Below are 55410 nucleotides of genomic sequence, written 5' to 3'. Positions count from 1 at the left end.
CGTGCCGCCGGTGATCAGGGCGCGCTTGCCCTGCAGGGTCAGAAAGCCGGTCATGCCGTGATCTCCAGCCCGGTGATCCGGTCGCCGTCAAGCGCGAAGCGGAAGGTCAGGACGAGGGGGCTGCCGGGGAAATCGCCGCTGACCCGGGCGCGGACCAGGGTCTTGCCCGCCGCCTCCTGCAGGTCGAGCGGCGTGCTCGTATGCCGGTAGCGGGCCTTGGCGGCGCGCCACCAGGCGCTGATCTCTTCCGGCCCCTGCCGGATTGCGCCCTCGTCGCGCACCATGGCATCCGGGGCGAAAGCCGCCGCGAAGGCCGCGGCGTCTTCGGGCGAACGGGCGGAGAAATAGGTCTGGATCGGTGGGGGAAGCGTCATCGCAAGGCTCCTGTGCTGCTGATGGCAAAATAGGGCTGGACGGTCATTGCGATAATCGGGATAAATGGACATCTGTCGATGACACAATCGGGATAATCATGGATGCCGGGTTGAAAGGGCTGGAGGCGGTGCTGGCCATCGCGCGGCGCGGCAGTTTCCGCGCGGCGGCACTGGAGTTGGGCATGTCCACCACGGCGCTGTCCCATACGATCGGGCGGCTGGAGACCGGGCTTGGCGTGCGGCTCTTCAACCGCACCACCCGCAGCGTCGCCCTGACGGACGCCGGGCGCACCTTTGTCGACCGCGTGGCCCCTGCCCTGCACGAGATCCGTTCCGCCATCGACACCGCCGCCTCGCAGGGCGAGACGCCCTGGGGCCTTTTGCGGATCAACGCCTCGGTTCCGGCGGGGCGCGAGATCGCGCCGCTGGTTCTGGACTTCCTGCGCCGCTATCCGCAGATGGAGGTCGATCTGGTCACCGAGGGCCGGCTGATCGACATCGTGGCCGAGGGCTTCGACCTTGGCATTCGCCCGGCCGATCTGGTGCCGCGCGACATGATCGCCCTGCCGCTGGGCCGGCCGCAAAGCTATGCGGTCGTGGCCTCGCCCGCCTGGCTGGCCCGCCATCCCCTGCCCTTGACCCCGGCGGATCTGCCGGTGGAGGAGTGTCTGCGCGTCCGCCTGCCCAATGGCGCGCTGTTCCGCTGGCAGTTCGAAAAGGCCGGCGTCCAGGTGCAGATCGAGGCGAGGGGCCGCCTGACGCTGGACGAGGCCGAAATCGCGCGCACCGCCGTGCTGGAGGCGGCGGGTATCGGCTTCTTCATCGCGCAGAACGTGGCCGAGGACATCGCCTCGGGCCGGCTAGTCCGCCTGCTGGAGGATTGGACCCCGCCGCGCCCGGGTTTCAGCCTGTATTATCCCGGGCGCCGCAACCCCTCGGCCGGATTTGCGGCCTTTCTCGCCCTCGCCCGCAAGCAGGCCGCAGGGCTGGGCGCGGGAATTGACCTCAGCGCGCGGTGAGGTGGATGCCCGCCAACATGCAGCGCACCGAGCCACCGGCCATCTCGATCGTCGGCACCGTCAGGGGCACCAGCGTGACGCGCGCCTCCAGCGCCGCGCGCTGGTCGGGGTGCAGGGCGGTCAGGGCGCGCTGCGACAGGGCCAGAAGGCGGCCGTCGCGGCCCTGAAGCTCGATCGCATTGCCGGCGAAATCGCCGATCTGCCGGGCGTCGAGGTCGATGACGACGCGGCCCGAACTCTCCAGCCTGTCACGCACCTCGGCCCGGCGGGCGGGGTCGGTGATCTGCGAAAGGCCTGCCAGCGCGACATCGGTGCCGATGCACATCAGGACATTGGTGTGGTAGATCGGGCGCCCGGCGGGGTCGGTCGCGTCAAAGGCCATCGGCTCATAGTTGAAATGGGTGCAGAAGCGTTCCAGCGCGATCGGATCGGTACGGTTTGAACGCGCCGCATAGGCCACCCGGTCGATATGGTCGAGCACCATCGCCCCGGTGCCTTCCAGAAACAGGCCGTCCGGCTCCAGCCCGGAATAGTCGATCACATCCTGCACCCGGTAGCGCGCCTTGAGCATCTGGATCACATCGGCGCGGCGTTCCAGCCGGCGGTTCGGCGCGAACATCGGGTAAAGCGCCACATGCCCGCCGGGATGGGTGGAAAACCAGTTGTTGGGAAAGACCGAATCCGGGGTGCTTGTGGTCTCGTCCTCGAAGAGATGCACCGTCACGCCCTGGGCCGTCAGCAGGCGGGCGGCCTCGGTCACCTCGGCATGGGCGGCGCGGGCGATGCTGGCGGGGTCCAGTCCCTGCGGCATTGTCTGGAAGGCATTGTCGACCAGGGTCTCGGTGTTGACGCTGAAATGGTGCGGGCGGATCATGATCACCGCCCCCGGGGCCTGCACGCTGCGCGCGGCCATCACGCCTCGACCTTCGCCCGCATCAGCATGCCGAACAGGTCGCGCGGGTCGTCGGGATCGGCCAGAAGGTCGAGCATGTCATACTCCCCACTGTGCACCAGCTGGTCGCGGATGTAGCGCAGGGCCGAGAAATCCTCGGTCGCAAAGCCCACGCTGTCGAAAAGCGTGATCTCTGCCGGATCGCTGCGGCCAGGCGCCTCGCCGCGGATCACCTGCCAAAGCTCGGTCACCGGATGGTCGGGGGCCAGCTGCTGGATCTCGCCCTCGATCCGGGTCTGTGGCGGGTATTCGACGAAGATGTTCGACCGCAGCAGGATGTCGCGGTGCAGCTCGGTCTTGCCGGGGCAATCGCCGCCGACGCCGTTGATATGGACGCCGGGGCCGACCATGTTGTCGGTCAGGATGGTGGAATACTGCTTGTCCGCCGTCACGGTGGTGATGATCTCAGCCCCCTCGACCGCACCTTGGGCGGAGGTGCAGACCGTGATCTCGAACCCCTTGCCCGCGAGGTTGGCTGCGCATTTCGCCGTGGCCCTGGGGTCGATGTCGTAAAGCCGCAGCTTCGTCACCCCCAGCACCGCCTTGAAGGCCAGGGCCTGGAACTCGCTCTGCGCGCCATTGCCGATGATGGCCATGCAGGAGGCCCCGCGCGGCGCCAGATATTTCGCCGCCACCGCCGAGGTCGCCGCGGTCCGCAGCGCCGTCAGGATCGTCATTTCCGACAGAAGCACCGGATAGCCGGTGTCGGCATTGGCCAGAACGCCGAAGGCGGTGACGGTCTGCAGCCCGTCCTTCATGTTCTTGGGGTGACCGTTCACATATTTGAACCCATAGGTGACGCCGTCGCTGGTCGGCATCAGCTCGATCACGCCATCGGTAGAATGCGAGGCGACGCGGGCGGTCTTGTCGAACAGCGCCCAGCGGCGGAAGTCCTCTTCGACATAGGCGGCCAGCTCGACGAGAAAGCGTTCCACCCCGATGCCGCGCACGATCCGCATCATCCGCTCGACGCTGACGAAGGGGACAAGGTTCAGATTCATCGGACGCAGGATCGACATGGCGGCACCTTTTTCATGGGATGCCACAGGCTAACCCGGGCAAAGCGCAGTCGAAATCGCAAGGTCTTGCAAATAATGCGCAGATTTCTGGCAATTTGCGCAGGGCATTTGTAAGATATGCCAATCCCCGCGCAGGAGGCATGCAGGAGGCGCCATGCACAGCTATGACCAGACCGACCGCGACCTGATCGCCCTGTTGCGCCGCGACGGGCGGGCACCGATCGCCAAGCTGGCCGCGGTTCTGGGCGTCTCGCGCGGGACGGTGCAGAACCGGATGGACCGGCTGCAGGCCTCGGGCGCGCTGCTGGGCTTCACCGTCCGGGTGCGCGAGGATATCGAGGAAGGCGCCGTCAAGGCCGTGATGCTGATCGAGGTGGCCGGCCATTCGACCACGCAGATCATCCGCAAGCTGCGCGGCATCCCCGAGCTCGTCGCCCTGCACAGCACCAATGGCGCCTGGGATCTGGTGGCGCAGATCAACGCGACCAGCCTGGCCGATTTCGACCGCGTGCTGCGCAATGTCCGCGCCATCGACGGGGTGATGAACTCCGAAACCTGCATCCTGCTCAGCTCGGTCTGAGTCTGGGTGCAGGGTCCGGGCGGGGCGCGGTTCAGCCCGGCCCTTCCAGGAAGAACCGCACCATCTGGGCCGAGGCATCCGGCCCCTGCCGATCCGTATAGGACCCCGCCGCGCGCCCGCCCGACCAGGCATGGCCGGTGCCTTCGATCATCCAGAGCTCCAGCACCACCACGCCCCCGGCATCGGCATAGCTGCTGCGGACATAGGCGCGCCCGGCGACCTCTCCCTTCCTTGTCCGCACCGGCTCTGCCGCCCCGCCCAGCGCCGCCGCAACCAGGGCCTCGGCGTTGGACGGATGCACCGTGCTGTCTGACCGACCCTGAAAGATGATGCGCCGCACCGGGTTCGGGCCGGGCGGGACGGTAGCGGCAGGGGAGGCGGTGCCGCCCCGGCGCATGGCACGGATCGCCGTCAGCGTGGACTGCGCCGCCCCGCGCGGAAGGCCGGAATGGATGCCCGCCGCCGCAAAGACATCGGGATAAAGGTCAGCCAGAAGCGCCGCCGTCGCCCCCCCGGCCGAAAGCCCCGCCACGAAGACCCGGCCCCGCGCCAGCCCGAACTCCCGCATCAGCTTGCGTGCCAGCGCGGCCAGAAGCGCAGGCTCGCCGCTGCCGCGGATCTGGTTGGCGGGCTTGAACCAGTTCCAGCAGCGCGCCGGGTTGTGGTCGCTGGTCTGGGCCGGATAGGCGATGGCAAGGCGGTGCTTCTCGGCCAGGGTGTTCATATGGGTGCCGAGGGCAAAGTCGTCGGGTGTCTGCTGGCAGCCGTGCAGCATCAGGATCACCCCCTCGGGCGGGCCGGAGAGGCTGGCGGGCAGGTACAGCTTGTAGCCGCGCGATCCTTGGGTGCTGCGATGCTGCCGGGCGATATACTGCGCACCGGGCGGGATGCGCGGCGCAGCCTCGCCCGCCCCTGCCCCCTGCCCCGCCCGCAACTGCGCCAGAACCATGCCCAGCGAGCGCCCGACTTTGGGCACCTTGGCGGGTTTGGGTTTGGCAGGCGCGGCCTTCGTTGGCTTCGGCTTGGCAATCCTGGGCTTCACAGGCTTCGGCGTCAGGGCTGCCAGCGCGGTTTTCACCATCAGGCCGGCCAAAGCCTTCCCGGTGGCACGGGTCGCCTTCTTCACCTTGGCCGGGCGCATCAGTCGGCCCGCCCGGCGCAGCGCGGATGCAAAGGTGCGTGACATCAAGATTTTCCTGAAAATGAAGCGTCTGAAAGGACTGCGGCCAAGCAAGGGCAGACCCCTTGCGCGCGGCCCGCCCTGCAGGAGATGGGGCGGCAGAGCCGCAGGGCAAGGCGAAAGCCCATCCGCCGCCCGCCTTTCGCTTGGCACAAGCCCGGAACCCGATGCGGTTCCGGGCGTTGGAAGGGCAAGACCTGACGTGGGCGCAGCCCTCCGCCCGGTGTCAGACCCGCCAAGCCCCCGCCCCGGCAGAAGGAAGCCCGTTCTTGAGCCCCTCAGACATCTGCATCATCCTGAACGCCGGTTCCGGCCAGCCCGATGACCAATCGAAACCCGAAACCATCAAGGCGGCCTTCGCTTCCCTCGGCCAGCCCTGCACGATCAAACAGATCGTCAAGGGATCGCAGATCGAGGCCGAGACCCGCGCCGCCATGGCGGAGGGCTTCAAGACCATCGTGGCGGCGGGCGGCGATGGCACGATCTGCGCCGTGGCCTCGGTTCTGGAGGGCAGCGATGTGGCGATGGGCATCCTGCCGCTTGGAACCTTCAACTACTTCGCCCGCTCTCTCGACCTGCCGATGGAGATGGAGGGCTCGGCCAAGGTGATCGCCGAGGCGCAGCGCCGCCCGCTGCGGATCGCCCGGATCAACGACCGGGTCTTCCTGAACAATGCCAGCCTTGGCGCCTATCCGGCCATCCTGGAAACCCGCGAGGGCATCTACAAGCGCTGGGGCCGGACCCGGATCGCAGCCTATTGGGCGGTGATCAAGACGCTGACCACGGTGCGCGCGCCGCTCCACCTGCGCATCACCGTCGATGGGCAGACGCGCACCGTCCGCTCGCCCCTCGTCTTCGTGGTGAACAATGCCTACCAGCTGACCCAGCTCAACGTCGTCGGCGCCGATCATATCGAGGATGGCAAGCTGGTGGTCTTCATCGCCCCCGATGCCAGCCGGATGGAGATGATCCGGATGGCCGTGGTCATCGCCCTGGGCCGCGGTTTGCCCGAACGCGCCTTCACGGTGCTGAGCGGCGCGGATATCGTGATCGAGAACCTCGACCGCCCCGCCGGCTATCCCCGGACCATCGCCCGCGATGGCGAGCGCGAGCGGCTCGCCGGCCCCTACCGGCTTCAGGTGGTCGAAGACGCGCTCGAGGTGATCGCCCCCGCCGCGCAGGCAGAAAAGACTTCCGACAAGACCGCCGACAAGACAACGGACAAGACAACGGACAAGACGGCCGCATGAGACGGCTGGTGCATATGTCCGACCTGCATTTCGGCCGCGACCGGGCCGAGTTGCTGACCCCCCTGCTGCAGGCGGTCAACGAGTTGCAGCCCGATGTCGTGGTGATCTCCGGCGATCTGACCCAGCGCGCGACGGAGGGGCAGTTCGCGGCGGCGGCGGCCTTCATCGATGCCATCACGGCGCCGGTGCTGACCATCCCGGGCAACCACGACCTGCCGCTGCACAACCTGTTCGTGCGGATCTTCCTGCCCTGGCAACGCTATCGCACATGGATCAACCCGGATCTGGAGCCGAAGTTCGTCGATGACGAGATCGCGGTGATCGGGGTCAATACGGTCAACCGCTTTGCCTGGCAGCAGGGCTGGTTCCGCACCCGTGCCATCCGGCGGGTCTGCGCCGAGTTCGGCGGCGAGGGCGACAGCCGCACCCATGTCGTCGTGGTCCATCACCCTTTCGAACATGAGAAGGACGAAAGAAAGCGCCTGATGCGCAATGCCTCTGCCGGAATCCGGGCGCTGTCGGATTGCGGCACCGATGTCGTCCTCTCCGGCCATCTGCACAGCTGGCGCGCCGATCCCTTTGCCACGGTCGAGGGCCACCGCTCGGCCCTGCAGGTCCATGCCGGGACCAGCCTGTCGAACCGGCTGCGCGGGGAAGTCAACGATTTCAACCTGCTGGAGATCGACCGCGGCCGGATCACCGTCCACCGCCATGCCTTCAGCGACACAGGCCTGACCTTCGCGGCGACGGGTTCGGCCACCTTCCTCGCCGGGGCCCAGGGCTGGCATCGCAGGTCCGAAAGCTGATCCTTGCGCCCTTCAGGGCGCTGCGGTGTCCGAGGACGCGGGCGGCGGCAGAAGGACGAGGTGGCGCTCGTAGCGTCCGGCCGCGAACCAGAGGGCGACGAGCGTCGCGGCCACCAGGGTCAGAACCGCAATCCCGCGCCAGGGCCAGACCGGAAGCGCCACGGCCGGGGGCATTTTGGCCGCACGCGTCCGGGTCAGGGCGATGGCCAGAACCAGCCAGACCGATCCGATCAGATAGCCGCTCAGCACGTCGCTGAGATAATGCTCCACCAGGTAGAGCCGGCTTCCCCCGACCAGCAGGATCACCACAAGACCCGCCAGCGCCACAAGGAAGCGCGGCGCGGGGCTTTCGCGCAGCAGGAGGAAGGTGAAATAGCCAAAGAGCATGACGCTGACCGCGCTGTGGCCGCTGGGGAAGGCGGCGCTGCTCTCGTGATAGACGCCGAAGGCGGGGCGGGCGCGGCCGAAGATCGTCTTCAGCAGCGTCACCGTGATCTGGTTGCCGATCAGCCCAAGCCAGAGGCCCGGCACATAAAGCCCGCGCCGGTAAAGCAGCATCAGCGCCGTGGCCGCAACAGCCAGAAGCACCACGACCCCCCAATAGCCAAAGGCCGTGACGGTGGAAAAGAAGCCGACGAGAGCCGGGCTGCGCAATCCAAAGAACAGCTGCGCCGTCCAGAGGTCCATCCGCCCGATCCAGCCCGCCGCCGCAGGGTCCAGCGCCCTGGTCGCGAAGATCAGCCCCAGATAGCCCAGCGTGGCCAGAACCAGAGCCGCCACGGCGCTCCACCGCCCCCCCGTCATCCGGCAGCCCTGCCGCATCGACCTGCCCCGCCCGCAAGGGGCGCCGCTTCCTTCGTGGCGTGGTTCACCCGCGGATCCCTCTCATGGCCCGGGCACCCGACTGCCCCGCCCTCCCCCTGTAGCAAGGAATGGCCGGGAGGTGAACAGAACTCCACCTTCCCGCCGATCAGTGCGCGAAACCCGCCGCCCCGGTTCACTCCGGCTTGCGCGACACCTGCTCGGCCCAGCGGTTGAGCCAGGCCAGCCCGGCGAGCGAAAGCCCAAGGCCCAGAAAGCTGAAGACCCGGGTCAGGCCGCTCAGCCCGGCGGCGTCGATCAGGAAGACCTTGGCGATGGTGACGGCGATGATTCCCATGCCGACCCGCCGCAACAGGACCGAACGGCGCGCGATGGCCTGATAGAGGAGCCCCGCCCCCAGCAGCGTCAGCGCCACGGTATAGCTGTAGAGCTCGTTCTGCAGCACCCCCGGCCCGCCAAGGAAATCGCCCTGCCAGAAACGCCGGATCTCCAGCCCGGCGTAAAGCGCGAGGAAAGCCGCGCCGATCCCCATGAGGACATGGGCAAACCGGCCCGGCAGCCCCAGCCGTCGCGCGGCAAAGAGAAGGATCAGGCCCGGCATCGCATAGGCCAAGGCCAGGCTGTCCAGCAGGATCGGCCCGATCACCTTGACCAGGGGCTCGTCATAGGGCGAGGCGAAAAGCGGGTTGAGCGGGCCCACCGCCGCCAGAAGCCCTGCGGTGGCAATCAGCCCGGCCACGGCGGCGATGCCAAGGCGCAGCTTGCGCATCGGCCCGCCAAGCCGCGCCCGGTAAAGCTGGACCAGGGCCATCGACAGCCAGGGCAAGGCATGCAGGCTGGCGGAATAGCTGCTCTGGCTTTCGAAATCACCCTCCGGCCCGACCAGCCAGCGCGCGATCAGCACGTTGAAGAGGACGGCCACCAGCGCCAGCGCCGCACTTTCCAGCACCCCCTTGGTCATCGGGCGCGGCAGGGCGGCCAGAAGGACAAGGGCCGCCACCTCGGCCGCGATGGTGCCGAGGAAGGCCAGCAGCACCGAGATCAGCGGCGCCCTCAAGGCCCAGTCGAGGCCCGGGTCCACCACCAGCCGGTAGCCGAGGACCAGAACCGCGATCTGCAGGAAAATCCCCATCTCGCGCAGGGTAAAGCGCCGGTCCAGCGCCGCCGCCGTCACCACCAGCACGGCCAGGGCCAGGGTCAGCGCGGTGGCACTGGTCAGCACGAACAGCGCCAGGGCGATCAGCGACAAGGCCGAAAGCGTGGCATAGGCGGTGCGGCGATGGTCGCTGCCATCCCGGCGGGCAAAGCGATCGGCCAGGGCCACCATCGCGGCGGCCAGAACCATCGCATGCAGCGCCCAGGCCCAGGGACCAAGGACGAGGGAAGGTTGCCAGTACAGCTCCAGCACCGCCACGGCGACCGGGGCCACCAGAACCGCCGCGAGGCCCTGCAGCACCGCAGCCCTCCCCCCGCGCAGGGCGCGCAGGGCAAAACCGCCCGAGACGGCGCCGGCCATCACGACCAGCCAGGTCACCGTCATGGGCGCGCCGATCTCCGGCGCGCGCAGGGTGATCGCCTGCGACAGAAAGCCCTGCGACAAGGGCCAGTATTGCGTCAGGTCATAAATCAGCCGCACCACGAAGGCCGCCGCCGGCACCAGCGCCAGATCGGTCAGCCCCTCGGCCCGGTCGGCCCAAAGCAGAAGCAGCAACGCCAGCGCCGTCATGGCCACGAAGGCGCCCAACCCATTCGCCGCCGTCGTGCCGGGCAGCCCCAGCAGGAACAGGCTCGACACCAGGACCGCGCCCGCCGCCAGACGGGTCGGAAACACCGGCCAGCCCAGCGCGCCCTTGGCCAGAACGGCCTGCAGCACCGAGGGGCCGGGATGGGCGGGGATCAGGCTCAGCACCGGCAGGGCGATGGCCGCCAGGGGCAGCGCCACCAGACAAAGGGTCCAGCCCAGCTCTCCCGCGCCGAATTGCAGCATGGCAAAGCCGCCGGCATAGCCCAGAACCAGCGCCAGCACCGAAACCCAGGCCCAGCGCCGCATCGCATCGACCGCAAGCCCGGTCGCGGCGATCAGGCTGTAATAGGCGTAAAGCAGGGGCGTCGCCGCACTGTCCGAACCGACGAGGAAGGGCGCCGCCGCCGCGCCAAGCAGCCCCACCGCCACCAGAAGCGGACCATAGAACCAGCCCAGCCCGATGGCGAGCAGGGCCGTGGCGATATGCAGGATCAAGGCCGCGCTCGGGCCGATCAGGTCGTAAAGCTGGCGCGCCGCGACCGTGGCGGCAAAGATCGCCACCAGTCCGGCCCCGGCAAAGACCGAAGGCAGATAGGCGGTGCTCTGCCCCTCGCCATCGCCGCCATGCCGCCGCATCCACTCGCCCGCCGCAATCAGCGCCGCGCCGAACAGCATCGCCGCCATGACCCGGGCCGCCGGCGGCAAAAGCCCGTTCTGCACGCCATATTGCACCAGAAACACCCCGGCGAGTGCCAGAGAGGCCGCCGAGATCGCATAGACCCAGTTGCGCCGCATCCAGACCGCAAAGGCCGAGACCCGGTCCGCCCGCATCACGATCGGGCGGTTCTGGTCCGAGGCGGAAGGCTCAGGCGACAAGGGTTCGGCCGCAAGCTCTGGCGCGACCCCGTCAGATGCCGCCTCCGGTACGGGAGAAGCCGCGCTTTGGGCGGCCATTGCAAGCAACTCCGCCGCAGCCTCTGGGGCTGTCTCTGGCGCGGCGCTTTCGTCGGTGTCCGGGGTGAGGCTCTGGACCGGGCTGGCTGTGGCCACCGGCCGCTCCGACGCCTGCATCTCGGCCAGCTGACGCTCCAGCCGGCCCACGCGTCTGCGCAGGGCGACATGGGCAAAGATCAGCACGATCAGACCCAGAGGGATCGCCAGTGCGACAAGCACCAGCAGCACCAGCACGCCGTCCATCCCAATTCCCCATCCCACGCGACCTTGTCCCGGTCGTCCGGCGCAGGATAGTCAACCGCCCCGATTTCTCAAAGCCATAAAGGGCCCCGCCCGCCGGGGGCCTCCTGCGGGTCAACAAGGCGCTTGACATTATTGATGACAAGCATCATTGAAGCCAACGATGATGATCATCTTCAAAACTCACCCGCCCATTGCCGGCACGCAGCGGGCCACAGCGGAAAGGGACAGGGCCATGGCGAAGGGCGCAGACAGGGGGCGGAAGACCGCCTTCGTCACCGGGGCATCGAGCGGCATCGGCCAGGCGGCGGCGCGGGCCTTGGCCGGGGCGGGCTACCGCGTGATCGGCACCAGCCGCAGGGCGGCACCGGGCGAGGTGCGCGACGGCATCCGGCTCTTCGCCTGCGATGTGACCTCGGACAGTTCGGTGGACGAGGCGGTGGCGCTGGCCCATGACACGCTGGGCCGGATCGACCTTCTGGTCAACAATGCCGGTTACGCCCTGTCCGGCGCGGCCGAGGAAAGCTCGGTCGAACAGGTGCGCGCCCTGTTCGACACCAATTTCCTCGGCGTCGTGCGGGTGACCAACCGCGTCCTGCCGATCATGCGCCAGCAGGGCGCCGGGCGCATCCTCAACATCGGTTCGGTCCTGGGGCTGATCCCCGGCCCCTTCGGCGCCTATTACACCGCCAGCAAACACGCCATCGAGGGCTATTCGGAATCCCTCGATCACGAGGTCCGCCCCTTCGGCATCCGCGTCGCGGTGATCGAGCCCTGGGCCACCAAGACGGCGATCGAGGCGAACTCGCCCGAGGGGGACCGGCCGGTCGCGGCCTATGCCGCGACGCTGGCCCGCTACCGGACGGCCTTTGCCGCGGCGATGGCCTCGGGCGATACGGCAGAGGCGGTCGCCCGCACCATCCTCGGGGCGGCGGAGGACCGGGTGCCGCGGCTCCACTATCCTTCGGGTGCGGCGGCGCGGCAGACCTCCTTCGCGCGCCGCTTCCTGCCGCGCGGCCTGTTCGACCGCACCCTGCGCAAGCAGTTCAACATCGCCTGAGGCGCCCGGCGCCCCGCGCCGCCCCTTGACATGATCCACCGGAGACAGCCGTGAAAGCCTTTGTCGTCGACCGTTACAAGAAGCAGGGCCGCCTGCGGCTGGCCGAGATGCCCGAACCCGAGATGGGCGCCCATGACGTGCTGATCCGGATCGAGGCCACCGCGGTCAACCTGCTGGATTCCAAGATTCGCGACGGCGCCTTCAAGCTGTTCCTGCCCTACCGCCCGCCCTTCATCCTCGGTCACGATCTGGCCGGCACGGTGCTGCGCGTCGGCCCCCTCGTCCGCGGCTTCAAGGCGGGGGATGCGGTCTATGCCCGCCCGCGTGACCACCGCGTCGGCACCTTTGCCGAGCGGATCGCCGTGGCCGAGGCCGATGTGGCGCTGAAACCGGCAAATCTTTCGATGACCGAGGCGGCGGCGATCCCCTTGGTCGGGCTGACGGCCTGGCAGGCGCTGGTCGAGCTGGGCCAGCTCAAGCCCGGGCAGAAGGTCTTCATCCAGGCCGGCTCCGGCGGGGTGGGCAGCTTTGCGATCCAGCTGGCCAAGCATCTGGGCGCCACGGTCGCCACCACGACGAGCGCCGCCAATGCCGATCTGGTCCGAAGCCTCGGCGCCGATCTGGTGATCGACTACAAGACCGAGGATTTCGAAGCCGTGCTGTCGGGCTATGATCTGGTGCTGAACAGCCAGGATGAAGGCACACTTGCGAAGGCGCTGAACGTGGTGAAGCCGGGCGGCAGGGTGATCTCGATCTCCGGCCCGCCCGACCTGGCCTTTGCCAAGGACCTGCGTCTGAACCTGATGCTGCGCCTCGTGATCCGGATGCTCAGCCGCAGCATCCGCAAGAAGGCCAAGGCGCGCGGCGTCGGCTATGCCTTTCTCTTCATGCGCGCCGATGGGGCGCAGCTGGCCAGGATCACCACGCTGATCGAGGCGGGTGTGATCCGCCCGGTGCTGGACCGGGTCTTCCCCTTTGCCCGCACCGCCGAGGCGCTGGCCCAGGTCGAAACCGGGCGTGCCAAGGGCAAGGTCGTGATCACCGTCCCGGAATAGGCTGGTCCGAGGCTTCGGCCGCCTCAGCCGCGCTCGGCAAGGCGCGCGTGGCAAGCGGCGCGGCAGGTGTCGAGGATCTCATCCGCCAGGGGCGAACTGTCCGCACAGGCCCGCGACAGGACCACCGCGCCCAGCGCCTGCGCCAGAAGACCGATCGCCCGCGCCCGCGCATCGGCGTGGGTTGGGGCGAGGGAATGTTCCAGCGCCGCCACGAGGCCCGCGATCCCCTCGCCGAAAACCGCCTTGCTCTCTGCGGGCAGTCGGGCCGCATCACCGCTCAGCGCCGCCGCAGGGCAGCCCTGCCCCCGGCCATCCCGATGCGCGCGCGAGACATAGGCGTCGATCACCGCCGCCACGCCATGACCTGCGTACCGTTCGGAGGTTTCCTGCAAGGCCTTGGCCGAAGCCTCGGCGATCAGCGCGTCTTTCGAGGCGAAGTGGTTGTAAAAGCCGCCATGGGTCAGGCCCGCCTGTTCCATCAGATCGGCGACGCCGACCCCGTCAAAGCCGCGCTCGCGGAACATCTCGGCGGCGACATCGACGATCCTGTCGTGGTTTTCCTGGCGTTTTTCCTTGGTGATCCGCATCGCTGCCCTCTTTGCCCGCCGGCCCCTATTGCTGACGCATATCATCAATAACCCGGGAACCACAAGACCTGCCCGGGCCTGCGATGGCGCTTGACCCTTCCGCCCATGCCGACAAGACTGCACCCGTTCAGGCAGAGGCGGGAGAGCAGGCAGATGGCGGAAGAACTTCAGGTCGTTCCGGCGCGGCGCGGCCGGGCGGTCAGGCTCGCCAAGGGGCAGGCGATCCAGATCATCAACACCCATGGCAGCCAGGTCGTCGACACCTGGTGTTTCAACGCCGAGGACCTGTCAGAGTTCATGTCGATGGAACATCTGCACGCCAGCCTGGAGGGGATCTTCCCCTGCGAGGGCGACGGGCTGGCGACCAACCGGCGGCGCCCGATCCTGGTGCTGGAGGAGGACACCTCCCCCGGCCGCCACGACACGGTGATCGCCGCCTGCGACGTGCACCGCTATGCCGCCCTCGGCTGCCGCGAGTATCACGACAATTGCACCGACAACCTGCATGCGGCGCTGGGTCAGCTTGGCCTGCGGGCGCCCGATTGCCCCGCGCCCCTGAACCTGTGGATGAACATCCCCGTCGGCCTTGACGGCAAGATCACCTGGGGCCAGCCCCTGTCCAAGCCCGGCGACCATGTGACGCTGCGCGCCCAGATCGACTGCATCGTCGTCATGTCGACCTGCCCGCAGGACATGATCCCGATCAACGGCGCCGCCTGCCAGCCGACCGAGGTGCATTACCGCCTGCTCGACTGAGCCTGCTTTCCCGCGCAAGATCCCCCCGCCGCGGGGCGTCTTTGCAGCACGAAGCACTGTCCCCGGCGGCAAGTGCGGCATCCTCTGGCATGGGCTGCGGGCTACAACGGCCCGCCAACCAAGGAGCCGCGCCATGAGCCTGCTGAAGACCCTCGACCCCAACCCGACCTTCGCCCCCACCCATGCCCTGCCCGCCCCCGAACGCCTGATCTCCGGCGCGCCGGAATTCGACACCTGGGCGATGGACGAGGCGAAGGAGGGCAAGATCAAGTCCGGCGTCTGGCAAGCCACCCCCGGCGTCACCCATTCGATCAAGGGCGAGACCTTCGAGTTCTGCCATATCCTCGAAGGCGTGGTGGAAATCACCGAAAACGGCCAGCCCCCGGTCACCTACCGCGCCGGCGACAGTTTCGTGATGAAGCCGGGCTTCGTCGGGGTCTGGAAGACCATCGAGACGGTCCGCAAGATCTATGTCGTGGCCTATTGAGCCCTGCGGGGCGGGCGCATCACGCGGCAGGCAGGGGGGCTGCGAAAACCTCCCTGCCCGGCAGAACCGGTTGAGGCTCCCGCGATCATTGAGAAGATCGGGGAGCTTCACCCGGGTCCGGTGATGGGGGTTTGCGCCTTCCCGGACAGCGCACCCATCTGGCAACCGGATCGACCAGCGGACACCGACCCTGACCTGAGCGGCAGCTTGACGGATGTGACCCTGCCCAGCATAACACGGTGACCCATGACACACTTTCTGGTTGGGTTGAGGGACCGACCTCCATCCCGGCCGACGAATTGGCCTCCGGAAACCGGTTTCTGCGAATATCTTCAGGGCCCCTTGAATGCCTCTCTTGATCCGCCTTTTCATCCTTGCCGCCGCGCTTGCATGGCCGTCAGCCGGCCAAACCACTTCGGCAGTCGGAACATTGAACGGCACGATCCAGAACGTGAACTCGGAAGGCGACATCATTCTCGTCGACGGCACGCGCGTTCATCTTTGGGGATTGAAGATCACGGGAATTGATAGCGCCAACCAACTTTTGGCAAATAAATCCATGGCTTGCGCAATCCTCGCCAGATACGACGACACGCTGACGGCGGATTGCATACTGCTGCCCTCTAAGGCGTCCCGAGGCGCCAAAAGGAACAATATTGATCTCTTTACCTGGCTGGTCGAGTTTGGAATTGCCGATTACCACTGTTCAGATTTCGAGCGCAAGCTCGGCTCAGTCATGCACGCGCGGGGCTACCTTTACGCCTGTGAGCCATCCCAGACCCCGACGAGAGAGCAAGTGATCAAGACGGTCATCGAATAAAATCTGCCGAAATGGCGGCCGCAGCAATCATCGTCGGTGGTTATACCGCGTTTGTCACCAGAGCCTTGCGAAACAGACATCGGGTTTCTGACGTTCGTCCGCAATGCCCTGCAAGGTGCGAGCATGCCCCCGGTTGTCGACCGCAGGCTGGACACCGGACCATACCCGTCAGCGGGGCAATGTCGATCATCTCCGCCCTCTGAACGGCGCCCTCGGAAGCCATCCTTCCTCCGGGCAAAGCCCCCCTGCCCGCCCGTCCCTAGGACAAGGTCTGCCCCAGCCTTTCCAGCATCGCGCAGCAGGCGGCCAGTTCCGGGCGGGTGATGTATTCGTCCGGCCGATGGGCGCGGCTGATTGCGCCGGGGCCGCAGATGATCGAGGGGACGCCGGCGGCATGGAACAGCCCGGCTTCGGTGCCGTAGCTCACCGATTGCAGGGCGGGTTGCCCGCTGAGGGCTTCCAAAAGATCGGCGAGTGCCCGGTCCTCGGGCGGCGGCAGGGCGGGGTAGCTGCTGAGTTCCCGGTGCGAGACCGCCAGCGCCTTTCCTGCGGGGACAAGGGCCGCGAGCCGGTCCAGCACCGCGGCGGTGATGGCCTGCGGCGGCTGGCCGGGGACCGAGCGGACCTCCATCTGGATCGTGCAGCGGTCGGGGATGATGTTGACCGCCGCCCCGCCCCTGACGATGCCCGCCACCACGGTCGAAGACGGCGGCGCGAAGCGGTTGTCGAAGGGCCCCTCGCGTTCCAGCCTGGCGGCAAGGTCGCGCAGGAACAGCAGAACCTCCGCCCCGGCATAGACCGCGTTCAGGCCCGCCCCGGGTTGCGAGGAATGGGCGGCGCGGCCTTCGATCACCAGCTCCACCGCCTGTTTGCCCTTGTGCGACAGGACCGGGCGCAGATCCGAAGGCTCGCCCACGATGCAGCCCAAGGGCGGCGCGCAAAGCTCGGGCAGCCGGGCGATCATGTGGCCCACGCCACGGCAGCCGATCTCCTCGTCATAGGAAAAGGCCAGATGGATGGGGCGTTTCAACCCCATCGCCTGAAACGCCGGCACCATCGCGATCATGCAGGCGAGATAGCCCTTCATGTCGCTGGCGCCCCGTCCGTAAAGCCGATCCCCCGCGCGCCTGAGCCGGAACGCGTCCGAGGACCAGACCTGCCCATCGACCGGCACCACATCCATATGGCCCGACAGGATGTAACCCGGCACATCCTGCGGCCCGATCGTGGCGAACAGGTTGACCCGGTCGCCATCGGGGCCCGGGATCACCGCACACGCCACCCCCTGCCGCGACAGATGGCCCTGCACGCAGGCCGCCATGCGAGCATTGGACTGGCCCGGCAGGTCGGGGATGGCGACCAGATCGGCGAGGATCGCTTCGGCAGATGGTTCGGGGGACATGGCGCCTCATTTCGCTTTGCCGCATCATCGCCGAGGCCCCGCGCAGATCCTGCCGAAGCACGCGGCGCGGGCACAATTTCCTGCGGATCTGGGGGCGAGCGCAGGCTGCGCGCCCCGGCCCGCTCTGCCATAGTAGCGGGATGGAGACCGCGATGACCCAAGATTTCCCCGCCGTGAGCTGGACCCGCGCCGATGGCTACAGCCTGACCACCGACCGCAGCCGGCTTGACCTCGACCGGATCGAACGCTTTCTGACCGAAGAGGCCTATTGGTCCAAGGGCCTGCCCCGCCCCCTGCTGCAGCGCGCCCTTGACCACTCGCTGCCCTTCGGCATCCTTGCGCCGGGGGGGGAGCCCGGGGGGGAGATGGTGGGCTTTGGCCGCCTCGTGACCGATTATGCGACCTTCGCCTATCTGCGAGATGTCTTCGTGCTGCCCGACCATCGCGGGCGCGGACTGTCGGTCTGGCTCGCCACCCAGATCCGCCGCCACCCCGAGCTTGCCACCGTCACGACCTGGATGCTCGCCACTCGCGACGCCCATGCCGTCTATGCCAAGGCCGGCTTCGCCCCGGTGCCGCATCCGGAATATTACATGAGCCTGCCGAAGCCATAACCCAAGGCTATGGAGACCGATCACCTTTGAATTGGCCTCAGCCACCCCGCCCTGCGAGACTGTCCGCCGACCTGGAACGAAACCGGCAAGGGGGCATGAGATGGTCTATCGGATTGGCGTGGATGTGGGCGGGTCCTTCACCGATTTCGCCGTGCTGGAGGAGGCGACCGGCGCCCTGACCACGCTCAAGGTCGTCTCGCGCCCCGATGCGCCGGGGGCGGAGATCAGCGCAGGGCTGGACCGTCTTGCCGCCGCCCATGGCATCAGCGCGGCAGAGGTCAGCTATTTCACCCATGGCACGACCGTCGGCATCAACACGGTGATCCAGCGCAACGGCCCGAGGCTCGCGCTGTTCACCACCCGGAATTTCGAGGATGTGCTGGAAATCGCCCGCCTCAAGATCCCGCAGATCCACAACCTCTACTCGCGCCGCCCCACCCCGCTGATCCCGCGGCAGAGGGTCTTTGGCATCGCCGAGCGGATGGCCTCGGATGGCTCGCCCCTGACAGAGCCCAGCCTGCCCGATGTGGCCGATGCGCTGGCACGCGCCATTGAGGCGGGGGCCGAGGGCATCGTGGTGGCGTTCCTTCATGCCTATCGCAACCCCGCCCATGAACAGGCGGTGCAAGGGATGCTCGCCAGCCTCGCGCCGGACCTGCCCGTCATCACCTCTTCCGGCACCTGGCCGGTGATCCGGGAATATGAGCGGACGATCACCGCCACGATCTCGGCCTATGTGCAGCCGCGCGTCGCCCATTACCTCGACCGGTTCGAGACCGCCTTGCAGGACAAGGGCGTGTCGGTGCCCGCCCATATCACCAAGTCGAACGGCGGGGTGATGGGGATTGCGCAGGCGCGGGCGGAATGTGTGCAGATGATCCTGTCGGGCACCGCCTCGGGTGTCATCGGAGCGGGGTTCCTGGCGCAGGCCTGCGGCTTTGACAAGGTGCTGAGCCTTGATATCGGCGGCACCTCGGCGGATGTGGCGGTCATCCTCGACGGGGTGCCGCAATATGGCACGGGCGAGGTGATCGGCGATTTCCAGATCCATATTCCCTCGGTCGCGGTCAGTTCGGTGGGGCAAGGCGGAGGTTCCGTGGCGCAGGTCGATGCGACGGGCCTGCTGACCGTGGGGCCGGAAAGCGCCGGCTCCACCCCCGGGCCGGCCTGTTACGGCCGGGGCGGCATCAGGCCTACGATCACCGATGCGATGGCCGCGGCCAACCTGATCGGCCATGGCCAACTGGGCTATGGCGCGGTCACCGTGGACCAGGCGGCCGCCCGCGCCGCGATTGCCCCGCTCGCCGCGCGGCTCGGTGCCACCATCGAGGAAACCGCCGCCAGCATCGTCGAGGTCGCCGTCTCTTCCATGTATGCCGAGGTGTCGGGCCTGATCTCGCGCTTTGGCATCGACCCGCGGGAGTTTCACCTGTTTGCCTTTGGCGGCGCCGGGGCGATGCTCGCCTGCTTCCTGGCGCGCGAGCTGGACATGAAGGGCGTGGTCGTCCCGCCCACCCCCGGCGTCGTCTCGGCGCTCGGCGGGCTGATCGCCGATCTGCGCAACGACTTCATCCGCACCCTGTTTCTGGACCTCAGCCACGGCACCGAGGCCCTTGTGGCCCCCCTCGCCGAACTCGAGGCCACCGGCCGCGCCTGGATCGCGGGTCAGGGCTATGCCGGCCCGGTCGAGATCCGCGTTTCGGCCGACATGCGCTATCTCGGCCAGTCCTACGAGATCGAGACCCCGCTGCAACCTTTCTGGATCACCGGCGGCGATGCCGGTGCCATCGCCCGGGCCTTCCACGCCGAACATTCCCGCCTCTTCGGCCATGCCAGCCCCGGGGCCGAGGTGCAGATCGTCAACCTGCGCCTCGTGGCCTTCGGCGCCACGCCGAAACCGGTCGTGCGCAAGCCCGCCCCCGCCAGCGCCCCCGCAAGGCCCGAGCGTCTGGTCACCGGCTGGTTCGACGGCGTGGCGCATCAGACCCCGTTTTACAACCGCATGAGCCTTCAGCCCGGCCATCGGCTGACCTCTCCGGCCATCGTCGGCCAGGACGATACCACCACCGTCATCCCGCCGGGCTTTGCCCTGACGGTCGACGCCTTCGGCAACCTCGTCATCACGGCTCAGGTGTAACATGACCCAGATCAGCCCGCGCAGCCTGCAAGTCCTCGCCAATTTCTGCGGTGCCGCCGCCGATGCCATGGCCTTCACCCTGATGCGCACCGCCCATTCGGCTTTCGTCAAGGAGACCGAGGATTTCTCGGCCCAGGTCGTCACCCGCGAGGGTCTGGCCTTCGCCAACCCGCGCCAGTTCGGCGCGCCCTGGTATTCCGGCATCGACTACGGCCCGCTGCTCGCCAGTTTCGACAGCTATGCCGAGGGCGACATCTGCATCACCAACGACCCCGAGGCCGGCCATGTCGCCACCCACACCCCCGACATCCACATCTGGAAGCCGGTCTTCCACGAGGGCACCCTCGCCTGCTTTGTCGTGGGCCACATCCACAACACCGATGTCGGCGGCGCGGTCCCCGCCTCGCTGTCGCGCAGCCTGACCGAGATCGCGCAGGAGGGTCTGCGCATCCCGCCGGTCAAGCTGGTGCAGAACGGGGTGGAAAACCCCTATATCGCCCAGCTCATCCGCGCCAATGTCCGCCTGCCGGACCAGAACCTCGGCGACCTTGCCGCCCAGATCGCAAGCGTCAACGTGGGCGCGCGCAAGATGGCCGAGATCATCCGCCGCTTTGGCCTGCCCGCCTTTCTGGACGGGGTCGCAGCCATCCTCGACCATGCCGAGGCGCAGACCCGCGCCATAATCTCCCGCATCCCGGATGGCGACTATTTCTTCGCCGACTATGCCGACGAGGACAGCCCCAAGGGCCTGCCCGCCCGCGTCGCCCTGACCCTGCGGATCAGGGGCGACAGCGTGGAGCTCGACTATACCGGCAGCGATCCGCAGCTTGGGTCCTCGCTCAACATGCCGACCGGGGGGCGCGAAAGGCATCCGCTGGTGATGGTCGGGCTGACTTACGTCCTTTACACGCTGGACCCGGGCCTGTGGCTCAACGCCGGCACCCTGCGCCCGGCGCGGGCGGTGCTGCCGGAAGGCTCGATGGTGAACTCCGCACCCGGTGCGGCGATCGGGATGCGCTCGCTCACCTGTGCGATGACGCAGATCGTCACCGTCGGCGCCTTTGCCCAGGCCCTGCCGGACCTGATCCCCACCGCAGCCCCGGGCGGCAATGCGATCATGAACATCAAGACCTCGGCCCGGAACGGAAGGCCGATCATGGCCTCGATCGGGCCGGTGGGCGGCGGCGGCGGGGCCACGCCCTTTGCCGATGGCAGCGACGGGGCGGGCGGGGCCACCGGCTTTCTGCGCAACACGCCGGTGGAGATCACCGAGGCCGAGGTGCCGATCCGCTTCCTGCGCTATGGGCTGGAGCCTGACACCGGCGCACCGGGCCTCTGGCGCGGAGGGCTGTCGGCGGTGATGGAGTTTCAGGTCTCTGCCCCCGAAACCGTGGTGACGGCGCGCAACCGCAACCGGTCTGTCATGGCGGCCTGGGGGCTGCAGGGCGCGGGGGCGGCCTGCGTCTCGCGCTTTGTGAAGAACCCAGAAGGGGTGGCCGAGGATCTGGGCAACACCGATCTTGTCGCCTGCGCGCCCGGCGATGTGATCCGTGTCACGGGCCCCGGCGCGGGTGGGTGGGGCGATCCCTACCTGCGGCCAGAGGCGCTGGTCCTGCGCGATGTGCAGGCCGGGGCGGTCAGCGTGGCCGCGGCGGCCCGCGATTACGGCGTGGTGATCCGCGCAGGCGCCGTCGATGCCGCGGCCACCGCCGCCTCGCGCGCCGCCCCCCGCCCCGCGCCGCAGACCTTCAGCCATTCCCCGCAGCGTCAGGCTTTCGAGGCGGTCTGGACCCCAGACCGCTATGCCCTTCTGACCGCCTTCCTTGCGGCGCAACCGGTCGGCTGGCGCTTCTTCCTGAAACACCGGGTCTTTGCCGAGGTGGCCCGCAGCCCCTCTGCCGCGATGGCAGAGATTTTTGCCGGCCTCAGCGCGCAATACGCCCTGTGATCTTGCGCCGCCCGCCGCGATATGGCCCCTTGGCGCGATGAACGCCCGCCAGATCGAGCTTTTCCGTGCCATCCTGCGCGACGGGTCGCTGACCGCCGCGGCGGCGAGCCTTGGCATCTCGCAGCCCGCCGCCTCCAAGCTGTTGCACCATCTGGAGGATCACCTCGGCTACCCGCTGTTCGAACGGATCGGCGGGCGGCTGGTGGCCACGCCCGAGGCGCATCTGCTGCAGGATGATGCCGACCGGGTGTACCGCCAGATCGAGGTCTTGCGCGACCTCGCCCGCAGCGTCGGCGCCCGCAAGGTGGGCCTCTTGCGGATCGGGGCCAGCCTGCCGGTGATCTGGTCGGTCCTGCCGCAGGCCCTGGCCCACTTCCGCGCCCAGCATCCGACGGTGAAGGTCCACCTGCACAACCTGACCGCCAAGGAGATCACCGAGGCCTTGCGGCTTGGCGACCTCGACCTTGGCCTGACCCTCTCGCCCATCCTTGCCCCCACCGTGCGGACCGAAGCGCTGGCCCCGGTGGAGATTGCCGTCCTTCTGCCGCAGGGCCACCCCCTGGCCGCATTGGACGCCATCGGTCCCGCCGATCTGCAAGGCTTTCCGCTGATCTCCTACGGCAGCCATGCGGTGGTGGGCCCGGCGCTGGACGAGGCCTTCCGCGCGGCGGGCCTTGCGCGCGAGGTGGCGCTGCAGGTGACGACCTCGGTCGCGGCACCCCCGCTGGTCGCAGCCGGGCTTGGCGTGGCGCTGGTGGACGGGATGACCGACTGGCCCGGCCTGATCCGCCGCCCCTTCCGGCCTGCGGTGCTGATGGGCCTCGTCGCCTCGACCGACAGCGCGCGGCCCCTGTCCCGGCTGGCCAAGCCCTTCCTCGCCGCCCTGCGCGCCCGGCTTTGACGCCACACAGAATTGCGCCAGCGCCGCGCCAAACGGGATAATCCGCTGCGCACCCCCAAGCCCCGACGCAATCTGCGGGGCCCCTGCCGCTATCTTCGGCCCCAGAGAAGCCGGAGAATGCGATGACCCAGTCCTTCAATCCCGATGCCCTGAACCTGCCGCAGGGCCATTTCATCGGCGGCCGGATGGTGCCGGCCCAAGGCGGCATGGACCTGCGCCGCCCCTCGGATGGCCAAGGCTTCGCCAGCTGCCCGATTGCCGGGGCGGAGGTCGTGGATCAGGCGGTTGCGGCAGCGAAGACCGCGCTCAAGACCTCGGGCTGGGGCCAGTGCCAGCCGCGCGACCGCACCCGTGCGCTGCACGCCTGGGCCGACCTGATCGAGGCCGAGGCCGAGGATCTGGCCCGGCTGGAGGCCATGCCTTCCACGCGGCTGATCTCCCAGATCGTCGCGGGCGATATCGCCGTGACCGCCGAACAGATCCGTTTCTTCGCCGAGATGGCCGACAAGGAGGGCAGCGATCTGGTCCCGACCCGCGGCGACCAGCTGGGCATGATCGTGAGCGAGCCTTACGGCGTCGTGGGCGCGATCACGCCCTGGAACTTCCCGATCTCGATGGCGGGGTGGAAACTGGGGCCGGCCTTGGCGGCGGGCAATGCGGTGGTGATCAAACCCTCCGAGATGACGCCGTTTTCCACCCTGCGCCTGGCCGAGCTGGCGGTGAAGGCGGGGATACCGGCGGGTCTGATCAATGTCGTCCTCGGCGACGGGCCGACGACGGGCACCGCCCTGACCGGCCATCCCGACATCGGCAAGATCAGCTTCACGGGTTCCACCGCCGCAGGCTCTGCCATCATGGCCAATATCGCGCGCTGCGGGGTGAAGCCGATGACGCTGGAGCTGGGCGGCAAAAGCCCGCAAGTCGTTTTCGCCGATGCCGACCTGACGCTTGCCGCCGATTGCATCACCCGCAACATCCTGTTCAACGCAGGTCAGGCCTGCGTCGCGGGCAGCCGGGTGATCGTCGAGGCCTCGGTCGCCGAAGACTTCGCCGCGGCCCTGACCCGGCGCATGGTGGCCCAGGCCCCCGGCGCGACCTGGGATGCCGCCAGTGCCTATTCGCCGATCATCTCGGCCCGCCAGCTCGACCGGATCGACAGCATCGTGACGCAAGCCGTGGCCCAGGGCGCCGAGGTGCTGGCCGGCGCCCATCGCCTGGACCGGCCGGGCTATTTCTACGCGCCGACGCTGCTGGCCCAGGTCACCCAGACCAACCCCGCCGTGACCGAGGAAATCTTCGGACCGGTCCTGACCCTGCAAACCTTCACCACCGAGGCCGAGGCGCTGGCCCTTGCCGATCACCCGACCTATGGCCTTTGCGCCGGGCTTTACACCCGCGACCTGTCCCGCGCCTTGCGGGTGATGAAGGGGCTTCAGGCCGGCACGGTCTGGATCAACCGCTATGGCCGCTCGCGCGATCACATCCTGCCGACCGGGGGCTACAAATCCTCCGGCCTCGGCAAGGATCTGGGGCGCGAGGTCTACCACGCCAACCGGCGCAGCAAATCCGTCCTGATCGACCTGTGAGGCTGAAATGACCGCAACGAAAACCCACCGCATCGCGCTGATCCCCGGCGACGGCATCGGTGTTCCCGTCACCAAAGCCGCCATGCAGGTGGCGACCAAGGCCTGCCCCCGCCTGCAGACCGTCAGCTTCCCCTGGTCCTGCGAGACCTATCTGCAGACCGGCCGGATGATGCCCGAAGACGGGCTGCAGACCTTGCGCGGCTTCGATGCGATCTTCCTCGGCGCGGTCGGCTGGCCCGCCAAGGTGCCCGATGCCGTCTCGCTTCACGGGCTCTTGCTGCCGATCCGCAAGGCTTTCGTGCAATATGCCAATATCCGCCCGCACCGCCTGCTGCCCGGGGTCGAGGGGCCGCTCCGGAAGGCGGGCTTCGACATCCTCTGCATCCGCGAGAATACCGAGGGCGAATATTCCGGCGCCGGTGGCCGCGTCCATCTCGGCACGCCGGACGAGGTGGCGGTGGAGACCGCGATCTTCACCCGGACCGGCGTGGAACGCATCCTGCGCTTTGCCTTCGAACAGGCCCGCAAGCGGCGCGGCAAGCTCGCCTCGGTCACCAAATCCAACGCCCAGAAATACTCGATGGTGTTCTGGGACGAGATGACGGCGCTTGTGGCCAAGGATTACCCGGAGGTGGAGGTCACCGCCTATCACGTCGATGCGATCTGCGCCCGGATGGTGATGGCGCCGGAAAGCCTGGATGTGGTGGTCGCCTCGAACCTCTTCGGCGATATCCTGACCGACCTTGGCGCGGCCATCCAGGGCGGGCTCGGCTATGCCGCCTCGGCCAATATCAACCCCGAGCGGAGCGCGCCCTCGATGTTCGAGCCGGTGCATGGCTCGGCCCCCGACATTGCCCATCTGGGCATCGCCAACCCGATCGCCGCGATCTGGTCGGCCGCGATGATGCTGGACCATCTGGGCGAGGCCGAGGCCGCCCGCCGCGTCATGGCGGCGGTGGAAGCTGCGACCGCCCGGGGCATCGGCACAAGGCAAGGGGCCGAGCGGACCGAAACCATCACCCAGGCCGTTCTGGCCGCCCTCGATTAGGATGAACCCGATGACCCAGACCCTGCCCGGCCTGAAAGACCCCAGCCTCTTCCGCCAAAGCGCCCTGATCGGCGGCGCCTGGGTGGAGGGTGCCCGGACCGTCGCCGTGACCGACCCCGCCACCGGCGCCGTCATCGGCACCGTGCCGGACCTGACGGGGATAGCGACCCGCGCCGCGATCGAGGCCGCCAATGCCGCCTTCCAGACCTGGCGCCGCGTCCCCCATGCCCAGCGCGCCGCCGCGTTGGAACGCTGGTTCACCCTGATGGAGGCGCATGCCGACGACCTCGCCCTGATCCTGACCATGGAACAGGGCAAACCCCTGGCCGAGGCCAAGGGCGAGATCGCCTATGGCGCCTCTTTCGTGAAATGGTTCGCCGAAGAGGCGCGGCGGATCGACGGTTCGGTCATCCCCGCCCCGGCTGGCGACCGGCAGATCGTGGTGCTGAAGGAACCGGTCGGCGTCTGCGCCATCGTCACCCCCTGGAACTTTCCCAATGCGATGATCACCCGCAAGGTGGCCCCGGCGCTGGCCGCAGGCTGCACCGTGGTGATCAAACCGTCCGAGTTCACCCCCTTCTCGGCCCTCGCCCTCGGCGTTCTGGCCGAACGGGCGGGGATACCTGCCGGCGTGGTCAATATCGTGACCGGCATGCCGCAGGAGATCGGCGTCGAGCTGACCGCCAACCCCACGGTGCGCAAGCTGTCCTTCACCGGATCGACCCGGATCGGATCACTTCTGATGGCGCAATGCGCGCCCACCGTGAAACGGCTGAGCCTGGAACTGGGCGGCAACGCGCCCCTCATCGTCTTCGATGACGCCGATCTGGAGGCGGCGGTCGAAGGCGCCATCCTGTCGAAGTTCCGCAATGGCGGCCAGACCTGCGTCTGTTCCAACCGCATCCTGGTGCAGGCCGGGGTTTACGAGGCCTTTGCGGCGAAGCTCTCCGCCCGGGTCGCGGCGATGAAGGTCGGGCCGGGCATGACCCCTGGCATCGACATCGGCCCGATGATCAACGCCGCCGCCATCGAGAAAATCGCCCGCCATGTCGCCGATGCCCTGGCCAAGGGCGCGAAGGTCGCAGCCTCAGCCCCGGTACCCGAGGGCGCGCAATATGCCGCCCCGGTGGTGCTGACCGGGGCCACCGAGGCGATGGACCTCGCCCAGGAAGAGACCTTCGGCCCGGTCGCCCCCCTCTTCCGCTTTGAAACCGAGGAAGAGGCGATCCGGCTGGCCAATGCCACGCCCTACGGCCTTGCCGCCTATTTCTTCACCGAAAGCCACAAGCGCGCCTGGCGCGTCGGCGCGGCGCTGGAGTTTGGCATGGTCGGGCTGAACACGGGCTCGGTGTCCACCACCGTGTCGCCCTTCGGCGGGGTCAAGCAATCGGGCCTCGGGCGCGAGGGCGGCAGGCTGGGGATCGAGGAATATCTCGAGGCGAAGGCCTTCCACATGGCGGGTCTCTGAAAGGAAAAGGGGGGGCTAGCCCCCCCGCTGCGCAGCAAGCTGCTTCGCCCCCCAGGATATTTGCGCCAGAATGAAAGGGATGCCGGTTACTGCACCCGGTCGAGGAATTTGTACCAGGCGCCGACCACCGGCAGGAACCAGGGCTTGCCGAAATGGCCGGGCACCGCGGCCCAGGGCAGATCGGCCCAGGGGTTGCGGGCGATCTTTCCCGTCATCAGATCGGCCATGATCTCGCCCATATGGGTGGCGATCTGGGCGCCGTGGCCGGAATAGCCCATCGAATACCAGACGCCATCGGCCTGGCCTGCGCGCGGGAAGCGGTCCTTGGTCATGTCGACCAGCCCGCCCCAGCAGTAATCGACCTCCACGCCCTTCAACTGGGGGAAGATCTCGGCCAGGGCGGCTTGCAGGATGGCACCGCTTTTCGCGTCCGATTGCTGGTCTGACCGGGCCGAGAACCGCGCCCTGCCGCCGAAGATCAGCCGCTGGTCGGGCGACAGGCGGAAGTAATTGCCGACGTTGAGCGAGGTCACGCAGGTCCGGTTGCCGGGCATGGTGGCGGCCACTTCGGCGCTTGTCAGCGGGCGGGTGGCCAGAAGAAAGCTGCCGACCGGCACGATGCGGCGCCGGAAGAAGGGGAAGGCCGCGGTCGTATAGGCCCCGGTGGCGAGGAAGATCTTCGCCGCCGAGACCGGGCCCTTCGGCGTCGTCAGGACCCAGCCCTGCCCTTCCGCCTTGCGGGCGGTGACGGGGGTATGCTCGTGGATCTCCGCCCCGTGCCGGGCCGCGGCCTCTGCCAGACCCACCACAAAACGCCCCATGTGCATCATCGCACTTTTCGGCATCAGAAGCCCGCCGTGGAAGGCATCAGAGCCGATCTCGCGCGCGAGGTCGGCGCGGCTGAGGAGTTCAGCCTCGCGGTCGACCTTGGCATGGATCGCCTTGTAATTCTGCGCAATCCCTTCGAAATGCGCGGGCTTGGAGGCGAGCTTCAGCTTGCCCGAACGGCGGAAATCGCAGGCGATCCCCTCTTCCGCGATGATCCTTTCGATCGTCTCGATGCCCTGATCGAAGGCGCGGTACATCGCCTCGGCCCGCGCCTCACCGAAGAGGGTGCAGGCGTGCAGATAGCTGTGGGCGATGCCGTTGTTCAGATGCCCGCCATTGCGCCCCGAGGCGCCAAAGCCCACCTGATGCGCCTCGAGCACGATGACGCGCTGCCCCGCCATCGCCAGTTTGCGCGCAGCACCCAGGCCGGTGAACCCCGCCCCGATCACCGCCACATCGTAAGGACCCTGCGGCGCCGCCGTGGTGCCGCCGGTGAAGGCCGGGGCGGTGTCGTGCCAGTAAGAGCTGAACTGCGTCACCATTTACAGGCCAAACACGCCGGGCAGACCGCCGATATCGGCAATCTCGGTATATTCGTAATAGGGATTGGCCGGCTCGTGCTTGCGGTTGACCCAGACCTTGGATTTGATCCCGAGGTCATAGGCCGTCATCAGGTCATAGCGGAAGGAGGAGGAGACATGGGTCACATCCTCGGGTCCGCAACCCAGCTGGTCGAACATGTATTCAAACCCGTTCATCTGCGGCTTGTAGCTGCCGGCCTGTTCGGCGGTGAAGACGGCATGGAAAGGCGCGCCCAGCTTTTCGACATTCGACATGATCTGGGCATTGTCGGCGTTGGAGAGGATGACCAAGGGGATCTCCTTGGCGAGTTTGGCAAGGCCCGCCGCGGTGTCGGGATGCGGGCCCCAGGTCGGCACCTCGTTATAGATGCGCAGCGCGTCCTCGTCGCGGAAGGCGACCTTGTTCAGCTTGCAGGTCCGCTCCAGCGAATTGTAGACCACCTCGGAATAGGGTTTCCAAGCGCCCAGAACCTCGTCCATCCGGTAGGCGGCGAAGTTCTTGATGAACTTGGCCATCGCCGCCTCGTCCAGCGTCGCGCCATAGATCCGGCGGGCGGCGCCGGCCATGTCGAAGTTGATGAGCGTGCCGTAGCAATCGAAGGTCACGAATTTCGGGCGGAAGGCGGGCATGGCTTGATCCTTGGGCTAAGAGCTGGGGGCTGCGTTCCGCTCAGTCTAGCGGCAGTCGGACGGCTGGCCTTGTTGCAATGCCGCCCTGGCAAAGCACAAAACGCTGTATGAATTCGGCGCTGCGGCACAGAGTTGCGGAGACGCGCCTTGCCACCCCCCGGGGGCGGGCCGCCAGAGGCAGGCCGTGGCACTTCCTGCGGTGTGCCGGGGTGGGAACGGCGGAAGATTGCGCTGTAGCCTTCGCTTGCAACCGCATGCGGCGGCCAAGCCGGCCTAGTCTGGGTGCCATTCCAGACGCCTGACAGGTTGGCCATGACCGATACACTCACCTTCGCATCCTTCACCCCGGATCACCTCGACGGGGCTTTGCGCCTGTCGCGCGCCGCCGACTGGCCGCACCGCCGCGCCGACTGGGACCTGGTCCTTGGCCTGAGCCAGGGCGTCGTGGCCCTGGAGGGCGAGCGTGTCGTGGGCACCGCCATTGCCACCGCCTTTGGCCCGGTGGCCTTTGCCAACATGATCATCGTCGACGCGGCGATGCGCGGGCGGGGTCTGGGTCGCAGCCTGATGGAGCGGATGATGGCGCTGGCCGCGCCGCAGGAATGGCGGCTGACCGCCACGGCAGAGGGCTTTCCCCTCTACCAGAAGCTCGGCTTCGAAGAGACCGGGCAGATCCTGCAACTGCAAGGCCCGGTCGCCGCGATCAACCCGCCAGATGGGGTCGAATGGGCCACGCCCGCCGATCTGCCCGCGATCGTGGCGCTGGACCGGCAGGCCACCGGCGCAGACCGCACCGCGCTGCTGACCCGGCTGGCCGAGGTGGGCCGGATCGCCGTGATCCGCGAGGCGGGCGGCCTGGCGGGCTTTGCCACCTTGCGCGCCTTCGGGCGGGGCGAGGTGGCGGGTCCGGTCGTGGCCCGATCGGATGACGAGGCCAAACTGCTGTTTTCCTTTCTGTTTTCCACCAACCCCGGCGGTTTCCTGCGGGCCGACATCCCGCAAACCTCTGGCCTTGCCGCCTGGCTGCAGGGCATGGGCCTCGCCCTGGTCGGCGGCGGCATCACCATGCGACGCGGCGGGCCGGTGGTGCAACCCGCGCCCCAACACAGCTTTCACACCCATGCCCTCGCCGCGCAGGCGCTCGGCTGACCTGATCCGGAGACCAAAATGCTCAGCAATTCCCTCATCGAGCTTGACCGCGCGCATCTGATCCATCCCGTCGCCTCTTGGCGCGGGCATGAGAAGGCGGGCGTGCGGGTCATCACCGCGGCCAAGGGCGCCACGGTGACCGATGCCACCGGCCACCAGCTGATCGACGGCTTTTCCGGCCTCTGGTGCGTCAATGCGGGCTACGGGCAGGAGAGCGTGATCGCGGCCGCCACCCGCCAGCTGCGCGAGTTGCCCTATGCCACCGGCTATTTCGGCCTGGGGTCAGAGCCCGCGATCCTGCTGGCCGCACGTCTGGCCGATCTGGCGCCGGGCGATCTGAACCATATCTATTTCACGCTCGGCGGGTCGGATGCGGTGGACAGCACGGTGCGTTTTGCGCGCTACTACTGGAACGCGCGGGGGATGCCGGGGAAGGATCAGTTCATCTCGCTTCTGCAGGGCTATCACGGGTCTTCCACCGTAGGCTCTGGGCTGACCGGATTGCCGCTGTTCCATGCGGGCTTCGGCGTGCCGCTGGACTACCAGCACAAACTGCCGTCGCATTACGCCTACCGCAACCCGGTGGGCCAGGACCCCGCCGCGATCATCGCGGCCTCCGTCGCCCAGCTGCGCGCCAAGGTCGCGGAGATCGGCGGGCCGGAGCGCGTCGCGGCATTTTATGCCGAGCCGATCCAGGGCTCGGGCGGGGTGCTGGTGCCGCCCGAGGGCTGGATGGCGGCGATGCGGGCGGTCTGCACCGAGATGGACATCCTCTTCATCGCCGATGAGGTCATCACCGGCTTTGGCCGCACCGGCCCGCTGTTTGCCTGCGCCGAGGAGGGCGTGGTGCCCGACATGCTGACCTGCGCCAAGGGCCTGACCTCGGGCTATGTGCCGATGGGCGCGGTCTTCCTCTCCGAAAAGGTCTATGCCACGATCGCCGACCATGCCGGCGCCGCCGCCATCGGCCATGGCTTCACTTATTCCGCCCATCCGGTCAGCGCGGCTGTCGGCCTCGCCGTCCTCGACCTTTACGAGGGCGGGCTTCTGGACAATGGCCGGGCCATGGGCGCCCGCCTGCTCGACGGGCTGGCCAGCCTCTCCGATCACCCGCTGGTCGGCGATGTCCGCGGCCGCGGGATGCTCGCCGGGGTGGAGCTGGTGACCGACAAGGCGCAGAAAACCCCGCTGCCCGCCGCAGCCCTGCCCGCGACACGCATCTTCGAGCGGGCCTGGGCCAACGGCCTGGTGATCCGCGCCTTCGGCAATGGCGTCCTCGGCTTTGCCCCGCCGCTCTGCTGCACGGGGGAGGAGATCGACCGGATCGTCGCGCTGACCCGGCAGACCCTTGACCAGACGCTGGAGGACCCCGAGGTGCGGGCGGCCCTCGTCTGATGTCGCTTCTCTACCTGTCGGACCCGGGGCGCGGCGCGGTCCTGCGCGCGGCCCTGGCCCGCGCCCTCCCCGACCTGGCCTTCCACATCGGCCAGGCGCCCGACCCCGCAGCGGTGCGCTATCTGGTCACCTGGGAGGCGCCCGCCGATCTGGCCGCGACCTACCCTAACCTGCGGATGATCATCTCGGTAGGGGCGGGCGTCGATCAGTTCGACCTCGCCCGCCTGCCGGCGCAGATCCGCGTGGTGCGGATGCTCGACCCCGGCATTGCCGAACAGATGCAGGAATATGTCACGCTCGCCACCCTCGCCCTGCACCGCGATCTGCCCATGTACCTTGGCCGGCAGCGGCAGGGCCTCTGGCAGACCAGCGCGAACCGGCCCGCCGCCCTGCGCCGGGTCGGGGTGATGGGGCTGGGCCAGCTGGGCCAGGCCGCGCTGGCCGCCCTGCGCCCCTTCGGCTTCCCCCTCGCCGGGTGGAGCCGCAGCCCGCAGGCGATCGCGGGGGTCACCTGCTTTACCGACCTTCCCGCCTTCCTCGCCCGCACCGATCTGCTGATCTGCCTTTTGCCGCTGACCGAGGCGACCACCGGCCTTCTCAACGCCGACCTCTTCGCCCGCCTGCCAGAGGGGGCGCAGCTGGTCCATGCCGGGCGGGGCAGGCAGCTTGACACGCAGGCCCTGCTCGCGGCGCTGGACAGCGGCCATCTGGCCGGCGCCATGCTGGACGTGACCGACCCGGAGCCCCTGCCCGCCGACCATCCCTTGTGGTATCATCCCCGCGTCATCGTCACCCCGCACATCGCCTGCCAGACAAGGCCCGAAAGCGCCGCAGCCCATGTCGAAGCCGTCCTGCGCGCCGATCGCGCCGGCGCCGCGATCCCCGGCCTCGTCGACCGCACAAAAGGCTACTGACCAGATGCCGCAGCGCCCAAACGATTCAGCATATTCTGCCGTCTGACCAGACTTTTCAAAGTTTACCTTTGGAGAATTGGCGCAGAATGACCGCATAGAACACCAAAGAACCGCAAGAATTGCAGAGGTTTTCCGGCCAGAGCGGCCAGATCACACTCTGGCAGTAAATGCCGCAAGTGTCGAACCAGACCCCCGGCCCGCTTGGGAAGGGAGACGCGATAAAAATGCGCCCAGGCGCAGCAACACGGGAAAATGCCATGAAAGACAACGATGTGAAGAACTGGACCCGTCGCGATGATGCGATGGTTGAAAAGGCGCTGCGGGGCGGTGCGACGCGCCGCGACCTTCTGCGGATGTTCATGGCGGGCGGCATCAGCCTGGCGGCCGGCGGCACGATCCTCGGCCGCGCCTCGCGGGCGATGGCGGCAACGCCGGTCAAGGGCGGGCATCTGAAGGCGGCGGGCTGGTCCTCCTCGACCTCCGACACGCTCGACCCGGCCAAGGCCTCGCTCTCGACCGATTACGTCCGCTGCTGTGCGATCTACAACCGCCTGACCTTCCTGCCGGAGAACGGCGACGTGCAGATGGAACTGGCCGACAGCATCGAAAGCAAGGATTCCGTCGTCTGGACCGTCAAGCTGAAATCCGGAGTGACCTTCCATTCCGGCAAGACCCTGACCTCGGCCGATGTGGTCTTCTCGCTGATGCGTCATCTGGACGAGGCCACCGGCTCCAAGGTCCATTCCATCGCCAAGCAGATGGTCGAGATCAAGGCCGTCGACCCTTCGACCGTGCAGATCACCCTTGCGGCTGCCAATGCCGACCTGCCGACCATCCTGGCGCTGCACCACTTCATGATCGTCTCCGAAGGCACCACCGATTTCTCGAAAGGCGACGGCACCGGCGCCTTCAAGCTTGACAGTTTCGAGCCCGGCGTCCGTTCGGTCATGGCGCGCAACGAAGCCTATTTCAAAGGGCCGGTCCCGCTCGACAGCTTTGAATTCTTCGGCATCTCGGACGATTCCGCCCGGGTCAACGCGCTGATTTCCGGCGATATCCAACTGGCCGCCTCGATCAGCCCGCAATCCATGCGCCTGATCGAAAGCCAGTCCAACGTCGACATGCTGCAATCGACCGCCGGCAACTACACCAACCTCAACATGCGTCTGGACATGTCGCCCGGCGACAAGGCCGATTTCGTCGAGGGCATGAAGCTGCTTCTGGACCGCGAGACGATCCAGAAATCGGTGCTGCGCGGTCTGGCCGAGATCGGCAATGACCAACCCATCGCGCCGATGAGCCGCTATCACAACGCCGACCTCAAGCCGCGCGCCTATGACCCGGAAAAGGCCAAGGCGCTGTTCCAGAAGGCCGGTCTCCTCGGCCAGTCGATCCCGATCGTCGCCTCCGAGGCCGCCACCTCCTCGATCGAGATGGCCACCGTCGTGCAACAGGCCGGGGCCGAGATCGGCATGACCTTCGATGTGCAGCGCGTGCCGTCGGATGGTTATTGGGACAAATACTGGCTGGTGGCGCCGATCCACTTCGGCAACATCAACCCGCGGCCGACGCCGGATATCCTGTTCTCGCTGCTCTACGACACCAAGGCGCCGTGGAACGAAAGCCACTACTCCTCCGAGAAGTTCGACAAGATGCTGGTCGAGGCGCGCGGTCTGCAGGACTTCGCCAAGCGCAAGGAGATCTATGACGAAATGCAGGTCATGGTCGCCAACGAGGCGGGCACCGCGATCCCGGCCTATCTGTCGAACGTCGATGCCAAGTCGAAAAAGCTGCAGGGCCTGGTTGCCAACCCCTTGGGCGGCATGATGGGCTATGCTTTCGCCGAATATGTCTGGCTTGAGGCGTAACACAAGCCTGACCGCGGCGACCGGAAGGGATGCTCCCCCCTTCCGGTCGCCTGATTTTTGCAAGCTCGGGCTGATGGGGAAGACGAGGATGACGGCGCAGACGGTTTCCCTTGTGATGGCGCGGCTGGGCATTGCCCTGATCACGCTGGCCATCGTGTCCTTCGCGGTCTTTGCCGCGACGCAGATGCTGCCCGGCGATGTGGCGACGATCCTGCTGGGTCAGGCCGCAACGCCCGAGGCCGTGGCGGGCCTGCGCACCGCCATGCACCTCAACGACCCGGCGATCCTGCGCTATCTGCGCTGGCTTCTGGGGTTTGTTCAGGGCGATCTGGGCACCTCTTACGCCAACAACCTGCCGATTGCGTCGATGATCGCCGGGCGGCTGGCCAATACGCTGAAGCTTGCCGCGGTGACCTCGGTCGTGGCGGTGCCTTTGGCACTGTTCCTCGGGATCACCACGGCGATGTACCGCGGCTCGGTCTATGACCGGGTGATCACGATGGGCGTGGTCGCGGTGATCTCGGTGCCGGAGTTCCTGATCGCCACGCTGGCCGTCCTCACCTTCGCCGTCTGGTTGAAATGGCTGCCCGCCCTGTCCTTCACCAACGAGATCACCAGCTTCGGCGCGCTGATCAAGGTCTTCGCCATGCCGGTCATCACGCTCTGCTGCGTCATCTCGGCCCAGATGATCCGGATGACGCGTGCCGCCGTGATCGACGCGCTGAAGATGCCTTACGTCGAGATGGCGCTGCTGAAGGGCGCCTCGCGCCGCCGGATGGTGCTGCACCACGCCCTGCCGAACGCGATCGGCCCCATCGTCAACGCGGTGGCGCTGTCGCTGTCTTACCTCCTCGGCGGGGTGATCATCGTCGAGACGATCTTCAACTACCCCGGCATCGCCAAGCTGATGGTCGATGCCGTGGCCACCCGAGACCTGCCCCTGATCCAGGCCTGCGTCATGGTGTTCTGCTTTGGCTATCTGGTGCTGATCACCACCGCCGACATCATAGCCATTCTCTCGAACCCGAGGTTGCGCAAGTAATGGCCCTGTCCCTGACCCCGAAACGCCTTGGCTATCACATGCCCACCGTCGGCATCCTGGCCGCCTGCGTCGTGGCCTTCTGGGCCGTCGTCGCCGTCCTTGGCCCCTGGATCAGCCCCTATGCCCCCGGCAAGATCGTCGATTTCGACTATTTCGGCCCGATGAGCGCGAAACTCTGGTTCGGCTCGGATTACCTTGGCCGCGACATGTTCTCGCGCATCCTGCTTGGGGCGCGCTACACGGTCGGCATCTCGCTCGCCTCGGTCTGCCTGGCCTGCTTTTCCGGCGTCGTGCTGGGGATGACGGCGGCGGTGGTCGGCGGCTGGCTTGACACGGTGCTGAGCCGCACGCTGGACGCGCTCAGCTCCATCCCGTCGAAAATGTTCGGCCTTGTGATGGTGGCCGCCATCGGCTCCTCGATCCCGGTGCTGATCGTGCTTCTGGCGATCATCTACATCCCCGGCGCCTTCCGCTTTGCCCGCGCCATGGCAGTCAACATCAACACGATGGATTACGTCACCGTCGCCCGCGCGAGGGGCGAGAAGACCGGCTACCTGATCGCGCAAGAGATCCTGCCCAACATCACCGGCCCGGTGCTGGCCGACCTTGGCCTGCGCTTCGTCTTCATCGTGCTTCTGCTGTCGGGCCTGTCCTTCCTTGGCCTTGGCGTGCAGCCGCCCAATGCCGACTGGGGATCGCTGGTGCGGGAAAACATCGGCGGCCTGCCCTATGGCGCCCCTGCCGTGCTGATGCCCTGCCTTGCGATTGCCAGCCTCACCATCTCGGTCAACCTCTTGATCGACAACCTTCCCATCAAGATCCGCGACCGGAGTGTGTGATGCCCAACCTCGTCGAGATCCGTGACCTCAGGGTCCAGGCCACCAGCGATGCCGGACGCAAAATCGAAATCATCAAGGGCGTCAGCTTTGACATTGCCGAGGGCGAGATCGTCGCCCTGATCGGCGAAAGCGGATCGGGCAAGACCACCATCGCGCTGACCATGATGGGCTATGCCCGCCCTGGCTGCCGGATCATCGGCGGGCAGGTCCGGCTTTCGGGGCAGGATCTGGTCACCATGCCCGAGGCGCGCCGCCAAAGCCTGCGCGGCACCGAGGTCGCCTATATCCCGCAAAGCGCCGCCGCCGCCTTCAACCCGGCGCAGCGCCTGATCGACCAGGTGATCGAGGTGGCGCAGATCCACAAGCTGATGCCGATGGACCAGGCCCGCGCCAAGGCGGTCGACCTCTTCCGCGCCCTGGCCCTGCCCGACCCCGAAACCATCGGCCAGCGTTACCCGCATCAGGTGTCCGGCGGGCAGTTGCAGCGCGTCTCGGCGGCGATGGCGCTGATCGGCGGGCCGAAGCTGGTGATCTTCGACGAACCCACCACCGCCCTCGATGTCACCACCCAGATCGAGGTGCTCCGCGCCTTCAAATCGGTGATGAAGGCGGGCGGCATGGCGGGGGTCTATGTCAGCCATGACCTTGCCGTCGTGGCCCAGATCGCCGACCGCATCCTCGTCCTGAAGGGCGGCGAGGTGCAGGAGGAGGGCGCGACCGACCAGATCCTGCACCACGCAAACCACCCCTATACCAAGGAACTCCTCGCCGCCTTCGAGCCGGTGCCCTATGCCTCGGCCGCCCGGGCCGATACCTCGGTCAAGCTGCCGGTGCTGGAGGTGAAGGGCGTCGTGGCCGGTTACGGCCCGCTCGATGCCAAGGGGATGCCCAACAAGCTGGCGCTGCACAATGTCAGCTGCCGGCTTGACCGCGGGCAGAACCTCGGGGTGATCGGCGAAAGCGGCTCGGGCAAATCCACCCTCGCCCGCGCCATCGCGGGGCTGCTGCCGCCGGTTGCGGGCACGGTGCTGCTTGACGGTCAGACCCTCGCCCCCGCCGCCCATCTGCGCGACAAGGAACAGCTGCGCCGTCTGCAGATCGTCTTCCAGCTCGCCGATACCGCGCTGAACCCGGCCCGTTCGGTGGGCGAAATCCTCGGCCGTCCGCTGACCTTCTACCACGGCCAGAAGGGTGCCGCGCGCGACGCCGGGGTGGAGAGCCTTCTGGACATGGTCCGCCTGCCCCGCGCGATGAAGCACCGCCTGCCCGGCGAATTGTCCGGCGGGCAAAAGCAGCGCGTCAACCTCGCCCGTGCGCTGGCCGCCAAGCCCGATGTGGTCCTCTGTGACGAGATCACCTCCGCCCTCGATACCGTGGTCGCCGCCGCGATCATCGACCTGCTGAAGGAACTGCAGCGCGAGCTGCACCTGTCCTACGTCTTCATCAGCCATGACCTTTCGACGGTCCAGGCGATCTGCGACGATGTGATGGTGATGCACAATGGCGCGGTGGTCGAACGTCTGGCCGCAGCCAACCTCGCCGGCGGCGCGCAGCACCCCTATTCGCAGCTGCTTTTCGCCTCGGTCCCGAAACTGGACAGCAGCTGGCTCGATTCCGTACCCCTGCGCCAGGCAGAGTCGCAGAGCATGGTTAACGAGCTCTGATCTCCCCGCGCGTAGAGACGGAAGGAAGACCGAAGGAAGACAGCAAGAAGACCGCGCCAAAGCCCGGGTTTTGGACCTTTAAGCCAGCGTTCTGAAGGACTTGGGCAATTCACATCGGGAAGATGGTCTTCAGCGGCAGATGCGCCTTGATGAAGGGCGATTTCATCACCACGAAGCTGAAGTATTTGTCGATCCCGATGTCCATGTCGGTCAACCGCTCCATCAGGGTCTGATAATCGCCGATGCCTGCGGTGACGAACTTCAACAGATAGTCGTAACCGCCGGAAATCAGGTGACATTCGATGATCTCCTCCACCTTCTCGGCCGCCTGCTGAAAGCGGTGAAAGTCGATCTGGCGGTGGTTCTTGAGCGTCACTTCGGTGAAGACGGTGATGGTCTGGCCCAGCTTGGCAATGTCGATCTGCGCCGAATAGCCCAGGATGAACCCCGCCTGCTGCAGCTTTTTCACCCGCATCAGGCAGGGGCTTGGCGACAGATGCACCAGATCGGCCAGTTCCACATTGGTGATGCGGCCATTTTTTTGCAATTCGTGCAGGATGCGGATGTCGATCCGGTCGAGTTTCATGCGGCACCCCTTCGCAACGCCTGCGCCCATGCTACGCAGGATCTGCCGAAACCTCAACCGATTCAGCCCTCGCAGCGGGGTCTGGGCCCACAAAAACCAAAAAGTATAACGCTCTGCTTCTTGCGCGATTGTCAGCAGAAAATGCCGCATCTGGCGCGCGAGCGGTAGCCCCGCCCGGCCCGCGCGCCCTAGATTGAGGGCCAAGGAGGCCCCGATGCCCGCACCCCTTTACCACATCACCACCGCACAAAGCCTGCCCGATGCCGCCGATGTCGTGGTGATCGGCGGCGGAATCGTCGGCGTCAGCACCGCCTATTACCTGGCGCGCCGCGGCGTGAAGGTCGCTCTGGTCGAAAAGGGCCGGATCGGCGCCGAACAATCCAGCCGCAACTGGGGCTGGTGCCGCCAGCAGAACCGCGACGCCCGCGAACTGCCGATGGCGACCAAAAGCCTTGCCCTCTGGGACAAGCTGGCCGAAGAGATCGGCCTCGACCTCGGCTTTCGCCGCACCGGGTTGATGTATCTCTCCAACGACGAGGCCGAGATTGCCGGCTGGGCGCGCTGGCGCGATTTTGCGCGGGGTGAGGGTGTCGTGACCGAGATGCTCTCGGCGGCGCAGGCGACCGAGCGTGGGCGCGCCACCGGAAAGCCTTGGAAAGGCGGGGTTTTCTCGCCCACCGACGGGATTGCCGACACCCAGCGCGCCGCCCCCGTCATCGCCCTCGGGGTGGAGAAATTCGGCGGCTCGGTCCACCAGTTCTGCGCGGCGCGCGGGCTGGAGCTGGCCGGTGGCAGGGTCGCAGGCGTCGTCACCGAAGCCGGGGTGATCCGCACCCGCACGGTGGTGATGGCGGGCGGCGCCTGGGCCTCCTCCTTCTGCCGCCAGCTTGGCATCCGGTTCCCGCAGGCATCGGTGCGCGCCTCGATCCTTGCCGTGGGGCCCGGGGCGGATCTGCCCGACGCGCTCCACACCGCGCAGGTTTCGGCCACGCGGCGCGGCGACGGCGGCTATACGCTGGCGATTTCCGGCAAGGCGCGGATCGACATGACCCTGCAGCAGATGCGCTTTGCCCAAAGCTTCCTGCCGATGTTCTTCAAGCGGCGCAAATCCCTAGCCCTCGGCGGGCTGGAGGGCTTGCGCGGCGGCCACGAGACCCTGCGGCGCTGGCGGCTTGACGCGCCGACGCCGATGGAGGCCAACCGCATCCTCGACCCCGCCCCCGACCAGGCCCAGATCGCCGAGACCCTGCGCCGCGCCCGCCTGCTTTTCCCCGCGCTGGCCGATGCCAAGGTGACTGCCGCTTGGGCCGGTTACACCGACAGCACCCCAGATGGTGTGCCCGCGATCGGCGAGACTGGCGTGCCGGGGCTGATCCTCGCCGCGGGGTTCAGCGGCCATGGCTTTGGCATCGGCCCAGGGGCCGGCCATCTGATCGCGGATCTGGTCACCGGGGCGCCGCCGCTGGTGGATGCCGCCGACTATGACCCGGCCCGCTTTGCCCGATCGTCCTGGGGCAAGGTCGCCGAGTTCTGATCCCCAGCGCGGGTTCCACCACCTGCCCGAACCGTTGCTTTGCCCGGCCGCGCCGGAATTGTCAGGAAGGAGCCTGCCTTGTCCCCCCCGGTTCAGCGCGTCGTCAGCGACGCCACCCTGCCTACCCATGTCGATGTCGTCGTGATCGGCGGCGGCATCTCGGGGATCGCCGCGGCATGGGAGCTTGCACGGCGGGGCAGTTCGGTGGCGGTCGTCGAAAAGGGCGTGATCGCGGGCGAGCAGTCGAGCCGCAACTGGGGCTGGTGTCGCCAGCAGAACCGCGACGAACGCGAGCTGCCCTTGGCGATCCTGGCCCTGCGGATGTGGGACAGCCTGGCGAATGAGGCGGGCGATATGGGCTTTCGCCGCGCAGGGCTGGTCTATACCTCCAACGCGCCCGCAGATCTCGCCGCCTGGGAGGCCTGGGGTCAGATGGCCCGCGGCTATGGCGTTGACACCCGGATGATTTCCGGCGCCGAGGCTGCCGCCCTGCTGCCGCATCACGCCAGAACCTGGAAAGGCGGCGTCCATTCCCCCACCGATGGAAGGGCCGAGCCCGCCCTCGCCGTGCCCCAGATCGCCGAAGCCGCCCGCCGCCATGGTGCCAGCCTGCATCAGGGCTGCGCCGCACGCGAGATCGAGTTTTCCGCCGGGCGCGTCTCTGGCGTGATGACCGAGGCAGGGCGGATCGGCTGCGATGCCGTCCTTCTGGCCGGTGGCGCCTGGGCCGGGATGCTGTTGCGCCACCACGGGTTGAAATTCCTGCAGGCCTCGATCCAGTCCACCTCTTTCTTCACCGAGCCTGGGCCAGAGGTGATCGCGGGCGGCCATTCCACCCCGGATCTGACCCTGCGGCGGCGGCTGGATGGCGGCTATACGGTCGGCCTCAGCGGCTTTGGCAAGCTGCATCTGGCGCCGATGGGTCTGGCCCAGGCCCGCCCCTTCTGGCCCACCTTCGTCAAGCGCCGCGCCAAGCTGAGCTTCAGCCTCGGGCGCAGCTTCTGGTCTGGCCCCGACGCGCTGCGCCGCTGGACGGCGGACAGCGTCTCGCCCTTCGAGCAGAACCGCGTTTTGGACCCCGCGCCCGATGCCGCCCTGCTGCGCCGTGGATTGCGGGGCATGGCAGAGGCCTATCCCGCGCTCGCCGGTCTGAAGATCGCCAGCGCCTGGGGCGGCATGGTCGATTGCACGCCGGACGCCATTCCCGTCATCGGCCCGGTCCTGTCGCATCCGGGCCTCTTCGTCTCGGCCGGGCACACCGGGCACGGCTTTGGCACCGGCCCCGCAGCCGGGCGGCTGGCGGCAGAGTTGATCCGCGGCGATGCGCCCTCGGTCGACCCGCGCCCCTTCCGCTATGAACGGATGATCGACGGCACCGATCTGGGTGCGATGGGCATGATGTAAGGCAAGGCGCCCTAGCCAAGCGCTTGATTGACCAGCGAAAAGGTCTGCGCCGGGCCTTTGGTTACCGGCACCGACCCCAGCCCCATCCGGGTCACGGTGTCATAATGGCGGATGCCGCAGGCCACCAGAAACTCGCGGAACGGCCCTTCGGGCTGGCGGGTGTCCAGACGCAGGAACTGGCCCTGCATCGCCGCCACGAAGGGGGCGACGAGAGCGATGGCATCCGCATCCGTCTCGGCCACCACGGGGCCCACGACATGGCCGCGGCCGAACTTCCGACACAGGGCAAAGCCCGACACCTGGCCATCCCGCTCGATCACCCGACCGTCGGACTGCGCCAAAAGCCGCTCCACCACATCGGGCCGGGCCACCCCCATCGCGGCGCTGTCGAGCGCATGGATGGCGGGCCGATCCGCGTCTTGCAGCAGCCGCGTCCCGCCGGGGTTTGCGGCCAGCCCGGTCACCACGCCATTGTGCTGATAAGAGGGGCTGAGCGGCATGAACCCCAGCGAGATGTAAAGCCTGTAGGCCGCCCGCGTGGCGTTCAGCACCTTGCCGCGCGCGCCGACCTGATCGAAGATATGCCCCATCAGCCAGCGCCCGGCGCCATGTTCCTGCAAACGGGGCGAGGTGATCACCATCCCGATCGCCACATGCTCCGCCCCAAGCGGGAACCACATGGCCGAGCCGACCACCCGCCCGATCTCGTCCCGCGCGACGATGCCATGGCCAAGACCGATCACCAGCGCCCAATCCTCCGGGCGATGCGGCCAACCGACACCGATCGACAGCTCGTGCAGCTTCGGCACATCGGCCAGTTCCATCGGCGAGACCGCAAGCTCGTAGGATTCCAGCAATTTCGTAGGCGCAGCTTGCACGGCAACACTCCTCAGGCATCTTTTCGCAGTCTGCCCATCTTATCCGCGATCCACGAGCATTTCCTGCGCGTTTTGGCGACATGCTAGCAGAAGCTGCGGCAGGAATTTGCGGCACGCCCGGCAGGGGCCAAGGTGGTGGCGGTGTGCAGGAGAACCGGGACGCATCCGCCCGCATTGCCGCTGGCGCATATGGCGACCCCGGAAGGAATCGAACCCTCAACCTCGGACTTAGAAGGTCCTTGCTCTATCCAGTTGAGCTACGGGGCCGCACTGACGCTCTTTTGCGGCAGGCGCGGGTTTCACGCAAGGGTGCGCGTCATGAAAACCGACATCGGGTCCAGCACATAATCGCCGAAGGGCGGGCAATAGGTGAAACCCGCCCGTTCATAAAGCATGCGGGCCGGCAGGAACATGTCCTGCGACCCGGTCTCCAGGCTCAGGCGGGTGACGCCTGCGGCTTGGGCCGCCGTCACCAGATGCGACAGCATCCGCGAGGACAGGCCCTTGCCGCGGTGTTCGGCCAGCACATGCATCGACTTGATCTCGGCATGGCCCGGCTCGAAGACTTTGAAGGCGCCCATCGCCAGGGGCGCCCCCGCATCGCGCAGCACGAAGAAAGCCACCTCCGGCACATCCAGCGCGCCGGCATCCATCATGTGGATGCTTTCCGGCGGGGTGTCGTGGTGCATGTCCGCCGTATGGCGCGCGAAGAGATGCGCAAGATCCGGTCCGGCGGGGCTTTCCCTGGTGATCGTCTCGCTCAATTGCCACCCATCATCGGCGTGCCGTTGATCAGCAGCGAGCCCGGCTTGGAGGCGTCGATCTCCCAGACCAGCTTGCCGTCTTCCTGCTTGGCCATGCCCTGCGCCATGCCGAAGCCCATCATCGCCTGGCCCTTGATCTCGTCCGGGGCGGCCTGCAGCGCAGCTTGCAGCTTTTCGGCGCCGGTCAGGGTGACCTTGGCGGTGCCGGTCGGCACTTCGGTGTCGGGGCCGGCCACCATGGCGCCCTCATAGGTCAGCTCGTAGCCGTCGCCGGTGACAGCGCCCGGGTTCATCGTGATCGTCACGGTGCCCTTGGGCAGGAAAGCCGCCTGAACCGCCTTGTCGAACTCGGTGGTGTCGGCCATGCCGTCGGGCAGGTCAAACGCCCCCATGGCCGCCGTGGCACCCGCCGCCGCGTCGAAATCGGTGACCTGCACGTCGAAAGAGGCCTTCTGCGGCAGGATCGGCACGGCCCAGGCCGGCACCAGACCCTCGGGCAAGGTCACGCCCGACAGGGCAAAGCCCATGCGGCCCTTGCCATCGGCCACGACGCCGTTGATGTCCACGCTGGTCTTGATCTCGGCTACGCCGATCTGGCCGACCGGCGACTGGACCGAGATGTTGGTGGCGGTGCCGGTGCCCGAGACATTGCCGAAGATCGGGAACCAGTCGGTCAGCACGGTCTTCAGACCCGCCTTGTCGGCCTTCATCGCCTCTTCGCCCTGATGGGCGACGAACCAGGCGATGGCCTTGTAGGTCGCATCGGTCTTCAGCCCGGTGATGGTCATGTCCTGGCTGACGCTTTCGATCGTGTAGCTGATCGTTTGCGGCGCGCCGCCCTCGCCGGGGCTGGGCATTTCCATCGTGGAGGATTGGTTCTTGGCCACGGTCGTCATGTGCGAATCCACGCCGCCCGCCGCATTGGCCACCGACGTGCTGCTGCCCGAGATCGAATCGATCGTGTTGGTGCTGTTGGCCTGGCCGGCCTCGGCCTTGCCCATGACGGAGGAGGATTTGACGCCGGTCACCTCGAAGGTCGAGGTCGAGAAGGCCATCAGCTTTTCGTCAAAGGTGCCCTCGGATTTCACCGACTCCGCCGAAAACTCCACCGAGCCGCCCTCGGGCAGGGTCAGGCTGCCCTTCAGCGGCTGGTCTTCGGAGACGGCCCAGGTGCCATCGCCATTGTCGGTCAGGCTCATCTCGATCGGCGAAACGGTGCCTGCGATGCCTTCGTCCTTGCCCATCGCGATGAAGGGGCTGGCATCGAGCTTGACGGTATAGCTGTCGCCATCCGCCGTCACCTCGACCACACCTTCGGTGGCGCCGAGATAGGTCTGGAAGACCTGGGTCAGGTGATCGGCGCCGTCCTGGGTGGCCGGATTGGCCAGCGCGGTCGAAGCCATAAGAAGAGGAATCAGCGCAAGTGCATGCTTTTTCATGACAAACTCCGAAAAATGAAAAAGCCCCGTCGCCGGGGCCATAAAGCTCGGTAAGATCAGTGCGTCCAGACGCCCTTGCGGTTCGTCGCGAAATTCTCGCCATAGCCGCCGGGGCGGATATTGGCACGGCGGGCATGGGGGTCGATCACGTCGAAGGCGATGTCGCGCGCGCGGGCATAGTCTTCGGCGGCTTCCTTGGTGTCGAACCGCAGGCGGACCTGGCTGTCCATGTCGTCCGACGAGGTCCAGCCCATCAGCGGGTCAACTTCGCGGGCGGTGGCCGGGGCAAATTCCAGCACCCAGCCCTTGGCTTTGGCGGTGCCCGACTGCATCGCAGTCTTGGCGGGTTGGTAGATGCGCGCGCGCATGGAAAACCTCACGAGATCAGGGCTGCCTGCTATATTCCGAATATGGGGGGAAAGTGCAAGGTGCTGTCGGCTGGTTGCTGGGGTTGGGTGGGGTGTGTGGTGCGCCCAGCCGACAGTGTTTGCTGCTTGCCCCTTCAGCTTGCCCCGGAATGTTTCGCATTTCAACTGAAAGCTGCATATCTTTGGCGCAATTCCCCTAAAGTTGATCTGGCTTTCTTCACTTTGCGGCAGGAGGTCTTACCGATCGGTTAACCGCCCCCTTTAAAGGGAACAAAAACGGAATAGATTGGGGGCCGAAGGGAATCACCATGCCCCATAACAATTCCAACGCGCTCAACCCGCGTCCCGAAGTCCTCAGCCGGCCCAAGCTCGAGGGTGGGCGGCGCTTTGTCATGCAGACCCCGTTCCAGGCCGCAGGCGATCAGCCGACCGCGATTGCGGAGCTTTCCAAGGGGGTTCTGGCCGGCGATCACGACCAGGTGCTCTTGGGCGCCACCGGCACCGGCAAGACCTTCACCATGGCCAAGGTGATCGAGGAGACCCAGCGCCCGGCGATCATCCTCGCCCCGAACAAGACCCTCGCTGCCCAGCTTTATGCGGAATTCAAAGGGTTTTTCCCGGAAAACGCGGTCGAATACTTCGTCAGCTACTATGACTACTACCAGCCCGAGGCCTATGTCGCCCGCACCGACACCTTCATCGAGAAGGAAAGCCAGATCAACGAACAGATCGACCGGATGCGCCACTCGGCCACCCGTGCGCTTCTGGAGCGCGATGATGTGATCATCATCGCCTCGGTCTCCTGCATCTATGGCATCGGCTCGGTCGAGACCTATTCGGCCATGACGCAAGACCTTGTCGTGGGCCAGAACTACGACCCGCGCCGGATGATGGCGGAACTGGTGGCGCAGGCCTATCGGCGCAACGACATGGCCTTTGCGCGGGGCAGCTTCCGGGTGCGCGGCGATACGGTGGAACTTTGGCCCGCCCACCTTGAAGACCGCGCCTGGCGGTTTTCCTTCTTCGGCGAAGAGCTTGAAGCGATTATCGAATTTGACCCTTTGACCGGGGCCAAGACCGATGTCTTCAAGCAGATCCGCATCTATGCCAACTCGCACTACGTCACCCCGCGCCCGACGCTGCAACAGGCGATCAAGGGCATCAAGATCGAGCTGCAGCAGACGCTGGACCGCTTCATCGCCGAGGGCAAATTGCTCGAGGCGCAGCGGCTGGAGCAGCGCACCAATTTCGATGTCGAGATGATGGAAGCCACCGGCGCCTGCGCCGGGATCGAGAACTATTCCCGCTACCTCACGGGCCGCGCGCCGGGCGAGCCGCCGCCGACGCTGTTCGAGTTCATCCCTGACAATGCCATTGTTTTTGCAGACGAATCCCACGTCTCGGTGCCGCAGATCGGCGGCATGTACAAGGGCGACTACCGGCGCAAGTTCACCCTGGCGGAACACGGTTTCCGCCTGCCCTCCTGCATGGACAACCGGCCCCTGAAGTTCGAGGAATGGGACGCGATGCGCCCGCAATCGGTCTTCGTTTCGGCCACCCCGGCCTCGTGGGAGATGGAGCAGGCCGGCGGCGTCTTTGTCGAACAGGTGATCCGGCCCACCGGTCTGGTCGACCCGATGGTCGAAATCCGCCCGGTCGAGATGCAGGTCGATGACCTTCTGGACGAGGTGCGCCGCGTCTCGGCCGCCGGGATGCGGACGCTTGTGACGACGCTGACCAAGCGGATGGCCGAGGATCTGACCGATTACATGCACGAACAGGGCATCCGCATCCGCTATATGCACTCGGACATCGACACGCTGGAACGCATTGAAATCCTGCGGGATTTGCGGCTTGGCGCCTTCGATGTGCTGGTCGGGATCAACCTTCTGCGCGAGGGGCTCGACATTCCGGAATGCGGGTTGGTTGCGATTCTGGACGCCGACAAGGAAGGCTTCCTGCGCTCGGAAACCTCGCTGATCCAGACCATCGGACGTGCCGCGCGCAACGCCGACGGCCGGGTGATCATGTATGCCGATCGCATCACCGGCTCGATGGAGCGCGCCCTGGCGGAGACCAACCGCCGGCGTGACAAGCAGATCGCCTATAACCTCGAACACGGTATTACGCCGCAGACGGTCAAGAAGAACGTCGAGGACGTGCTGCAGGGTCTGTGGCAGGGCGATACCGATCAGGCGCGCGTCACGGCCAAGGTCGAAAAAGCCAATGTCGGCCAGAACCTTGCCGCCCATCTGGAGGCCCTGCGCCTGCAGATGCGCAAGGCCGCCGAGAACCTGGAATTCGAGGAAGCCGCCCGCCTGCGCGACGAGGTCAAGCGACTGGAAGCGGTGGAGCTCGCCGTGGCCGACGACCCCCTGGCGCGGCAGAGCGTCATCGACGAGGCGGTGGAAGAGGCGGTCTCGAAGTCGGGGCGCAGCACCGCGGGCCGGGCCGGACAGCGCGGCGGCAACAAGCGGCGGCGCTGAGGCCGCCGCGGGCCATCCCCTTGAAACGGCGCGTTAAAACGCCGCCGCGACCTCGTACATCACCGGTTCGAACCGCGAGCAGAGCGCGGCGATCCGGCGGTTTCTTTCGCGCATTTCCGGGGTGCGCAGCATCTGCATGAAATCCTCGCGCCGCTGCCATTGCGAGTAATTGGCGATCCGCGTCTGGGCGTCGTTCACATGCAGCCCGGCCGAGATGAACCCCGACTGATGGCGGATGAAGGCGTCATAGGCCGCGTTCAGCTCGTCCAGCAGGTCGGCGCAATGGCCGGGGGTGGTCTCGAAGGTGGTGATCACGGTCTGCCCGTGAAAATCGGCTGAAATCTTCGTCATGTCGGCCTCCCTTTTGTCCAGCCTAGACCCCGCAAGGGCATCGGGCAAGCTTGGCATCGGCGCCGTCAGGCCCTAGACTGAACCGGCACCCGGCGGACCGGTTTGCCACGCAGGAGAGCCAGTGATGAGAGAGCGCAAACCCTTCCTTGACGCCAATCACCCCATGTTTGCAAAGACTTGGGTGCGGGTGCTGACCACCGCCCTCCCCCTCGCCTGGGGCCTGTTCGAATTCTGGCAGGGCGAGCCGATGTGGGGCCTGATGTTCTGCGCCGCCGGGGCCTATGCCGGCTGGAAGCTTTTCATCGACAAGAGCTGAGCCGCCCACGGATCTCGCCGCTATCCCCTTGCGTCGGCAGCGGTTTGCAACCCGTCACCTGTTGCACCACCTGCAGCATCGTTTCCTTGATCTGGGGGCGTTCGGCGACGCTGGCCCAGCCGTGGCGCACCACCTCGAAGGCCGTGCCGTTGCGCCAGACGGTGTAATCGCGGCCATCGACCGCAACCTTCACACTTTGCGCCCCGATCATCTGCGGCGCGGGGCTGGCATCGCAGGCGGCCAGAAGAAGGATGAGGATTATCATGCGCATGGCGCCATATCCTCATGTGCCGGTTAATTTTCGGTTAAGAAAATCCTGCCGTCTTGCCCGCGTCTTCCTTCCGTCTTCCTTCCGTCTCTACGCCCGCCCCGGTCAGATCTGGTTAACCGGCCCGGTCTATCTTTCAGGCCGGAGGGCAAGATGACCGATCTCAAACACCAGAGCGCGACCCAGACCAGACACTACACCTATATGGCGGATGTGATGCGCCGCCTCGAATGGGACCTGCACAACACGATCGAGATGACCGGCCGCATCCCGGAGGAATGGCACCAGATCGCCCGCGCCACGCCGGAGGCTGCGGGGGTCAAGGTCAACCTGCGGCTCGATGCCGATGTGGTGAAATTCTTCAAGTCGATGGGCGAAGGTTACGGCCCGCGCATCAACACGGTGCTTAAAAGCTACATGCATGCCCGCCTCGCCGGGGTGATCAAGGGGGCCGAGACCATCGCCCATTACCGCAAGCGCGCCGAACTCCATGACGAGGGCAAGCCCGCCTTCGGGGTGACGGCGCAAAGCCTGGGCGAGGTGTGGGAGGATGACGGCCCCCCTGCCCCGGGCAAGGCCCGCGCCCGCATGGCCGAGGAGCTGCAGCGCCGTCACGCCGAAACCGGCGCGCCGGGCGACCCGAAGGACTGGTTCCGCCTGCGCTGATGCGGCTTTCACGGTCCCCGCCTCGGCAATTCTCGGCCTAGGGCCAAGGCAGGTCAGGACATTCCCGCCGCCGGCCTGCTAGGGTGGCTGCCGCCTCGCCCCGCGCGGGCCCGTTTCAAGGAGATTTCGATGCGCCTCATCCTGCCGCTGCTGTGCCTGACCGCCCTGATCGCCACCGCCGGTTGCCAAACCATCGCCGGTGCCGGACGGGACCTGTCCTCGGCCGGCCACGCCGTCACGACGGAGGCGCAGAAGGCCGCGAACTGAGGCAGCTTGGGTTTTGGCGTGGGGGCCGGTGCGTGAGATCACGCACCCGCCCTGTTAAGTCTGGCCCTGTTACATCTGGTCTTGCGCCTGATCGGCGCTTTGGGTGACGGTTTGCCCGGCGCCCTGAAGATCACGCCCGGCCCCCTTCATGGTCTCGCAAGCGGACAGGGCCAGGATGGCAAGAAGGGCGATGACGGGGGTGGTGCGACGCAGGGACATGGGAGACTCCTTTGAATGACAGGGGTCAACGCGGGGCCCGGCAAAGGGTTCCGCAGGCGAGGCGCTTTCGGCGGGGATCGGCCGGGGGCGCCAGACCTTGCACCCAACGGCCGCTTGCGGCAGCGGAGTCCGGGGCGACCAGGGGCCGATCAGGGGACCTGCCGGGGGCAGGTCACCCGGCCCCTTGGCCGGAGGCTGAAAGCCGGAGGCCAAGAGGGGTTGTGCCGCAAGCCGGAGAGATGGAAATCGGGGCGCGCCTGCCTGGGCTGGCGCAACGCGCCTGCCGGGGGCAGGCAGGCGCGGCCCGATTTGACGCGGGTCAAATCGGGCAAAGAACGAATGCAATCGCAGCGGTGCTCGAAACCAGCTTGAACCCTATAGCTTAATGAGGTTGATCAACTTATCAATTTCAGACCATCTTCTAACGATTCCAAAATCATTTAGCCAGTCTATTAAGGAGAGATAGCTGTCTGTGGTCAGCGAACGCGCCGATCCATCCTTAGCCGTTCTGTTTACTACAAAGAATTGATCGCGCTTCCCGTACTCGTATTTCGCTGAGTCAAGTTCAAACTCTGATTTCTTATTCATGGGAACATGTTTCGCAACGGAAACTGAGTTCGGAGTGGGAAGACTTATCCAGTCGGCTACCTCCGCGAGCCGGATCCGGTGCGCAACATCTGCAGAAAAAACCAACTCCTCTCTCGTCCGGCCAAATTCATACTTGAGCACACCGCGTGATCGAGTTTCTCGAATCACTTCGAAAGCCGGGTAGATGTCTGAATCAGAAGTAAGAATTTCGATTTCGTCGGCAATTCCAGTTAGCGCATACTTTACCGCGTCTACCGCAATCCAAGTATCGACACCCTTCTGCTCCAATACTTCGCTTGCATCCCTCCTGCGCCCCTCAGTTTTCAGGCGAGTTATTCCGTCTTTAACCTGCATGTTGGGGTGGGCGCGCATCGTGTTGAGAAACCCCAGCTTCTTGGCCTCGATTTCATCAAATTCTACTTCAGTCTGCTTTGCCTTCTTTATCGGGAGAGCATCATAATAGACTGTTCTATACGACGAACCGCAGAGTGCTTGAAGATTTAGCTCAAAGCTCTCAGCGCCAATTAGTTTGCACGCATCCATGCAAACTCCATATAAGAAGGGACCGTCAATCAGTCGATAAATGGAGTGCGCCACAACAATTCTTCCCGCAGAGGACCGGCCTATGCCCAATCCTAACCCAAGACCAAGCATCACCCATCCATCTTCAGCGCCGAAATGAACGCCTCCTGCGGGATCTCGACCTTCCCGAACTGGCGCATCCGCTTCTTGCCCTCTTTCTGCTTCTCCAGCAGCTTCTTCTTGCGGCTCGCGTCGCCGCCATAGCATTTGGCGGTCACGTCCTTGCGCATCGCACTCAGCGTCTCGCGCGCGATGACGCGGGAGCCGATGGCGGCCTGGATCGGGATCTTGAACATGTGGCGGGGGATCAGCTCTTTCAGCTTTTCCACCATGGCGCGGCCGCGCATCTCGGCCCGGTCGCGGTGGACCATCATCGACAGGGCGTCGACCGGCTCGTCATTGACCAGGATCGACATCTTGACGAGGAAATCCTCGCGGTATTCCGACAGGACATAGTCGAAGCTGGCATAGCCCTGGGAGACCGATTTCAGCCGGTCGTAGAAGTCGAAGACCACCTCGGCCAGCGGCAGGTCGTAGACCACCATCGCGCGGTTGCCGGCATAGGAGAGGTCAAGCTGGATGCCGCGGCGGTCCTGGCAGAGCTTCAGGATATCGCCGAGATAGGTGTCGGGGACGAGGATCGTGGCCTTGATCCGCGGCTCCTCGATATGGTCGACGAAGGTGAGGTCGGGCATGTCGGCGGGGTTGTGCAGATCGCGCACCTCGCCGTCCTTCATGTAGAGGTGGAAGACCACCGAGGGCGCGGTGGTGATGAGGTCGAGGTTGTACTCGCGCTCCAGCCGGTCGCGGATGACTTCGAGGTGGAGGAGGCCGAGGAAGCCGCAGCGGAAGCCGAAGCCGAGGGCGGCGGAGGTTTCCATCTCGGTCGAGAAGGAGGCGTCGTTGAGGGACAGCTTCTCGATCGCCTCGCGCAGGTCTTCGAACTGGGCGGCGTCGACCGGGAAGAGGCCGCAGAAGACCACGGGTTGCGCCGGTTTGAAGCCGGGCAGCGGTTCGGTGCAGCCCTTGCGTTCGTGGGTGACGGTGTCACCGACGCGGGTGTCGCGGACCTGCTTGATCTGGGCGGTGAAGATGCCGATCTCGCCGGGCCCAAGCTCGGCGATGTCGACCATCTGGGGTTTGAGGACCGCAAGCTTTTCGATGCCATAGACGGCATTGGTCTGCATCATCCTTATCCGGTCGCCCTTCTTGACCACGCCGTCCATGACGCGGATCATGGTGACGACGCCGAGGTAGGCGTCATACCAGCTGTCGACCAGCATGGCCTTCAGGGGCGCGTCGCGGTCGCCCTTCGGCGGCGGCAGGCGGGTGACGATGGCCTCCAGCACATCGGGGATGCCGAGGCCGGATTTGGCGGAGATTTCGATGGCATCCGAAGCGTCGAGGCCGATCACATCCTCGATCTGCTGCTTGACCCGCTCGGGCTCGGCGGCGGGGAGGTCGATCTTGTTCAGGACGGGAACGATCTCGTGCCCGGCATCAAGGGCCTGATAGACGTTGGCGAGGGTCTGCGCCTCGACCCCTTGGGAGGCGTCGACCACCAAGAGCGAGCCTTCGACCGCGCGCATCGAGCGGGAGACCTCATAGCCGAAGTCGACGTGGCCGGGGGTGTCGATCAGGTTCAGGACATAGGTCTTGCCGTCCTTGGCCTTGTAATCGATCCGCACCGTGTTGGCCTTGATCGTGATGCCGCGCTCGCGCTCGATATCCATGCTGTCCAGCAGCTGGGCCTTCATGTCGCGGTCCTTGACCGTGCCGGTTGACTGGATCAACCGGTCGGCGAGGGTGGATTTGCCGTGGTCGATATGGGCCACGATGGAGAAGTTGCGGATGAGGTCAAGCTGGGTCATGCGCAAGCCTATAGCCGGAAGCGCAAGGGCGGGAAAGGGGGCATGCGGGCGGTTTTCGCCCTGAAAAACCGGGGTTCCGCCGCCCTGCCCTAGGCTGCGGGCCAGGCCTGCATCGCCATGTCCACCACGCGGTCGAGCGCCTCGGTCGGCGTGCCGGCCTGGGCCATCGAGGCGATGCCGAAGAGGGTGGCCTCGATGAAATCGCCGAAGGCCCGGGCGTCGGCGGTTTTGGGGAACTGACCCTCGGCCACGGCGCGCGCGATGCGGCCCTCCACCGCCCTGCGCGAGGCGCTGGCGAGGGATTTCATCTCTGCCGCGACCCCCTCGGGCAGATCATCGCTGCCGGTGGCGGCCATGTTGGTCATCAAAAGGCACCCGGCCGGCAGATCGGGCCGCGCCATCCGGCGAATCGCGGCGCGCAGATAGCCGCGCAGCGCGGCTTTCGCCTCGGGTTCCTCTTCCATCGCGCGGATCGGCGGGGCGACGTAAAGCTGGTTGTAGCGGTCGAGCGCGGTCAGAAACAGCGCCTCCTTGTTGCCGAAGGCGCCGTAGAGGCTGGGCTTGTTCAGCCCCGTCGCCGCGCAGAGATCGACGAGGGACGTGCCCAGAAACCCTTGTTTCCAAAAGACATCCAGCACGCAATTCAGCGTGGTCTCATCATCGAAGGAACGGGGGCGACCCCGGGGCGCGGACATGGCGTGCTCTTTTTCCTGCACAGCGCGGGCTGCGCTGTTGACTATATCTGTACCGATCGGTATTAATTACCGCCTGGTACAGATATAGCGCACAACAGGGCGCGGGAAAAGGACTGACGATGAGCAAACTTCAGGACAAGCGTGTGCTGATCACGGGCGGCACCACCGGGATCGGGCTGGAGACGGCAAGGCTGTTCCTCGCCGAGGGCGCCAAGGTCGCCATCACCGGGCAATCGGCGGCGCGGGTGGCGGCGGCGGGGCATGAACTGGGCGCGGATGTGCTGGCCCTGCGGGCCGATGTCACCTCGCGCGCCGAGATGGCGGCGGCGGTGGCCCAGGTGGCGGCGGCCTTCGGCGGCCTCGACGTGGTCTTTGCCAATGCCGGCGTGGCCCCACTGGCGCCACTGGAAGCGATTGACGATGTGCATCTGGCCGGGCTTCTGGGCATCAACATCAACGGCGTGGTGATTACCGTGCAGACCGCGCTGCCGCATCTGAGCGAGGGGGCCTCGGTCATCCTCACCGGCTCGGCCGTGTCGGACAAGGCGCTGCCGGGTGGCAGCATCTATGCCGCGACCAAGGCGGCGGTGCGCTCGCTGGCGCGGAGCTGGACGCTGGAGTTGGCGCCGCGCGGCATCAGGGTCAATGTCCTGTCGCCGGGCATGACCGAGACGCCGATCTTCGGCAAGATGGGGATGCCGGATGCGGCGGTGGCGGGATTTGTCAGCCAGATCCCGGCGGGCCGTGCGGCCCAGCCCTCCGAGATGGCGCAGGCGGCGCTTTACCTCGCCAGCGGGGAATCGGCCTATATGCGGGCCGGCAATCTGGTGGTGGATGGCGGCTGGTCCGCGGTCTGAAACGGGGCGGCGAGGTGGCTTCGTCCCCCCGCCCCTCCCCAAGCTCTAGGGGTCATCCGTCACGGTGCCACAGTTTGTGGGGCGCCATGGTGGGGCGCCAGCGAAAACCCGCACAAACCCCTGCCAGGGTTGAAAAATCCCTTTCGAATCGGTACCATGCTTGCAACAAAAACCACTGAGGCGGGGTTCTCCCGACCTTGCGGCAAGAGGCAGTATGATGCGCAAGTTGCTTTTCGGGGCCGGTTTTGCCGCCCTTTCGCTGTTTTGCATGGCCGGGGTTGCCTCGGCCGGGCCGATCGAGAACGCCTGCATGAAGTCGAACCGCAGCTCGGGCAACCGCTCGCTGTGCAGCTGCATCCAGCAGGTGGCGGATGTCACGCTGGGCGGGTCGGATCAGCGGCTGGCGGCGACCTTCTTCAAGGACCCCGACAAGGCGCAGAAGGTCCGCATGTCGCGCTCGGCCCAGGATGATGCCTTCTGGAGCCGCTATGTGACCTTCGGCAACCAGGCCAAGCAGGCCTGCGCCGGCTGAGGCCTAGCCGAATTTCACCACCGGAAGGGCGAGCCCCGGCGGACAGTCGGGGGCGGGTTCCGGCGTGCCCAGCGTGGTGGTGAGCGGCACGATCCCGGCCCAGACCGGCCAGGCGCGGTCTTCGGGCGGATCATCCGGCATGCCGTCGCCGATCTTGGCCGAGGCTTCGTCGATTACCATGGTCAGGACGGCGGTGGCCTTCAGCTCCTGCCGGGTCATCGGGCGCAGCTGGGGCCAGCGGCCGGGAAAGAGCTGGTCCATCATGGCCTTGAGATGGCTTTCCTTTTCCTCCGGGTCCGTCACGACATGGGCGGTGCCGAACAGCATGGCCGAGCGGAAGTTGACCGAATGCTCGAACCCCGAACGGGCCAGCACCAGGGCGTCGGTCAGGGTGACGGTCAGGCAGACCGGGCTGCCGTCGATGGCGCGCAGAAAGCGGCTGGCGGCAGAGCCATGCCAGAAGACGCGGTCACCGACCCGCCATTGCAGCGTGGGCGTGACATGGGGCGCGCCCTGCACCACATAGCCGACATGGGCCACCGGGCAGGCATCGAGGATGGCGTCGATCGTCGCCCGGTCATGGGCGGCCTTTTCGGACATCCGGCGCAGGCGGGTGCGGTCGGTCGGGGCGGCTTGCTGGGTCATCGGTCCTCCGGCGGGGCGCGAATTTTCGGCGAAAATTCGGGGGAAGGCTGCGAATTTTCTGCGAAAATTCGGAAGGGCGGGGGCGAATTTTCTGCGAAAATTCAGGTGGGACGGTGGGGTCCTGCGGGAATTTTCGCAGAGGGTCTTGACTAGCAGAGGGGGTTTTTCCGGCAGATTTCGAGGAGAAGCCGGGTGAGATCCTCGCCCCGATTGTTGTACCTGAACTCGCACTCCTTCAAGTGCAGAGAAAAGGTGGCGGGGCTGATGCCGCGGAACCTGGCGAGGCGGGTCTTGGCATAGCCCCAGAAGGCCTCGATGCCATTGATATGGACTTCGCCACGCACGAATTCGTCGCGGCCATGGTCGACGCGGACA

General features: G+C 66.7%; 54 protein-coding genes, 1 tRNA gene and 1 pseudogene (1 of these 56 only partly in view). 31 read left to right on the top strand and 25 right to left on the bottom strand.

What is annotated here, in order from left to right; all coding sequences use genetic code 11:
- Nucleotides 1-54, bottom strand: partial view of an SDR family oxidoreductase gene (locus AC1DZT_RS21950; RefSeq protein ID WP_478008787.1) — the start only. It extends 726 nt beyond the left edge of the window; only the first 54 of its 780 coding nucleotides appear in the window; it begins with the start codon at nt 52-54; its stop codon lies off the left edge, out of view.
- Complete coding sequence (locus AC1DZT_RS21945; RefSeq protein WP_478008786.1) at nt 51-374, bottom strand: nuclear transport factor 2 family protein; 324 nt, start codon at nt 372-374, stop codon at nt 51-53. The genes AC1DZT_RS21950 and AC1DZT_RS21945 overlap by 4 nt, the downstream gene beginning before the upstream one ends.
- A gap of 98 nt (nt 375-472) precedes the next feature.
- Here AC1DZT_RS21945 and AC1DZT_RS21940 point away from each other — a divergent pair, with 98 nt between their 5' ends.
- Complete coding sequence (locus AC1DZT_RS21940) at nt 473-1393, top strand: LysR family transcriptional regulator (RefSeq protein WP_478008785.1); 921 nt, start codon at nt 473-475, stop codon at nt 1391-1393.
- On the opposite strand, the gene ctlX is transcribed toward AC1DZT_RS21940, so the two are convergent.
- Together ctlX and AC1DZT_RS21930 are read right to left on the bottom strand one after the other, a co-directional pair.
- Nucleotides 1380-2306, bottom strand: coding sequence for a citrulline utilization hydrolase CtlX (gene ctlX, locus AC1DZT_RS21935; RefSeq protein WP_478008784.1), 927 nt, complete (start codon nt 2304-2306; stop codon nt 1380-1382). The genes AC1DZT_RS21940 and ctlX overlap by 14 nt on opposite strands.
- A complete protein-coding gene (locus AC1DZT_RS21930) occupies nt 2306-3364 on the bottom strand; it encodes an ornithine cyclodeaminase (protein ID WP_478008783.1) in 1059 nt (352 codons plus the stop codon). The genes ctlX and AC1DZT_RS21930 overlap by 1 nt, the downstream gene beginning before the upstream one ends.
- 154 nt (nt 3365-3518) lie before the next feature.
- Here AC1DZT_RS21930 and AC1DZT_RS21925 point away from each other — a divergent pair, with 154 nt between their 5' ends.
- Nucleotides 3519-3944, top strand: coding sequence for an Lrp/AsnC family transcriptional regulator (locus AC1DZT_RS21925; RefSeq protein ID WP_478008782.1), 426 nt, complete (start codon nt 3519-3521; stop codon nt 3942-3944).
- 31 nt (nt 3945-3975) lie between these two features.
- Here AC1DZT_RS21925 and AC1DZT_RS21920 read toward each other — a convergent pair whose 3' ends face one another.
- Complete coding sequence (locus tag AC1DZT_RS21920) at nt 3976-5130, bottom strand: extracellular catalytic domain type 1 short-chain-length polyhydroxyalkanoate depolymerase (protein WP_478008781.1); 1155 nt, start codon at nt 5128-5130, stop codon at nt 3976-3978.
- 263 nt (nt 5131-5393) lie between these two features.
- Between AC1DZT_RS21920 and AC1DZT_RS21915 the strand changes: the two genes are divergently transcribed.
- Nucleotides 5394-6374: a diacylglycerol/lipid kinase family protein gene (locus AC1DZT_RS21915; protein WP_478008780.1), complete on the top strand. Its 981-nt coding sequence runs from the start codon at nt 5394-5396 to the stop codon at nt 6372-6374.
- The gene (locus AC1DZT_RS21910) at nt 6371-7180 is read left to right on the top strand and encodes a metallophosphoesterase family protein (protein WP_478008779.1); all 810 of its coding nucleotides are present in this window, start codon (nt 6371-6373) and stop codon (nt 7178-7180) included. The genes AC1DZT_RS21915 and AC1DZT_RS21910 overlap by 4 nt, the downstream gene beginning before the upstream one ends.
- Before the next feature lie 12 nt (nt 7181-7192).
- Here the strand turns inward: AC1DZT_RS21910 and AC1DZT_RS21905 are convergent, their stop codons facing one another.
- Nucleotides 7193-7984, bottom strand: a complete 792-nt coding sequence (locus AC1DZT_RS21905) for a phosphatase PAP2 family protein (RefSeq protein ID WP_478008778.1) — start codon at nt 7982-7984, stop codon at nt 7193-7195.
- A gap of 193 nt (nt 7985-8177) precedes the next feature.
- Nucleotides 8178-10943: a DUF2339 domain-containing protein gene (locus tag AC1DZT_RS21900; protein WP_478008777.1), complete on the bottom strand. Its 2766-nt coding sequence runs from the start codon at nt 10941-10943 to the stop codon at nt 8178-8180.
- Between the two features lie 232 nt (nt 10944-11175).
- Here AC1DZT_RS21900 and AC1DZT_RS21895 point away from each other — a divergent pair, with 232 nt between their 5' ends.
- Both AC1DZT_RS21895 and AC1DZT_RS21890 read left to right on the top strand, forming a co-directional pair.
- Entirely contained in the window at nt 11176-12000 is an 825-nt protein-coding gene (locus tag AC1DZT_RS21895) for an oxidoreductase (protein ID WP_478008776.1), read from the top strand.
- 50 nt (nt 12001-12050) lie between these two features.
- Nucleotides 12051-13055, top strand: a complete 1005-nt coding sequence (locus AC1DZT_RS21890) for an NADP-dependent oxidoreductase (protein WP_478008775.1) — start codon at nt 12051-12053, stop codon at nt 13053-13055.
- Nucleotides 13056-13078: 23 nt separating this feature from the next.
- Here the strand turns inward: AC1DZT_RS21890 and AC1DZT_RS21885 are convergent, their stop codons facing one another.
- Nucleotides 13079-13642 carry a TetR/AcrR family transcriptional regulator gene (locus AC1DZT_RS21885; protein ID WP_478008774.1) on the bottom strand — a complete coding sequence of 188 codons (564 nt, stop codon included), beginning with the start codon at nt 13640-13642 and terminating at the stop codon, nt 13079-13081.
- Between the two features lie 153 nt (nt 13643-13795).
- Between AC1DZT_RS21885 and AC1DZT_RS21880 the strand changes: the two genes are divergently transcribed.
- The 3 genes from AC1DZT_RS21880 to AC1DZT_RS21870 all read left to right on the top strand — a co-directional run bounded on the left by AC1DZT_RS21880 (nt 13796) and on the right by AC1DZT_RS21870 (nt 15705).
- A complete protein-coding gene (locus tag AC1DZT_RS21880; protein WP_478008773.1) occupies nt 13796-14398 on the top strand; it encodes a DUF1989 domain-containing protein in 603 nt (200 codons plus the stop codon).
- A gap of 133 nt (nt 14399-14531) precedes the next feature.
- Nucleotides 14532-14885 (top strand): cupin domain-containing protein, encoded by a 354-nt coding sequence (locus AC1DZT_RS21875; RefSeq protein ID WP_478008772.1) that lies wholly within the window; start codon nt 14532-14534, stop codon nt 14883-14885.
- Between the two features lie 346 nt (nt 14886-15231).
- Nucleotides 15232-15705: a hypothetical protein gene (locus tag AC1DZT_RS21870; protein ID WP_478008771.1), complete on the top strand. Its 474-nt coding sequence runs from the start codon at nt 15232-15234 to the stop codon at nt 15703-15705.
- Nucleotides 15706-15964: 259 nt separating this feature from the next.
- Here the strand turns inward: AC1DZT_RS21870 and argE are convergent, their stop codons facing one another.
- Nucleotides 15965-17107 (bottom strand): acetylornithine deacetylase, encoded by a 1143-nt coding sequence (gene argE / locus AC1DZT_RS21865; RefSeq protein ID WP_478008770.1) that lies wholly within the window; start codon nt 17105-17107, stop codon nt 15965-15967.
- A 152-nt stretch (nt 17108-17259) separates the two neighbouring features.
- On the opposite strand from argE, the gene AC1DZT_RS21860 reads away from it, so the two are divergent.
- The 7 genes from AC1DZT_RS21860 (at nt 17260) to AC1DZT_RS21830 (ending at nt 26809) form a co-directional block, all read left to right on the top strand.
- Nucleotides 17260-17721 (top strand): GNAT family N-acetyltransferase, encoded by a 462-nt coding sequence (locus tag AC1DZT_RS21860; protein ID WP_478008769.1) that lies wholly within the window; start codon nt 17260-17262, stop codon nt 17719-17721.
- 100 nt (nt 17722-17821) lie between these two features.
- On the top strand, nt 17822-19858 hold the full coding sequence (locus AC1DZT_RS21855; RefSeq protein WP_478008768.1) for a hydantoinase/oxoprolinase family protein: 2037 nt from the start codon (nt 17822-17824) through the stop codon (nt 19856-19858).
- A 1-nt stretch (nt 19859) separates the two neighbouring features.
- Nucleotides 19860-21806 (top strand): hydantoinase B/oxoprolinase family protein, encoded by a 1947-nt coding sequence (locus AC1DZT_RS21850; RefSeq protein WP_478008767.1) that lies wholly within the window; start codon nt 19860-19862, stop codon nt 21804-21806.
- A 37-nt stretch (nt 21807-21843) separates the two neighbouring features.
- On the top strand, nt 21844-22707 hold the full coding sequence (locus tag AC1DZT_RS21845) for a LysR family transcriptional regulator (protein WP_478008766.1): 864 nt from the start codon (nt 21844-21846) through the stop codon (nt 22705-22707).
- 122 nt (nt 22708-22829) lie between these two features.
- Nucleotides 22830-24293 (top strand): aldehyde dehydrogenase family protein, encoded by a 1464-nt coding sequence (locus AC1DZT_RS21840; RefSeq protein WP_478008765.1) that lies wholly within the window; start codon nt 22830-22832, stop codon nt 24291-24293.
- Between the two features lie 7 nt (nt 24294-24300).
- Nucleotides 24301-25341 carry a tartrate dehydrogenase gene (locus AC1DZT_RS21835; RefSeq protein WP_478008764.1) on the top strand — a complete coding sequence of 347 codons (1041 nt, stop codon included), beginning with the start codon at nt 24301-24303 and terminating at the stop codon, nt 25339-25341.
- 10 nt (nt 25342-25351) lie between these two features.
- Nucleotides 25352-26809, top strand: coding sequence for an NAD-dependent succinate-semialdehyde dehydrogenase (locus AC1DZT_RS21830; protein ID WP_478008763.1), 1458 nt, complete (start codon nt 25352-25354; stop codon nt 26807-26809).
- An 86-nt stretch (nt 26810-26895) separates the two neighbouring features.
- Here the strand turns inward: AC1DZT_RS21830 and AC1DZT_RS21825 are convergent, their stop codons facing one another.
- Nucleotides 26896-28179, bottom strand: coding sequence for an NAD(P)/FAD-dependent oxidoreductase (locus tag AC1DZT_RS21825; protein ID WP_478008762.1), 1284 nt, complete (start codon nt 28177-28179; stop codon nt 26896-26898).
- Nucleotides 28180-28848, bottom strand: a complete 669-nt coding sequence (locus AC1DZT_RS21820) for a haloacid dehalogenase type II (RefSeq protein ID WP_478008761.1) — start codon at nt 28846-28848, stop codon at nt 28180-28182.
- Nucleotides 28849-29160: 312 nt separating this feature from the next.
- On the opposite strand from AC1DZT_RS21820, the gene AC1DZT_RS21815 reads away from it, so the two are divergent.
- The 7 genes from AC1DZT_RS21815 (at nt 29161) to AC1DZT_RS21785 (ending at nt 37719) form a co-directional block, all read left to right on the top strand.
- Nucleotides 29161-29997, top strand: a complete 837-nt coding sequence (locus tag AC1DZT_RS21815; protein WP_478008760.1) for a GNAT family N-acetyltransferase — start codon at nt 29161-29163, stop codon at nt 29995-29997.
- A gap of 18 nt (nt 29998-30015) precedes the next feature.
- Nucleotides 30016-31392, top strand: a complete 1377-nt coding sequence (locus AC1DZT_RS21810; protein ID WP_478008759.1) for an aminotransferase class III-fold pyridoxal phosphate-dependent enzyme — start codon at nt 30016-30018, stop codon at nt 31390-31392.
- On the top strand, nt 31392-32306 hold the full coding sequence (locus AC1DZT_RS21805; protein WP_478008758.1) for a 2-hydroxyacid dehydrogenase: 915 nt from the start codon (nt 31392-31394) through the stop codon (nt 32304-32306). Before AC1DZT_RS21810 ends, AC1DZT_RS21805 begins: the two co-directional genes overlap by 1 nt.
- Nucleotides 32307-32563: 257 nt before the next feature.
- Entirely contained in the window at nt 32564-34174 is a 1611-nt protein-coding gene (locus tag AC1DZT_RS21800) for an ABC transporter substrate-binding protein (protein WP_478008757.1), read from the top strand.
- A gap of 88 nt (nt 34175-34262) precedes the next feature.
- Nucleotides 34263-35216 (top strand): ABC transporter permease, encoded by a 954-nt coding sequence (locus AC1DZT_RS21795; protein ID WP_478008756.1) that lies wholly within the window; start codon nt 34263-34265, stop codon nt 35214-35216.
- A complete protein-coding gene (locus tag AC1DZT_RS21790) occupies nt 35216-36055 on the top strand; it encodes an ABC transporter permease (RefSeq protein ID WP_478008755.1) in 840 nt (279 codons plus the stop codon). Before AC1DZT_RS21795 ends, AC1DZT_RS21790 begins: the two co-directional genes overlap by 1 nt.
- Nucleotides 36055-37719, top strand: coding sequence for an ABC transporter ATP-binding protein (locus AC1DZT_RS21785; RefSeq protein WP_478008754.1), 1665 nt, complete (start codon nt 36055-36057; stop codon nt 37717-37719). The genes AC1DZT_RS21790 and AC1DZT_RS21785 overlap by 1 nt, the downstream gene beginning before the upstream one ends.
- A gap of 109 nt (nt 37720-37828) precedes the next feature.
- On the opposite strand, the gene AC1DZT_RS21780 is transcribed toward AC1DZT_RS21785, so the two are convergent.
- The gene (locus AC1DZT_RS21780; RefSeq protein WP_478008753.1) at nt 37829-38305 is read right to left on the bottom strand and encodes an Lrp/AsnC family transcriptional regulator; all 477 of its coding nucleotides are present in this window, start codon (nt 38303-38305) and stop codon (nt 37829-37831) included.
- Between the two features lie 214 nt (nt 38306-38519).
- Here AC1DZT_RS21780 and AC1DZT_RS21775 point away from each other — a divergent pair, with 214 nt between their 5' ends.
- Both AC1DZT_RS21775 and AC1DZT_RS21770 read left to right on the top strand, forming a co-directional pair.
- A complete protein-coding gene (locus AC1DZT_RS21775) occupies nt 38520-39839 on the top strand; it encodes an NAD(P)/FAD-dependent oxidoreductase (RefSeq protein ID WP_478008752.1) in 1320 nt (439 codons plus the stop codon).
- Between the two features lie 78 nt (nt 39840-39917).
- On the top strand, nt 39918-41243 hold the full coding sequence (locus AC1DZT_RS21770) for an NAD(P)/FAD-dependent oxidoreductase (protein WP_478008751.1): 1326 nt from the start codon (nt 39918-39920) through the stop codon (nt 41241-41243).
- Nucleotides 41244-41254: 11 nt separating this feature from the next.
- Here AC1DZT_RS21770 and AC1DZT_RS21765 read toward each other — a convergent pair whose 3' ends face one another.
- The 5 genes from AC1DZT_RS21765 to AC1DZT_RS21745 form a co-directional block, all read right to left on the bottom strand.
- Nucleotides 41255-42121 (bottom strand): GNAT family N-acetyltransferase, encoded by an 867-nt coding sequence (locus AC1DZT_RS21765; protein WP_478008750.1) that lies wholly within the window; start codon nt 42119-42121, stop codon nt 41255-41257.
- Between the two features lie 190 nt (nt 42122-42311).
- A tRNA-Arg gene (locus tag AC1DZT_RS21760) sits at nt 42312-42388 on the bottom strand.
- 32 nt (nt 42389-42420) lie between these two features.
- Complete coding sequence (locus AC1DZT_RS21755) at nt 42421-42885, bottom strand: GNAT family N-acetyltransferase (RefSeq protein ID WP_478008749.1); 465 nt, start codon at nt 42883-42885, stop codon at nt 42421-42423.
- Nucleotides 42882-44324 carry a hypothetical protein gene (locus AC1DZT_RS21750; protein ID WP_478008748.1) on the bottom strand — a complete coding sequence of 481 codons (1443 nt, stop codon included), beginning with the start codon at nt 44322-44324 and terminating at the stop codon, nt 42882-42884. Before AC1DZT_RS21750 ends, AC1DZT_RS21755 begins: the two co-directional genes overlap by 4 nt.
- A 56-nt stretch (nt 44325-44380) precedes the next feature.
- The gene (locus tag AC1DZT_RS21745; RefSeq protein WP_478008747.1) at nt 44381-44692 is read right to left on the bottom strand and encodes an ETC complex I subunit; all 312 of its coding nucleotides are present in this window, start codon (nt 44690-44692) and stop codon (nt 44381-44383) included.
- A gap of 308 nt (nt 44693-45000) precedes the next feature.
- Here AC1DZT_RS21745 and uvrB point away from each other — a divergent pair, with 308 nt between their 5' ends.
- Nucleotides 45001-47178, top strand: a complete 2178-nt coding sequence (gene uvrB, locus AC1DZT_RS21740) for an excinuclease ABC subunit UvrB (RefSeq protein WP_478008746.1) — start codon at nt 45001-45003, stop codon at nt 47176-47178.
- A 33-nt stretch (nt 47179-47211) separates the two neighbouring features.
- On the opposite strand, the gene AC1DZT_RS21735 is transcribed toward uvrB, so the two are convergent.
- Nucleotides 47212-47529, bottom strand: coding sequence for an antibiotic biosynthesis monooxygenase family protein (locus AC1DZT_RS21735; RefSeq protein WP_478008745.1), 318 nt, complete (start codon nt 47527-47529; stop codon nt 47212-47214).
- A gap of 124 nt (nt 47530-47653) precedes the next feature.
- Between AC1DZT_RS21735 and AC1DZT_RS21730 the strand changes: the two genes are divergently transcribed.
- Nucleotides 47654-47845, top strand: a complete 192-nt coding sequence (locus tag AC1DZT_RS21730) for a DUF3329 domain-containing protein (protein ID WP_478008744.1) — start codon at nt 47654-47656, stop codon at nt 47843-47845.
- On the opposite strand, the gene AC1DZT_RS21725 is transcribed toward AC1DZT_RS21730, so the two are convergent.
- Nucleotides 47829-48116, bottom strand: coding sequence for a hypothetical protein (locus AC1DZT_RS21725; RefSeq protein WP_478008743.1), 288 nt, complete (start codon nt 48114-48116; stop codon nt 47829-47831). The two genes, AC1DZT_RS21730 and AC1DZT_RS21725, sit on opposite strands and share 17 nt — an antisense overlap.
- Nucleotides 48117-48266: 150 nt before the next feature.
- Here AC1DZT_RS21725 and AC1DZT_RS21720 point away from each other — a divergent pair, with 150 nt between their 5' ends.
- Nucleotides 48267-48779 carry a BrnA antitoxin family protein gene (locus tag AC1DZT_RS21720; protein ID WP_478008742.1) on the top strand — a complete coding sequence of 171 codons (513 nt, stop codon included), beginning with the start codon at nt 48267-48269 and terminating at the stop codon, nt 48777-48779.
- Between the two features lie 129 nt (nt 48780-48908).
- Nucleotides 48909-49046, top strand: a complete 138-nt coding sequence (locus AC1DZT_RS21715) for an entericidin A/B family lipoprotein (protein WP_478008741.1) — start codon at nt 48909-48911, stop codon at nt 49044-49046.
- Between the two features lie 69 nt (nt 49047-49115).
- On the opposite strand, the gene AC1DZT_RS21710 is transcribed toward AC1DZT_RS21715, so the two are convergent.
- The 4 genes from AC1DZT_RS21710 to AC1DZT_RS21695 form a co-directional block, all read right to left on the bottom strand.
- Nucleotides 49116-49265 carry an entericidin A/B family lipoprotein gene (locus tag AC1DZT_RS21710; RefSeq protein WP_478008740.1) on the bottom strand — a complete coding sequence of 50 codons (150 nt, stop codon included), beginning with the start codon at nt 49263-49265 and terminating at the stop codon, nt 49116-49118.
- 375 nt (nt 49266-49640) lie between these two features.
- Complete coding sequence (locus AC1DZT_RS21705; RefSeq protein ID WP_478008739.1) at nt 49641-50396, bottom strand: PIN domain-containing protein; 756 nt, start codon at nt 50394-50396, stop codon at nt 49641-49643.
- Nucleotides 50397-50506: 110 nt separating this feature from the next.
- On the bottom strand, nt 50507-52306 hold the full coding sequence (lepA, locus tag AC1DZT_RS21700) for a translation elongation factor 4 (RefSeq protein WP_478008738.1): 1800 nt from the start codon (nt 52304-52306) through the stop codon (nt 50507-50509).
- 89 nt (nt 52307-52395) lie between these two features.
- Entirely contained in the window at nt 52396-53001 is a 606-nt protein-coding gene (locus AC1DZT_RS21695) for a TetR/AcrR family transcriptional regulator (protein ID WP_478008737.1), read from the bottom strand.
- Nucleotides 53002-53120: 119 nt separating this feature from the next.
- Here AC1DZT_RS21695 and AC1DZT_RS21690 point away from each other — a divergent pair, with 119 nt between their 5' ends.
- Together AC1DZT_RS21690 and AC1DZT_RS21685 are read left to right on the top strand one after the other, a co-directional pair.
- Nucleotides 53121-53858, top strand: a complete 738-nt coding sequence (locus AC1DZT_RS21690) for an SDR family oxidoreductase (protein WP_478008736.1) — start codon at nt 53121-53123, stop codon at nt 53856-53858.
- A 214-nt stretch (nt 53859-54072) separates the two neighbouring features.
- Nucleotides 54073-54390, top strand: coding sequence for a hypothetical protein (locus AC1DZT_RS21685; RefSeq protein WP_478008735.1), 318 nt, complete (start codon nt 54073-54075; stop codon nt 54388-54390).
- Between the two features lie 3 nt (nt 54391-54393).
- Here AC1DZT_RS21685 and AC1DZT_RS21680 read toward each other — a convergent pair whose 3' ends face one another.
- Entirely contained in the window at nt 54394-55035 is a 642-nt protein-coding gene (locus AC1DZT_RS21680; protein WP_478008734.1) for a pyridoxamine 5'-phosphate oxidase family protein, read from the bottom strand.
- A gap of 149 nt (nt 55036-55184) precedes the next feature.
- A pseudogene (locus AC1DZT_RS21675) lies at nt 55185-55410 on the bottom strand (IS1595 family transposase); the annotation flags it as partial.

The sequence above is a fragment of the Rhodobacter sp. P1_C2 genome, from assembly GCF_056406375.1.
The sequence above is the reverse complement of the archived record's forward strand: the minus strand, read 5'-3'. Positions and strand labels throughout refer to the sequence as shown.

Coding starts and splice junctions, on each gene's coding strand:
- AC1DZT_RS21735 (WP_478008745.1), bottom strand. CDS start 47,529: ATGACGAAGATTTCAGCCGATTTTCACGGGCAGACCGTGATCACCACC.
- AC1DZT_RS21750 (WP_478008748.1), bottom strand. CDS start 44,324: ATGAAAAAGCATGCACTTGCGCTGATTCCTCTTCTTATGGCTTCGACC.
- AC1DZT_RS21825 (WP_478008762.1), bottom strand. CDS start 28,179: ATGGTGACGCAGTTCAGCTCTTACTGGCACGACACCGCCCCGGCCTTC.
- AC1DZT_RS21860 (WP_478008769.1), top strand. CDS start 17,260: ATGACCCAAGATTTCCCCGCCGTGAGCTGGACCCGCGCCGATGGCTAC.
- AC1DZT_RS21910 (WP_478008779.1), top strand. CDS start 6,371: ATGAGACGGCTGGTGCATATGTCCGACCTGCATTTCGGCCGCGACCGG.
- AC1DZT_RS21870 (WP_478008771.1), top strand. CDS start 15,232: ATGCCTCTCTTGATCCGCCTTTTCATCCTTGCCGCCGCGCTTGCATGG.
- AC1DZT_RS21790 (WP_478008755.1), top strand. CDS start 35,216: ATGGCCCTGTCCCTGACCCCGAAACGCCTTGGCTATCACATGCCCACC.
- AC1DZT_RS21690 (WP_478008736.1), top strand. CDS start 53,121: ATGAGCAAACTTCAGGACAAGCGTGTGCTGATCACGGGCGGCACCACC.
- ctlX (WP_478008784.1), bottom strand. CDS start 2,306: ATGGCCGCGCGCAGCGTGCAGGCCCCGGGGGCGGTGATCATGATCCGC.
- AC1DZT_RS21680 (WP_478008734.1), bottom strand. CDS start 55,035: ATGACCCAGCAAGCCGCCCCGACCGACCGCACCCGCCTGCGCCGGATG.
- AC1DZT_RS21810 (WP_478008759.1), top strand. CDS start 30,016: ATGCTCAGCAATTCCCTCATCGAGCTTGACCGCGCGCATCTGATCCAT.
- AC1DZT_RS21930 (WP_478008783.1), bottom strand. CDS start 3,364: ATGTCGATCCTGCGTCCGATGAATCTGAACCTTGTCCCCTTCGTCAGC.
- AC1DZT_RS21885 (WP_478008774.1), bottom strand. CDS start 13,642: ATGCGGATCACCAAGGAAAAACGCCAGGAAAACCACGACAGGATCGTC.
- uvrB (WP_478008746.1), top strand. CDS start 45,001: ATGCCCCATAACAATTCCAACGCGCTCAACCCGCGTCCCGAAGTCCTC.
- AC1DZT_RS21875 (WP_478008772.1), top strand. CDS start 14,532: ATGAGCCTGCTGAAGACCCTCGACCCCAACCCGACCTTCGCCCCCACC.
- AC1DZT_RS21745 (WP_478008747.1), bottom strand. CDS start 44,692: ATGCGCGCGCGCATCTACCAACCCGCCAAGACTGCGATGCAGTCGGGC.
- AC1DZT_RS21925 (WP_478008782.1), top strand. CDS start 3,519: ATGCACAGCTATGACCAGACCGACCGCGACCTGATCGCCCTGTTGCGC.
- lepA (WP_478008738.1), bottom strand. CDS start 52,306: ATGACCCAGCTTGACCTCATCCGCAACTTCTCCATCGTGGCCCATATC.
- AC1DZT_RS21695 (WP_478008737.1), bottom strand. CDS start 53,001: ATGTCCGCGCCCCGGGGTCGCCCCCGTTCCTTCGATGATGAGACCACG.
- AC1DZT_RS21850 (WP_478008767.1), top strand. CDS start 19,860: ATGACCCAGATCAGCCCGCGCAGCCTGCAAGTCCTCGCCAATTTCTGC.
- AC1DZT_RS21900 (WP_478008777.1), bottom strand. CDS start 10,943: ATGGACGGCGTGCTGGTGCTGCTGGTGCTTGTCGCACTGGCGATCCCT.
- AC1DZT_RS21805 (WP_478008758.1), top strand. CDS start 31,392: ATGTCGCTTCTCTACCTGTCGGACCCGGGGCGCGGCGCGGTCCTGCGC.
- AC1DZT_RS21840 (WP_478008765.1), top strand. CDS start 22,830: ATGACCCAGTCCTTCAATCCCGATGCCCTGAACCTGCCGCAGGGCCAT.
- AC1DZT_RS21815 (WP_478008760.1), top strand. CDS start 29,161: ATGACCGATACACTCACCTTCGCATCCTTCACCCCGGATCACCTCGAC.
- AC1DZT_RS21710 (WP_478008740.1), bottom strand. CDS start 49,265: ATGTCCCTGCGTCGCACCACCCCCGTCATCGCCCTTCTTGCCATCCTG.
- AC1DZT_RS21835 (WP_478008764.1), top strand. CDS start 24,301: ATGACCGCAACGAAAACCCACCGCATCGCGCTGATCCCCGGCGACGGC.
- AC1DZT_RS21920 (WP_478008781.1), bottom strand. CDS start 5,130: ATGTCACGCACCTTTGCATCCGCGCTGCGCCGGGCGGGCCGACTGATG.
- AC1DZT_RS21725 (WP_478008743.1), bottom strand. CDS start 48,116: ATGCGCATGATAATCCTCATCCTTCTTCTGGCCGCCTGCGATGCCAGC.
- AC1DZT_RS21945 (WP_478008786.1), bottom strand. CDS start 374: ATGACGCTTCCCCCACCGATCCAGACCTATTTCTCCGCCCGTTCGCCC.
- AC1DZT_RS21775 (WP_478008752.1), top strand. CDS start 38,520: ATGCCCGCACCCCTTTACCACATCACCACCGCACAAAGCCTGCCCGAT.
- AC1DZT_RS21720 (WP_478008742.1), top strand. CDS start 48,267: ATGACCGATCTCAAACACCAGAGCGCGACCCAGACCAGACACTACACC.
- AC1DZT_RS21880 (WP_478008773.1), top strand. CDS start 13,796: ATGGCGGAAGAACTTCAGGTCGTTCCGGCGCGGCGCGGCCGGGCGGTC.
- AC1DZT_RS21795 (WP_478008756.1), top strand. CDS start 34,263: ATGACGGCGCAGACGGTTTCCCTTGTGATGGCGCGGCTGGGCATTGCC.
- AC1DZT_RS21785 (WP_478008754.1), top strand. CDS start 36,055: ATGCCCAACCTCGTCGAGATCCGTGACCTCAGGGTCCAGGCCACCAGC.
- AC1DZT_RS21940 (WP_478008785.1), top strand. CDS start 473: ATGGATGCCGGGTTGAAAGGGCTGGAGGCGGTGCTGGCCATCGCGCGG.
- AC1DZT_RS21685 (WP_478008735.1), top strand. CDS start 54,073: ATGATGCGCAAGTTGCTTTTCGGGGCCGGTTTTGCCGCCCTTTCGCTG.
- AC1DZT_RS21715 (WP_478008741.1), top strand. CDS start 48,909: ATGCGCCTCATCCTGCCGCTGCTGTGCCTGACCGCCCTGATCGCCACC.
- AC1DZT_RS21845 (WP_478008766.1), top strand. CDS start 21,844: ATGAACGCCCGCCAGATCGAGCTTTTCCGTGCCATCCTGCGCGACGGG.
- AC1DZT_RS21730 (WP_478008744.1), top strand. CDS start 47,654: ATGAGAGAGCGCAAACCCTTCCTTGACGCCAATCACCCCATGTTTGCA.
- AC1DZT_RS21830 (WP_478008763.1), top strand. CDS start 25,352: ATGACCCAGACCCTGCCCGGCCTGAAAGACCCCAGCCTCTTCCGCCAA.
- AC1DZT_RS21800 (WP_478008757.1), top strand. CDS start 32,564: ATGAAAGACAACGATGTGAAGAACTGGACCCGTCGCGATGATGCGATG.
- AC1DZT_RS21820 (WP_478008761.1), bottom strand. CDS start 28,848: ATGCCCGCCTTCCGCCCGAAATTCGTGACCTTCGATTGCTACGGCACG.
- AC1DZT_RS21780 (WP_478008753.1), bottom strand. CDS start 38,305: ATGAAACTCGACCGGATCGACATCCGCATCCTGCACGAATTGCAAAAA.
- AC1DZT_RS21905 (WP_478008778.1), bottom strand. CDS start 7,984: ATGACGGGGGGGCGGTGGAGCGCCGTGGCGGCTCTGGTTCTGGCCACG.
- AC1DZT_RS21895 (WP_478008776.1), top strand. CDS start 11,176: ATGGCGAAGGGCGCAGACAGGGGGCGGAAGACCGCCTTCGTCACCGGG.
- AC1DZT_RS21705 (WP_478008739.1), bottom strand. CDS start 50,396: ATGGATGCGTGCAAACTAATTGGCGCTGAGAGCTTTGAGCTAAATCTT.
- argE (WP_478008770.1), bottom strand. CDS start 17,107: ATGTCCCCCGAACCATCTGCCGAAGCGATCCTCGCCGATCTGGTCGCC.
- AC1DZT_RS21855 (WP_478008768.1), top strand. CDS start 17,822: ATGGTCTATCGGATTGGCGTGGATGTGGGCGGGTCCTTCACCGATTTC.